Origin of the sequence: Ensifer sp. KUDG1 (genome assembly GCF_050434285.1) — a bacterium.
Lineage (GTDB): Bacteria > Pseudomonadota > Alphaproteobacteria > Rhizobiales > Rhizobiaceae > Ensifer.
Genome location: NZ_JBNDIG010000007.1, coordinates 279,452 through 336,035 on the forward strand (window position 1 = coordinate 279,452; position 56,584 = coordinate 336,035).

Annotated in this window: 56 protein-coding genes (2 of these 56 cut by a window edge); 22 read left to right on the top strand and 34 right to left on the bottom strand. The window is 62.9% G+C overall.

From position 1 onward, the window contains the following. The 8 genes from M2267_RS19270 to M2267_RS19305 form a co-directional block, all read right to left on the bottom strand. Positions 1–590 carry the 5' portion of an ABC transporter ATP-binding protein gene (locus M2267_RS19270; protein WP_043626789.1) on the bottom strand. Its footprint begins 295 nt before the window's first position, so only the first 590 of its 885 coding nucleotides appear in the window; it begins with the start codon at positions 588–590; its stop codon lies beyond the left edge, outside the window. After that, complete coding sequence (livM, locus tag M2267_RS19275; RefSeq protein WP_371742520.1) at positions 590–1,966, bottom strand: high-affinity branched-chain amino acid ABC transporter permease LivM; 1,377 nt, start codon at positions 1,964–1,966, stop codon at positions 590–592. The genes M2267_RS19270 and livM overlap by 1 nt, the downstream gene beginning before the upstream one ends. Positions 1,967–1,979: 13 nt before the next feature. Continuing rightward, entirely contained in the window at positions 1,980–2,882 is a 903-nt protein-coding gene (locus M2267_RS19280) for a branched-chain amino acid ABC transporter permease (RefSeq protein WP_043611301.1), read from the bottom strand. 288 nt (positions 2,883–3,170) lie between these two features. Then, positions 3,171–5,597: a GcvT family protein gene (locus M2267_RS19285; protein ID WP_429116228.1), complete on the bottom strand. Its 2,427-nt coding sequence runs from the start codon at positions 5,595–5,597 to the stop codon at positions 3,171–3,173. A gap of 253 nt (positions 5,598–5,850) precedes the next feature. Continuing rightward, positions 5,851–6,405 (bottom strand): sarcosine oxidase subunit gamma, encoded by a 555-nt coding sequence (locus tag M2267_RS19290; protein ID WP_429116229.1) that lies wholly within the window; start codon positions 6,403–6,405, stop codon positions 5,851–5,853. A gap of 10 nt (positions 6,406–6,415) precedes the next feature. Further along, entirely contained in the window at positions 6,416–9,373 is a 2,958-nt protein-coding gene (locus M2267_RS19295; RefSeq protein ID WP_429116230.1) for a sarcosine oxidase subunit alpha family protein, read from the bottom strand. Beyond that, complete coding sequence (locus M2267_RS19300) at positions 9,370–9,648, bottom strand: sarcosine oxidase subunit delta (protein WP_090298248.1); 279 nt, start codon at positions 9,646–9,648, stop codon at positions 9,370–9,372. Before M2267_RS19300 ends, M2267_RS19295 begins: the two co-directional genes overlap by 4 nt. Before the next feature lie 70 nt (positions 9,649–9,718). Next, positions 9,719–10,969 (bottom strand): sarcosine oxidase subunit beta family protein, encoded by a 1,251-nt coding sequence (locus M2267_RS19305; protein WP_034798844.1) that lies wholly within the window; start codon positions 10,967–10,969, stop codon positions 9,719–9,721. A gap of 215 nt (positions 10,970–11,184) precedes the next feature. Here M2267_RS19305 and cysQ point away from each other — a divergent pair, with 215 nt between their 5' ends. Then, positions 11,185–11,961 carry a 3'(2'),5'-bisphosphate nucleotidase CysQ gene (cysQ, locus tag M2267_RS19310; RefSeq protein ID WP_429116233.1) on the top strand — a complete coding sequence of 259 codons (777 nt, stop codon included), beginning with the start codon at positions 11,185–11,187 and terminating at the stop codon, positions 11,959–11,961. Positions 11,962–11,974: 13 nt separating this feature from the next. On the opposite strand, the gene M2267_RS19315 is transcribed toward cysQ, so the two are convergent. Next, positions 11,975–12,361 (bottom strand): response regulator, encoded by a 387-nt coding sequence (locus M2267_RS19315; protein WP_043611311.1) that lies wholly within the window; start codon positions 12,359–12,361, stop codon positions 11,975–11,977. Between the two features lie 270 nt (positions 12,362–12,631). On the opposite strand from M2267_RS19315, the gene M2267_RS19320 reads away from it, so the two are divergent. Beyond that, positions 12,632–13,144 carry a Dps family protein gene (locus tag M2267_RS19320; RefSeq protein WP_429116234.1) on the top strand — a complete coding sequence of 171 codons (513 nt, stop codon included), beginning with the start codon at positions 12,632–12,634 and terminating at the stop codon, positions 13,142–13,144. Positions 13,145–13,207: 63 nt separating this feature from the next. On the opposite strand, the gene M2267_RS19325 is transcribed toward M2267_RS19320, so the two are convergent. Then, on the bottom strand, positions 13,208–13,963 hold the full coding sequence (locus M2267_RS19325) for a Crp/Fnr family transcriptional regulator (protein ID WP_429116235.1): 756 nt from the start codon (positions 13,961–13,963) through the stop codon (positions 13,208–13,210). A 190-nt stretch (positions 13,964–14,153) separates the two neighbouring features. On the opposite strand from M2267_RS19325, the gene M2267_RS19330 reads away from it, so the two are divergent. Both M2267_RS19330 and M2267_RS19335 read left to right on the top strand, forming a co-directional pair. Continuing rightward, positions 14,154–15,011, top strand: a complete 858-nt coding sequence (locus M2267_RS19330; RefSeq protein WP_429116236.1) for an SDR family NAD(P)-dependent oxidoreductase — start codon at positions 14,154–14,156, stop codon at positions 15,009–15,011. A 93-nt stretch (positions 15,012–15,104) separates the two neighbouring features. After that, positions 15,105–16,661, top strand: coding sequence for a VOC family protein (locus M2267_RS19335; protein WP_429116238.1), 1,557 nt, complete (start codon positions 15,105–15,107; stop codon positions 16,659–16,661). Positions 16,662–16,776: 115 nt separating this feature from the next. Here M2267_RS19335 and M2267_RS19340 read toward each other — a convergent pair whose 3' ends face one another. From M2267_RS19340 to speB, 11 genes are all read right to left on the bottom strand, one after another. Beyond that, positions 16,777–17,340: an NADPH-dependent FMN reductase gene (locus M2267_RS19340; protein ID WP_429116240.1), complete on the bottom strand. Its 564-nt coding sequence runs from the start codon at positions 17,338–17,340 to the stop codon at positions 16,777–16,779. Positions 17,341–17,526: 186 nt separating this feature from the next. Next, complete coding sequence (locus M2267_RS19345) at positions 17,527–18,480, bottom strand: ring-cleaving dioxygenase (protein WP_429116241.1); 954 nt, start codon at positions 18,478–18,480, stop codon at positions 17,527–17,529. Positions 18,481–18,638: 158 nt separating this feature from the next. After that, entirely contained in the window at positions 18,639–19,418 is a 780-nt protein-coding gene (locus M2267_RS19350; protein WP_429116243.1) for a carbon-nitrogen hydrolase family protein, read from the bottom strand. Further along, positions 19,415–20,215, bottom strand: coding sequence for an ABC transporter permease (locus M2267_RS19355; RefSeq protein ID WP_402320380.1), 801 nt, complete (start codon positions 20,213–20,215; stop codon positions 19,415–19,417). Before M2267_RS19355 ends, M2267_RS19350 begins: the two co-directional genes overlap by 4 nt. After that, positions 20,212–21,066: an ABC transporter permease gene (locus M2267_RS19360; protein WP_402320383.1), complete on the bottom strand. Its 855-nt coding sequence runs from the start codon at positions 21,064–21,066 to the stop codon at positions 20,212–20,214. Before M2267_RS19360 ends, M2267_RS19355 begins: the two co-directional genes overlap by 4 nt. After that, positions 21,063–22,100: an ABC transporter ATP-binding protein gene (locus M2267_RS19365; protein ID WP_429116245.1), complete on the bottom strand. Its 1,038-nt coding sequence runs from the start codon at positions 22,098–22,100 to the stop codon at positions 21,063–21,065. Before M2267_RS19365 ends, M2267_RS19360 begins: the two co-directional genes overlap by 4 nt. 118 nt (positions 22,101–22,218) lie before the next feature. Then, positions 22,219–23,298: an ABC transporter substrate-binding protein gene (locus tag M2267_RS19370; RefSeq protein ID WP_205237987.1), complete on the bottom strand. Its 1,080-nt coding sequence runs from the start codon at positions 23,296–23,298 to the stop codon at positions 22,219–22,221. A 73-nt stretch (positions 23,299–23,371) separates the two neighbouring features. After that, positions 23,372–24,019: an amino acid ABC transporter permease gene (locus M2267_RS19375; RefSeq protein WP_429116247.1), complete on the bottom strand. Its 648-nt coding sequence runs from the start codon at positions 24,017–24,019 to the stop codon at positions 23,372–23,374. Further along, complete coding sequence (locus tag M2267_RS19380) at positions 24,016–24,684, bottom strand: amino acid ABC transporter permease (RefSeq protein WP_429116248.1); 669 nt, start codon at positions 24,682–24,684, stop codon at positions 24,016–24,018. The genes M2267_RS19375 and M2267_RS19380 overlap by 4 nt, the downstream gene beginning before the upstream one ends. A gap of 59 nt (positions 24,685–24,743) precedes the next feature. Then, positions 24,744–25,538 carry a transporter substrate-binding domain-containing protein gene (locus M2267_RS19385; protein WP_429116250.1) on the bottom strand — a complete coding sequence of 265 codons (795 nt, stop codon included), beginning with the start codon at positions 25,536–25,538 and terminating at the stop codon, positions 24,744–24,746. Positions 25,539–25,630: 92 nt separating this feature from the next. Then, positions 25,631–26,692: an agmatinase gene (gene speB, locus M2267_RS19390; protein ID WP_429116252.1), complete on the bottom strand. Its 1,062-nt coding sequence runs from the start codon at positions 26,690–26,692 to the stop codon at positions 25,631–25,633. 224 nt (positions 26,693–26,916) lie between these two features. Here speB and M2267_RS19395 point away from each other — a divergent pair, with 224 nt between their 5' ends. Together M2267_RS19395 and M2267_RS19400 are read left to right on the top strand one after the other, a co-directional pair. Beyond that, entirely contained in the window at positions 26,917–27,963 is a 1,047-nt protein-coding gene (locus M2267_RS19395; protein ID WP_043611270.1) for a LysR substrate-binding domain-containing protein, read from the top strand. Positions 27,964–27,980: 17 nt separating this feature from the next. Continuing rightward, positions 27,981–29,159 (top strand): aminotransferase, encoded by a 1,179-nt coding sequence (locus tag M2267_RS19400; RefSeq protein ID WP_429116253.1) that lies wholly within the window; start codon positions 27,981–27,983, stop codon positions 29,157–29,159. A 21-nt stretch (positions 29,160–29,180) separates the two neighbouring features. On the opposite strand, the gene M2267_RS19405 is transcribed toward M2267_RS19400, so the two are convergent. The 7 genes from M2267_RS19405 to M2267_RS19435 all read right to left on the bottom strand — a co-directional run bounded on the left by M2267_RS19405 (position 29,181) and on the right by M2267_RS19435 (position 36,349). Continuing rightward, a complete protein-coding gene (locus M2267_RS19405) occupies positions 29,181–30,071 on the bottom strand; it encodes a DMT family transporter (RefSeq protein ID WP_429116255.1) in 891 nt (296 codons plus the stop codon). Between the two features lie 143 nt (positions 30,072–30,214). Then, positions 30,215–31,648, bottom strand: coding sequence for an aldehyde dehydrogenase family protein (locus M2267_RS19410; protein WP_429116256.1), 1,434 nt, complete (start codon positions 31,646–31,648; stop codon positions 30,215–30,217). A 16-nt stretch (positions 31,649–31,664) separates the two neighbouring features. Then, positions 31,665–32,399 (bottom strand): MBL fold metallo-hydrolase, encoded by a 735-nt coding sequence (locus tag M2267_RS19415; protein WP_429116258.1) that lies wholly within the window; start codon positions 32,397–32,399, stop codon positions 31,665–31,667. 4 nt (positions 32,400–32,403) lie between these two features. Next, positions 32,404–33,504: an ABC transporter ATP-binding protein gene (locus tag M2267_RS19420; protein ID WP_429116259.1), complete on the bottom strand. Its 1,101-nt coding sequence runs from the start codon at positions 33,502–33,504 to the stop codon at positions 32,404–32,406. Beyond that, positions 33,501–34,292 carry an ABC transporter permease gene (locus tag M2267_RS19425; protein WP_402320416.1) on the bottom strand — a complete coding sequence of 264 codons (792 nt, stop codon included), beginning with the start codon at positions 34,290–34,292 and terminating at the stop codon, positions 33,501–33,503. The genes M2267_RS19420 and M2267_RS19425 overlap by 4 nt, the downstream gene beginning before the upstream one ends. Positions 34,293–34,294: 2 nt before the next feature. Beyond that, positions 34,295–35,176 (bottom strand): ABC transporter permease, encoded by an 882-nt coding sequence (locus tag M2267_RS19430; RefSeq protein ID WP_429116262.1) that lies wholly within the window; start codon positions 35,174–35,176, stop codon positions 34,295–34,297. 75 nt (positions 35,177–35,251) lie between these two features. Further along, complete coding sequence (locus M2267_RS19435) at positions 35,252–36,349, bottom strand: ABC transporter substrate-binding protein (protein ID WP_429116264.1); 1,098 nt, start codon at positions 36,347–36,349, stop codon at positions 35,252–35,254. A gap of 115 nt (positions 36,350–36,464) precedes the next feature. On the opposite strand from M2267_RS19435, the gene M2267_RS19440 reads away from it, so the two are divergent. Both M2267_RS19440 and M2267_RS19445 read left to right on the top strand, forming a co-directional pair. Further along, positions 36,465–37,082: a TetR/AcrR family transcriptional regulator gene (locus M2267_RS19440; RefSeq protein ID WP_429116266.1), complete on the top strand. Its 618-nt coding sequence runs from the start codon at positions 36,465–36,467 to the stop codon at positions 37,080–37,082. A gap of 52 nt (positions 37,083–37,134) precedes the next feature. Beyond that, complete coding sequence (locus tag M2267_RS19445) at positions 37,135–37,527, top strand: YybH family protein (RefSeq protein ID WP_429116268.1); 393 nt, start codon at positions 37,135–37,137, stop codon at positions 37,525–37,527. A gap of 8 nt (positions 37,528–37,535) precedes the next feature. Here M2267_RS19445 and M2267_RS19450 read toward each other — a convergent pair whose 3' ends face one another. The 4 genes from M2267_RS19450 to M2267_RS19465 all read right to left on the bottom strand — a co-directional run bounded on the left by M2267_RS19450 (position 37,536) and on the right by M2267_RS19465 (position 41,672). Continuing rightward, positions 37,536–37,685, bottom strand: a complete 150-nt coding sequence (locus M2267_RS19450; protein WP_043611259.1) for a hypothetical protein — start codon at positions 37,683–37,685, stop codon at positions 37,536–37,538. A gap of 133 nt (positions 37,686–37,818) precedes the next feature. Then, positions 37,819–38,733 (bottom strand): transglutaminase-like domain-containing protein, encoded by a 915-nt coding sequence (locus tag M2267_RS19455; RefSeq protein ID WP_429116269.1) that lies wholly within the window; start codon positions 38,731–38,733, stop codon positions 37,819–37,821. Between the two features lie 261 nt (positions 38,734–38,994). Then, complete coding sequence (locus M2267_RS19460) at positions 38,995–40,308, bottom strand: NAD(P)/FAD-dependent oxidoreductase (RefSeq protein WP_429116323.1); 1,314 nt, start codon at positions 40,306–40,308, stop codon at positions 38,995–38,997. Further along, complete coding sequence (locus tag M2267_RS19465) at positions 40,305–41,672, bottom strand: glutamine synthetase family protein (protein ID WP_192447109.1); 1,368 nt, start codon at positions 41,670–41,672, stop codon at positions 40,305–40,307. Before M2267_RS19465 ends, M2267_RS19460 begins: the two co-directional genes overlap by 4 nt. Before the next feature lie 189 nt (positions 41,673–41,861). On the opposite strand from M2267_RS19465, the gene M2267_RS19470 reads away from it, so the two are divergent. Then, positions 41,862–42,554 carry a GntR family transcriptional regulator gene (locus tag M2267_RS19470; protein ID WP_043611256.1) on the top strand — a complete coding sequence of 231 codons (693 nt, stop codon included), beginning with the start codon at positions 41,862–41,864 and terminating at the stop codon, positions 42,552–42,554. Positions 42,555–42,874: 320 nt separating this feature from the next. After that, complete coding sequence (locus M2267_RS19475) at positions 42,875–43,978, top strand: M24 family metallopeptidase (RefSeq protein WP_429116271.1); 1,104 nt, start codon at positions 42,875–42,877, stop codon at positions 43,976–43,978. Between the two features lie 57 nt (positions 43,979–44,035). On the opposite strand, the gene M2267_RS19480 is transcribed toward M2267_RS19475, so the two are convergent. Beyond that, on the bottom strand, positions 44,036–44,287 hold the full coding sequence (locus M2267_RS19480; RefSeq protein WP_429116273.1) for a hypothetical protein: 252 nt from the start codon (positions 44,285–44,287) through the stop codon (positions 44,036–44,038). 146 nt (positions 44,288–44,433) lie between these two features. Here M2267_RS19480 and M2267_RS19485 point away from each other — a divergent pair, with 146 nt between their 5' ends. The 12 genes from M2267_RS19485 to M2267_RS19540 all read left to right on the top strand — a co-directional run bounded on the left by M2267_RS19485 (position 44,434) and on the right by M2267_RS19540 (position 56,085). Continuing rightward, entirely contained in the window at positions 44,434–45,150 is a 717-nt protein-coding gene (locus M2267_RS19485) for a FadR/GntR family transcriptional regulator (protein WP_205237976.1), read from the top strand. Next, positions 45,147–46,319, top strand: coding sequence for a PLP-dependent transferase (locus tag M2267_RS19490; protein WP_429116275.1), 1,173 nt, complete (start codon positions 45,147–45,149; stop codon positions 46,317–46,319). Before M2267_RS19485 ends, M2267_RS19490 begins: the two co-directional genes overlap by 4 nt. A 71-nt stretch (positions 46,320–46,390) precedes the next feature. Further along, entirely contained in the window at positions 46,391–47,653 is a 1,263-nt protein-coding gene (locus tag M2267_RS19495) for an ABC transporter substrate-binding protein (protein WP_205237974.1), read from the top strand. A gap of 143 nt (positions 47,654–47,796) precedes the next feature. Next, positions 47,797–48,732, top strand: coding sequence for a carbohydrate ABC transporter permease (locus M2267_RS19500; protein WP_052201536.1), 936 nt, complete (start codon positions 47,797–47,799; stop codon positions 48,730–48,732). A 4-nt stretch (positions 48,733–48,736) separates the two neighbouring features. Beyond that, positions 48,737–49,570, top strand: a complete 834-nt coding sequence (locus tag M2267_RS19505) for a carbohydrate ABC transporter permease (protein WP_429116278.1) — start codon at positions 48,737–48,739, stop codon at positions 49,568–49,570. 11 nt (positions 49,571–49,581) lie between these two features. Further along, positions 49,582–50,649 (top strand): ABC transporter ATP-binding protein, encoded by a 1,068-nt coding sequence (locus M2267_RS19510; protein WP_429116279.1) that lies wholly within the window; start codon positions 49,582–49,584, stop codon positions 50,647–50,649. Positions 50,650–50,854: 205 nt separating this feature from the next. Further along, complete coding sequence (locus M2267_RS19515; protein ID WP_043611241.1) at positions 50,855–51,241, top strand: c-type cytochrome; 387 nt, start codon at positions 50,855–50,857, stop codon at positions 51,239–51,241. A gap of 243 nt (positions 51,242–51,484) precedes the next feature. Next, positions 51,485–52,333, top strand: coding sequence for a cytochrome c oxidase subunit II (locus M2267_RS19520; protein ID WP_429116282.1), 849 nt, complete (start codon positions 51,485–51,487; stop codon positions 52,331–52,333). Between the two features lie 153 nt (positions 52,334–52,486). Next, a complete protein-coding gene (ctaD, locus tag M2267_RS19525; protein ID WP_429116284.1) occupies positions 52,487–54,265 on the top strand; it encodes a cytochrome c oxidase subunit I in 1,779 nt (592 codons plus the stop codon). Then, positions 54,262–54,966: a cytochrome c oxidase subunit 3 gene (locus tag M2267_RS19530; protein ID WP_429116285.1), complete on the top strand. Its 705-nt coding sequence runs from the start codon at positions 54,262–54,264 to the stop codon at positions 54,964–54,966. The genes ctaD and M2267_RS19530 overlap by 4 nt, the downstream gene beginning before the upstream one ends. Positions 54,967–54,978: 12 nt before the next feature. After that, a complete protein-coding gene (locus M2267_RS19535; protein WP_043611232.1) occupies positions 54,979–55,701 on the top strand; it encodes a heme-copper oxidase subunit III family protein in 723 nt (240 codons plus the stop codon). A 9-nt stretch (positions 55,702–55,710) separates the two neighbouring features. Next, positions 55,711–56,085 carry a cytochrome C oxidase subunit IV family protein gene (locus tag M2267_RS19540; RefSeq protein WP_192447121.1) on the top strand — a complete coding sequence of 125 codons (375 nt, stop codon included), beginning with the start codon at positions 55,711–55,713 and terminating at the stop codon, positions 56,083–56,085. Positions 56,086–56,136: 51 nt separating this feature from the next. Here M2267_RS19540 and M2267_RS19545 read toward each other — a convergent pair whose 3' ends face one another. Continuing rightward, positions 56,137–56,584: the 3' portion of an ATP-binding cassette domain-containing protein gene (locus M2267_RS19545; protein ID WP_104668541.1), read on the bottom strand. It continues 311 nt past the right edge of the window; only the last 448 of its 759 coding nucleotides appear in the window; its start codon lies beyond the right edge, outside the window; its stop codon occupies positions 56,137–56,139.

Here is a 56,584-nt window from a genome sequence, read left to right on the forward strand (position 1 = left end):
GGCTCGTCCAGGCAAAGCAGTTCCGGACCCGTGCACATGGCGCGGGCAATCTCGAGACGGCGCTGGGCGCCGTAGGAGAGGTCACCGGCCGGATCGTCCGCACGGTCGATCAGCGACGCCTTTTCCAGCCAGTGCTTGGCAAGGTCGATCGCCTCGCGCGATGCCTGGCGGTAAGCCGGGAAGCCGAGCAGGCCGAGGAAAGTGTAGCCGGATGCCTGCATCAGCTTGTTGTGCTGCGCGACGAGCAGGTTTTCGAGCACCGTCAGACCGGAGAACATCCGGATGTTCTGGAAGGTACGCGCCACCTTGGCGAGCTTGGTGATCTCGAAGTCCGGCAGACGTTCCAGCAGGTATTCCTTGCCGGCCTTCTGCTTCATCGTGATCATGCCCATCGTCGGCTTGTAGAAGCCGGTGATGCAGTTGAACACCGTGGTCTTGCCCGCTCCGTTCGGGCCGATCAGCGCGGTGATGTCACCGCGATAGGCTTCGAAGGAGAAGTCGTTGATGGCCATCAGACCGCCGAAGCGCATCGACAGGTGCTCAACCTTGAGAATGGGGTCTTTTGTCATTGTCGTCGTCTCGCGGGCCATCAACCGTGCCCTTCCTTGGTGAAGCTGCCGGAGACTGCCTTGCGTTCGTGCAGGAAGGCTGTCGGTTCGCGTGATCCGACGAAGCCGCGCGGCTTCCAGACCATGACGACGACCATGGCCAGGCCAAAGATCAGCATACGGTAGAGTTCAGGTGTGAAGTCCGGTCCGAAGACCATCTTCAGGAAGGAAAGCTCGCGCAGGATTTCGGTGCCGCCGATCATCACGGCCGCAGCGACGGCGATACCGGTGAGCGAGCCCATGCCGCCGAGAACCACGATCGCGAGAATGACCGCAGATTCCAGGAAGACGAAGGATTCAGGCGATACGAAGCCCTGGCGCACGGCGAAGAACGAGCCGGCGATACCGCCGAACATGGCGCCCGTCGCAAAGGCCGTGAGCTTGGTCGTCACCGTGTTGATGCCGAGCGAGCGGCAGGCGATCTCGTCCTCGCGCAGCGCTTCCCAGGCGCGGCCGATCGGCATGCGGCGCAGCCGGATCGTCACGTAAGCCGTGAGCAGCGCAAGCGCCAGGATCAGATAGAACAGGAAGATCTTGTAATAGGCCGACGACATCGGCAGGCCCATCAGCGCGGCAAAGCCGTCCTTCGAGGCATCGAACTTGATGCCAAACAGCGTTGCCTTGGCGATGCCGGAGACGCCGAAGGTACCCTTCGTCACTTCCGTCCAGTTGATCAACACCAATCGGATGATTTCACCGAAGGCGAGCGTCACGATCGCCAGATAGTCACCGCGCAGACGCAGAACCGGGAAGCCGAGGATCATGCCCCAGAAGGCGGCAAGGATGCCGGCGACCGGAAGAAGAACCCAGAACGACAGCCCGAAATAGGTCGACAGCAGGGCGTAGGAATAGGCACCGACCGCGTAGAAGGCGACATAACCCAGGTCCAGCAGGCCGGCGAGGCCGACGACGATGTTCAGCCCCCAGGCCAGCATCACGTAGATCAGAATCTGGATGCCGAAATTGTCGACCCACTTGAGCGAGCCCTGGATGCCGAAGATCGCGACGACGAGCGGCGGATAGACGAGCAGGAACGCGATCGCGAGCTTGGAGAAGTGGCGGGTGAAGAAGGTCTCCTCCTTCACCGCATCCTCGGCTTCGGCCTTGGCGGCCTTGCGCCGGGCCATGGCCGGCTGGACATAGGCAACCATCAGGAAGCGGCCGACGGCAGCGACGATCACGAAGATCGCCAGCAGGCCCCAGCGCTGGTTGAGGATCAGTTCGTTGCGGATGTTCTGGTCGGACTTGAGACCGACGAACAGCACGAAAAGACCGAGCGAAATCAGGCCCGCGAAGACAGCCTCGCGCAGGGCCCGCGCCGTCACGTCAGTGCCGGCGCTTGCAGTCGTAGAAGCAATGTTTGCCATGGAATTATACCTTCTCGACTTCCGGTCGTCCGAGAATGCCAGACGGCTTGAAGATCAGGACGATGGCGAGAATGGAGAAGGTCGCGACGTCCTTGTAGTCGATGGTGAAATAGGCTGACCAGAGGGACTCGATGAGCCCGATCAACAGTCCGCCGAGAACGGCGCCTGGCAGCGATCCGATGCCGCCGAGAACGGCCGCGGTGAACGCTTTGACGCCAGGCACGAAACCGTCGGTGAAGACGACGACGCCATAATACATCAGATACATCGTACCGGCGACGGCAGCGAGTGCTGCACCCATGATGAAGGTCACCGAGATGGTGCGGTCGACGTCGACACCGAGCAGCGCCGCCATCTTGCGGTCCTGTTCGGTCGCGCGCTGGGCACGACCAAGCGGGGTCTTGTTGACGATGTACCAGAAGATTGAAAGCAGAGCCGCCGTAATGACGATGATGATGATCTGCTTCAGCGAGATGGTGATGCCGAAGACCTCGTAGACCGAGGAAACGAGCGGCGGGATCGGCTTGTTGCGCGGACCCTGCGTCACCTGGATGAAGTTCGACAGCGCAATCGACATGCCGATCGCGGTGATCAGCGGCGCGAGCCGGAACGAACCGCGCAGCGGCCGATAGGCCACCTTCTCGATCGTCCAGTTCCAGAGACCTGCGGTCAACATGCCGACGACCATCATCAGCAGGAGAGCAAGTACAACCGGGACGCCCCCGATAAATGTTGTGAGAATAAGAAAGACAATCAAAGCAGCAAAGCCGCCGAGCATGAAAATATCGCCGTGGGCGAAGTTGATCATGCCAATGATGCCGTAGACCATGGTATAACCAATAGCGATCATACCATAAATAGACCCAAGAGTCAGCCCGTTGACGAGCTGCTGGACGAAATACTCCATCAATCTTCCCCTGGACCAGATCCATAACGGTCCGGTCTCTTGTTTTTTGAGCTCATTGTTGAGCGCTGTGTTTGCTCGATTCCATACCTCTTTCAAACGAAAAGGAAAGCTAAAAAACGCGACTTCATCAAAAACTTCCTCGATAAAATCGATTTGACGCTTTTACAGCCAGAAAAATCAAAATTTCCGCAGCTTTCGCCCGCGAAATCATCAACTTTAGTCGTAAAAGCGTCGGGTATTCTATGAAGCTTCAAGAGCCCACTACGGCCTGCACTCCACGCCGATTGCTCAGGCGCGCATGCGCTGACCGTTCGAATCGAACAGCGGATGCGGCTGAAGACGGGCCGGCAGGATCTCACCCAGGAGTTCGATCGACCAGCCATCGCTGCGGTCGGCGATCTCCTTCGGCACGTAGCCCATGGCGACCGAAACGCCGCTTGCATGCGCATAGCCGCCCGATGTCACCCAGCCGCGCACGACGCCGTCGAGGTAGATCGGCTCGTCGCCGATGACATCAGCGTCCTTCGCCTCGAGCAGGAAGGTTCTCAGACGTAGTGCGCCACCATCCGCCTTCTCCTTAACGGCCGCCGCCTTGCCGATGAAATCGGCATCCTTGCCGGTCGCAACAAACCGTCCAAGCCCGGCTTCGACCGGGCCATAGAGCGGACGATACTCGCGCGCCCAGCTGCCGAAGGATTTCTCGACGCGCAGCGCATTCAGTGCTCTCAAGCCGAACAGACGGATGCCGGAGGCGGCCCCCCTCTCCATCAGCAGTTCGAAGAGATAGCGCTGGTACTCCGGCTTCATCCAGATCTCGTAGCCGAGATCGCCGGTATAGCTGACCCGGCCGACGATCGCAGGCGCCATGCCGAGGTCCATACGGCGGATATCCATGAATGGGAACGCCGCATCGGAGATGTCGAGATGGGTCAGGCTCGCGAGCACATCGCGGGCCTTTGGCCCGGCGATCGACAGGCCGACCAGCTCCAGCTTCAAAGCCCTTAGCAAAACCGAACCGTCCGCAGGCAGATGCGCCTCGAACCAGCGCATGTGGTAGTCCTCGGCGATACCGGAGCCGACGAGCAGGAAATCCCCCTCGCCGAGCTTGGCCAGGGTGAAGTCGCCGATCAGCTTGCCGTCGTCCTTCAGCATCGGCGCCAGCGTCATGCGCCCCTCGTGGGGGATGCGGCAGGCAAGCATGCGGTCGAGCCAAGATTCGGCGCCCTTGCCGGTGATCGCATATTTGGCAAAGCCCGAGGTCTCCATCAGGCCGACGCCTTCGCGCACGGCCCGCGCCTCCGCGCCCACGGTCTCGAAATCGGTCGAGCGCCGCCAGGAGAAGGTATCCTTTACCCCTTCGGGTGCAAACCACAGCGGCGTTTCGAGCCCGTAGGACGCGCCGAAGACGGCGCCTGCCGCCTCCAGTCGGTCGTAGATCGGCGTCGTCAGCAGCGGCCGCGCGCCCGGCAGTTCCTCGTTCGGATAGCGGATCGAGAAGCGACGGGAATAGTTCTCGCGCACCTTGGCATTGGTATAGGCGAGCGTGGCGAAATCGCCATAGCGGGAGACGTCCATGGCAAAGACGTCAAAGCCGGGGTCGCCATGGATCATCCAGTTGGCGAGTGCCAACCCGACGCCGCCGCCCTGGCTGAAACCGGCCATGACGGCACAGGCCGACCAGTAGTTCCTCAAGCCCCGCACCGGGCCGACCAGTGGGTTGCCGTCCGGCGAAAAGGTGAAGGGGCCGTTGATGATCTTCCTGATGCCGGCCCTGTTGAAGGCCGGGAAGTGCCTGAAGCCGACTTCGAGTTCCGGCGAAATGCGGTCGATGTCCTCGGCCAGGAGTTCGTGGCCGAAATCCCAGGGCGTCGAGATCGGCGACCACGGGCGGCACGCCTTCTCATAGGTGCCCATCAGCATCCCGTTTCGCTCCTGGCGGAGATAAATCTCGCCGTCGAAATCGACGCAGTGCATCAGCTCCTTGCCGCGTGTCTGGTTGAATTCGATGACTTCGGGCATGTCCTCGGTGATGAGATACATGTGCTCCATGGCAAGCACCGGCAGCTCCAGTCCCACCATGCGGCCGACTTCGCGCGCCCAGAGGCCGGCGGCGTTGACAACGTGTTCGGCGATAATCTCGCCCTGGTTGGTGATCACCCGCCAGGAACCGTCTTCCCGCCGCACCAGATCCTCGACCTTGGTATGCAGATAGATCTCCGCACCGTTCTTCTTCGCCGATTTGGCATAGGCGTGCGTCGTGCCATAGGGATCGAGGTGCCCCTCGACCGGATCGAACACCGCACCGACGAACTGGTCGGGATCGAGCAGCGGCATCAGGTCGTGCGCTTCCTTCGGCGTCAAAAGCTCCGCTTCGAGCCCCATGTAGCGGCCCTTGGCAAGGATGGACTTCATCCAGTCGAAGCGTTCCTTGGTGGCGGCCAGCATCATGCCCGAGGTCATGTGAAGGCCGACATCCTGGCCGGAATATTCCTCGATCTCCTTATAGAGCTCGACCGTATATTTCTGCAGCTTGGCGACGTTCGGGTCGCCGTTGATCGTGTGCATGCCGCCGGCCGCATGCCAGGTGGAGCCGGAGGTGAGTTCCGATCGTTCGAGCAGCACGGCGTCGGTCCAGCCGAATTTCGTCAGGTGATAGAGCACCGAACAACCGACGACACCGCCTCCGATAACGACGACCTTGGCATGGCTTTTCATGCGTACACTCCGTCTCCCCATGCTCCTGCCGGAGGCATGGCCAAATTGTCAGGAAGAAACTCAGGCACGGCGACCGCTTGCTTCAGGCACAGAAGCGCAAGCGGCTGACGATGAAAGCCTAGTCAGAAAGACGGCGCCGATAAAGACACGGCTGCGAAGGACGCTTGTCCATTTCCGCCGTTTGCTGGCGGATGGGCGACCCGTTTGCGGCATTTCATGCCGCATTTGATTGCGACCTCTTGAAAGGGCCGGTTCAGTCCGAGAAAGCGGCGGTAAGATCGAAGGCCCGCCCCATCGTCAGCAGGTCATCGAACAGCGATTCCGCGTAGCTCCGCGGCACGATCAGCTCGAACGTGTCCTCGTCCGTCCGGGCGAGATTGACCGGGATGTGACCGCAAAGCGCATTGGCGCTGCCGCCAACCGTGAAGGCTGCCGCATGAAGGTCGAGACCGATGCCTTTGGCGAGGATGCCGCGCACGTTCGGGCCGGCGATCCGGAAGACGACACGCCCATCGCTTTGGTCGACAACATAGGCACTGCCGTCGCAAAGCGCTTCGAGCCGACGTACAAGCCCGCTCGGCGCTTCGACCTCGGAGACGACAAGCCACTCCCCCGGGGCCAAGAATCGCATGGACAAGTCGGACTGTGCGGCAATCGCGTGACGCACGGTCTCCTCGCGGCCGGCGCGTGCGAGAACCGTTGCCATCGTGCGCCAATGCCCGACCATCAGGTGGTCTGCCGCCGGCGACGTCGGTGCCGAGCGCAGTTTCTGCTCCAGTGCGTGGCGGTTGTTGTAGTCACGAACCATCACCGCCTCCTCAGGCCTTCAGCTTTGCATTTTGCGGATCGACGAAGACCGGGTCGCAGACTTCGGCGACGATCTCCTGATCGCGGAGCTTGTCGAACACCACGACCTTCTCGCCATAGCGTTCGCGCCCGGACTTCAGGAAGGCGAGCGCGATGGCGTGGCCTAGGACCGGCGAGAAACCGGCTGAACTCACCCAACCTTGGTCGTTCAGCGTCGAGGGCTTTGTCCCTTCCTTCAGAAGATGCGCTCCAGCCCGCATGTCCTTGTCGGCATCGACGGGTTTCAGGCCGACGAGTTGCATGCGATCCGCCGCCGTCAGCCCGTAGCGGGTCGAAAGGCGCTTGCCGATGAAGTCGGTCTTCTGCATCGAGAGCATACGGCCGAGCCCGGCATCGTCCGGCGTCACGCGACCGTCGAATTCGGCATGCGTCAGCAGACCCTTTTCGAGCCGCATGACATTCAAGGCTTCGACGCCATAGGCACAGATTTCATGCGGCCGGCCGGCCTCCATGATCTGGTCGGCCACCGCCTCGCCATAACCTGCCGGCACCGCCAGTTCGAAAGCCAGCTCCCCGGAGAAGGAAATGCGGAAGAGCCGCGCCGACACGCCGCTTTTCAGGGCGATCTTGCGGGCGGACAGGAACGGAAACGCGCCGTCGGAAATGTCGCCATCGACGATCTGCTGCAGCACCGCGCGCGCCTTTGGACCGGCGATCGCCATCTGCGCCCATTGGTCGGTCGACGAGGTGAAGCGGACTTCGAGTTCCGGCCAGAGCGTCTGGGCGCAATATTCCATATGCGCCATGACGGGACCGGCCATAGCCGTCGTCGTAGTAAGGAAGAAATGCTCGTCGTCGAAGCGGCTGACGGTGCCGTCGTCGAAGACGAAACCGTCTTCGCGCAGCATCAGGCCGTAACGCGCCTTGCCGATCGGCAGCTTCAGGACCGGGTTGCAATAAAGCCGGTTGAGGAACTCCGCAGCGTCGGGACCGAAGACCTCGATCTTGCCGAGGGTCGAGACGTCGCAGAGGCCCACATTGGCCCGCACGTTCAAGACTTCGCGATCGACGCTGTCGCGCCAGGTCTTTTCGCCGGCGCGCGGGAACCAGGCGGACCGGTGCCAGAGCCCCGCCTCGACGAAGGTCGCGCCGTTTTTCACCGCCCAGCCGTGCAGCGGCGACTTGCGCGCCGGTGCCGCATGTTCGTCGCGCGCCGTACCGGCAAGCGCACCGAAGGAGACCGGCGTGTAGAACGGCCTGAAAGTGGTTGTGCCGACCTCGGCCGGGCTGACGCCGCGCATGCCGGCGAGAATGCCGACGGCATTGATGTTGGAAAGCTTGCCCTGATCGGTCGCCATGCCGCTGGTCGTGTAGCGCTTGGCGTGCTCCACATGGCCGAACCCTTCGCGCAGCGCCAGGCCGAGATCCTTCGCATGCACGTCGTTCTGGAAATCGACAAAGGCCTTCGACTTGGCGCCCGGCACGTACCAGAGCGCCGCAAAGGAGGCCGCCTCATCGCCATCGACGACGGGTGCTGCGACCGAACTGGCGCTGAAGCCGAGGTCGGCCGCAATCGCTGCGGCCTTCTCCGCACCATCGGACAGGCAGCCCGAGAGCGTGTAGACACCGTTGGCAGCGCCCACGGCACGCAGCCCGCCACCGACATCAGGTGCGACGAAGGCCTTCAATTCCTCCGACCAGACCGGTCTTGCGGCGCGCTGGCAGGCAAGATGCACGACCGGGCTCCAGCCGCCGGACATGCCAAGCGCATCGCAGGCGATTAGTTCCTCGTAGCCGGAGCGTTCGACGACGATGCCCTTGAGACGTTGCCGGCCCTTGGTGTCGACGATCGAGGCCGAGCGGATGACCCTGATGCCATCGGGCGCCTGATCGGCAGCCTCAGCGCGGGCATCGACGATCGCCGCGATCGCGACGCCCTTGGCCGCAAGCGTCCGCGCCGTCCGGTAGCCGGCGCTGCCGCTGGTAAAGATCGCGACTTGTTTGCCGGCGGCGACGCCGTAGCGCTCGGCATAGGTGGTCATGGCGCCCGCCATCATCACACCCGGGCGATCGTTGCCGCCGAACACCAGCGGCCGTTCCTCGGCACCGGTTGCCAACAGCGCGCGCTTGGCAACGATGCGCCAGACGCGCTCGCTCACAAGCTTCGACGATGGTTCGGCGACGTGTTTCTGCACACGCTCGACCGCGCCGAAGACGTTGTCATCGTACCAGCCGAAGACGGTGGTGCGCGAAAGCAGCGTGACGTTGGGCAGCGCTTGCAGTTCGACGACGATGCGGTCGGCAAAAACCGATGCCGGCGCGCCGTCGATGGTTTCGCTGGCGGAGAGCAACGAACCGCCGAGCCGGAAATCTTCGTCGGCGACGATGACCCGGAGGCCGGCGCGTCCGGCGGTCAACGCCGCCATCAGGCCGGCTGGACCGGCACCGACGACGAGCAGGTCGCAGAACGCCCAGGACTTCTCGTAGCTCTCGGGATCGCGCTCCAGCACCGCCCGCCCGAGGCCCGCAGCGCGGCGGATGATGGGTTCATAGACCCGTTCCCAGGCCTGCTTCGGCCACATGAAGGTCTTGTAGTAGAAGCCGGCACCGAGGAAGGGCGAAAGCACGCCGTTGACGGCCCCGACATCGAAGCCGAGCGACGGCCAGCGGTTCTGGCTTTTGGCAGTCAGCCCACCATAGAGCTCGGCGACGGTCGCCTTGGTATTGGCATCGGTGCGGGCGCCGGAACCGAGGGTTACGAGCGCGTTGGGCTCGGAGGGCCCGGCGCTGACGATGCCGCGCGGCCGGTGATACTTGAAGCTGCGGCCGACAAGCAGCTGGTCGTTGGCAAGCAGTGCGGAGGCCAGCGTATCGCCGGCAAAACCGCGCAGCGGCCGGCCGTCGAAGGTGAAGCTCAGCGTCTTGCTGCGATCGACGAGGCCGCCGGAGGAAAGACGATAGCCGGTCATCGCGCCGCCCTCCGCGCAAACTCGGCCGCATCGACGACGGAATAGACCTCGTGGGTCGCCGTATCGCGCTCGACCACGAGGAAGCGACGACAGCCGGCGATGTGATGCCAATGCTCCAACGTGCGCCCACGGGGGTTGGCGCGCACATAGACGTAATCATGCCAGGCCTCGTCGGAATCCATCGGCTCGGGACGGCCGCGCGAGGCGTCGCCGCGGATCGCGAATTCTTCCTTCGGTCGGACCCCGCAATGCGGGCAGGTAATCAGGCTTGCCATCGTCTTCCGTGTCCTGAAGCCGCGCTCCGGCTTCCTGTTCATTCCATACGGGCCAGCGGGCCGTGTGCTGTCAGTGAAGGTTGGGCTGCGGGCCGGCGCCGGCTTCGTCGACGGCATAGCCGCGGGCGAAGCGATCGAGCCTCAAGGCACGCGCCACCGGATGGGTGTCGTTCTTGGCGATCAGGTGGGCGAAGCAATAGCCGGAAGCCGGCGTTGCCTTGAAGCCGCCGTAGCACCAGCCGCAGTTCAGGTAGAGATTGTCGATCGAGGTGCGGTCGATGATCGGCGAGCCGTCCATGCTCATGTCCATGACACCGCCCCAGGCGCGCAGCACCCGAACGCGCGACAGGCCGGGGATCATTGTCACCCCCTCCTCCATCACGTGCTCGGCCGTCGCCAGGTTGCCGCGCTGGGCATAGGACGAATAGCCGTCGATCTCGGCGCCAAAGACGAGCCCGCCCTTGTCCGACTGCGAGATGTAGAAGTGGCCGCCGCCATAGACGATCACGTGGTCGATGCATGGCTTCAGCCCCTCGGTTACGAAGGCCTGCAAGACGTGGCTTTCGAGCGGCAGCTTCAGGTCCGCCATCTCGCCGACGCGCGAGGTGTTGCCGGCCGCCGCCAGCGCCAGCTTGCCGCAGCCGATGAAGCCCTTGGTGGTTTCGACGCCGGTGACGACACCGTTTTCGCGACGAATGCCGGTCACTTCGCAATGCTCGATGATGTCGACACCATGCTGGTCGGCGCCGCGGGCATAGCCCCAGGCAACGGCATCATGTCGCGCCGTGCCGGCGCGGCGCTGCAGCAGGCCTCCGAGGATCGGATAGCGGGCATGATCGTAGTTGAGGAAGGGGATCATCTTCTTCAACTGTTCGCGCTCGATCAGCTCCGCTGCCACGCCTTCCATCCACATGGCATTGCCGCGGCGCACATAGGCATCGCGCTGGCCGTCGCTGTGATAGAGCATGATGACGCCGCGCTGCGACAGCATCACATTGTAGTTGAGATCCTGCTCCAGCCCTTCCCAGAGCTTCATCGAGAATTCGTAGAACGGCTCGTTGCCGGGCAGCATGTAATTGGAGCGCACGATCGTGGTGTTGCGGCCGACATTGCCGGAGCCGAGGTAGCCCTTCTCCAGCACCGCGACGTTCTTCACGCCGAATTCCTTGGCGAGGTAATAGGCGGTCGAAAGACCGTGCCCGCCGCCACCGACGATGATCACGTCATAGTGGGATTTCGGCTGCGGCTGGCGCCAATGCGGTTTCCAGTTCAGGTTTCCGGAAAGGGCGTTCCTGACAAGCGAGAAGGCGGAATAACGCATGAAGGCATCCAGTTCAGTTGCGCCGGCACATTTGCACAGCCGCAAGGCGGAAGCAAAGATGCAAAGCCTCTCGCAGGTGCAAAAAACCTTGAGACGGCCCGCCCTGCAGATCGGCTGCGGCCACGCGTAAAGAGCCGCCTGCCATGTCAAAAGCATGGCTATATTCTTCCTCTCAATATGCTATGGGCCAGATGACGGACCGAAAGACAGGGCGAATGCTGGAGATACTGCAACAATCGGCGATAGCGGCGGGTCGGGCCATTCTCGACATCTACAATGCCGGGCCGGAGGTCACCCACAAGCCCGACTGCTCGCCGGTCACCGATGCCGATACGACGGCCGAACGCATCATCCTGGCGGATCTCGCCGCGGCCTTTCCGGACATTCCCGTGGTCGCCGAGGAAGCGGTGTCCGCCGGCTTCGTGCCGGAGACGTCCGGCACGTCGTTCTTTCTTGTCGATCCGCTCGACGGCACCAAGGAATTTATCAGCCGCAACGACGACTTCACCGTCAACATCGCCTTGATCGAGAACGGCGCGCCGGTCGCGGGCGTCGTCTACGCCCCGGCGCTTGGCATCCTCTATGCGGCGCACCACGGCAAGGCGGTAAAGTCGGTTATCGACGGGGGCTTTCGCCTGGCCGAGGAAACGATCATCGGCTGCCGCAGCTGCGGCGATCGCATGGTGGGGCTCGCCAGCCGCTGGCACAACAGCGCCGAGACGATCGACTACCTCGAAAAACACGGCATCGCCGACTACCGGACCGTCGGCTCGTCCTTGAAATTCTGCCTGCTTGCCGAAGGTTTGGCCGACGTCTATCCGCGCTTCAGCCGGACGATGGAATGGGACACCGCCGCGGGCGACGCGATCCTTCGAGCGGCCGGCGGCGAAACGCTGACGATGGAAGGCACGCCGCTCACCTATGGCAAGCGCAACCAGAAGGACGACAGCGATTTCGCCAATCCCTGGTTCGTGTCGCGCGGCAAGCCCTGACCGGACTGGATACCTAAACGTTTCTTGGCTGGATCCCGGCGGCGATCAACTGGCCGATCGATTTCTCGTTGAACGGTTTGTCGATCCGCGGAACGTGCCTGAGATAGGTCGGGAAATGCTCGGCATCGCCGTAGCCGCTGGTGAAGCCGAACGGCATGCCGCGGGCGAGCATCGCATCGGCAACCACGAAGCTCGTGTGATCGCCAAGGTTGACGTCGAGGATCGCGAAATCGAAGGCCTGGAGCGTCAGCAGTTCCAAGGCCTGGTTTGCATTTCCGGCGATCGTAACCTGCAGGATCCCGAGTGAAGAGAGGATTTCCTCGACGTCCATGGCGATGATGAAGTTGTCCTCGAGAACGAGGACCGTCCGGACGGACGGCGGAAGCTCGGCCATGTCAATGCACTCCATTTTTCACGTACAGCGACGGCAGTCATCATCGCTGCAGGCGCATTTCCAGGCGGAACGCCGTCCAGAGTCCCGGAACCTCCACTGAGGCAACGGCAACGACTGAGCTTAGGCCCCAATGGCCTGACCTCGCATTTAAAAAAGACATGTGAGCGTCGAGGACGGGATCGGGAACAACCCTTTCGTCGCGGCGTTCAACTCATGCGACGTGGCCCCCGGCCGCAAACCGCTCGACATTTCCGAAGACAGAACTGGAGCAGGAGAATGAAACAGACTGCCGCCGTGCTGAAACCCAAGGTCAGGGACGAAGAATTCGACATCGGCCTGACGAAAGCCTATCGCCAGCAGATGGCGACGGCGCTTTCCGATATCCTCGCCGATACCTACAAGCTGGTCATCAAGAGCCACATCTACCACTGGAACGTGGTCGGTCCCCTGTTCAAGCCGCTGCACGAACTGACCGAAGAGCACTACAACGCGCTGTTCAAGGCAACCGACATCATTGCCGAGCGCATCCGCGCCCTTGGGCACCTCGCGCCGGCAAAGCTTGCCGAAGCAAAAACCTTTGCCCCGAGCGCCACCTCAGTCAACCACACGACGGCGGCGGAGATGGTGGCCGACCTGATCACCAATCACGAAGCCGCGGCGCGGCGCATACGCGACGCCGGCACCAAGGCCGACGAGGACAGCGACCTCGTCACGACGGACATGCTGACCGATCGTCTCGATTTCCACGAAAAGGCGCTGTGGATGCTGCGGGCGATCATCGCCGCCTGACCGGCGCGCACTTTGAAGTCGATGCGGCTCCAGCGCCGCATCGATCGCCTATGACAGGGCGCGTCAGATGAACGGCCGCTTCGGCTCGCGCAGCCCTTCCCAGCCGGAAATCGCCAGCAGCCCATCGATATCGCGGACATTGCAGCCCTTCTCCGCCCAGCGGATCAGGCCGCGTTCGGCAAGCTTCTTCAGCGTCTTGTTGGTGTGAACGATCGAAAGGCCGAGCGTGTCGGCCACGTGCTGCTGGCTGATCGGAATGGCGACGCGGCTGTTGTTGAAGAGATCGAGCACTTCCGCCCGCTGGTAAAGGAAGGCGATGAGATAGGCGGCCCGCTCCAGCGCGGATCGTCGGCCGATGCTCAAGAGGTTTTCGTCCAGAATGCGCTCCTCGCGCGCCGCGATCCAGGTGAGATCATAGGCAAGCTCGGGGTAGTTCTCGAACAGGCGATTGAGCTTGCCGCGCTCGAAGACGCAAAGGGTGACGGGCGACAGCGCTTCGATCGAATGCTGCATCTCCCCCATCAGGCTGCCCTGCAGGCCGATCAGGTCGCCCGGCATCACATAATTGAGGATCTGGCGGCGACCGTCGTCGAGCATCTTGTAGCGAAAGCCCCAGCCGGAAAGCACGGTGAAGAGGTGGGCGCTGTGCGCGCCTTCGACGAGAATGGTCGCGCCGCCATCGACCGCCAGTTCGCCGGTCTTGAACTGCGAAACGAAGGCCAGTTCTTCACCGGTAAAGGCGCGAAAATGATCGAGCTTGCGCAAGGGACAGCTTTCGCAAGGCGTGCGCTTTTCGTTGCGGGCCGTCGTTTCGTTCATCGTTCCATCCACCACATGCGTTCGCTCGGGCTATGGCGCCCAAAACTGCAAGTAGCGCCGGCATCGCAGGTGGCAAGATACAACCCTGAAAACACTTGGTTTTCCGAAGCGTCCCCGCCGACATGCTCATGGACAGCCCGCCCTTGGCGCCCTATCTCTTGGCACTCGACCCCGCCACAGGAGCTTCGCCATGTCCCATCCTGCCTTCGCCCCCGGCAATGTCGCCGTCGTTACCGGTGCTGCGTCCGGCATCGGCCTTGCCGCCGCCCGGCACTTCGCGACGCTCGGCATGCGCGTCGTGCTCACCGACCTCGCAGGCGAGAAACTGGATAAGGCTGCAAGCGACGTTGCAGCCGCCGCCCCGGGCGGGGCACAGCACGTCACGGCGATTGCAACCGACGTGTCGCGGCTCGACGCGCTCGAAGCACTCGAACGGGAGGTGCATCGGCAACTCGGCGACGTGCATGTGCTGATGAACAATGCCGGCATCCAGCCCGGCAGCGCGATCCTTGGCCCCCTGGCGGCCTGGGAGGCCACGCTCGGGGTCAATCTCTGGAGCGTCATCAACGGTTCGCGCGTCTTTGCGTCCCGGATGATTTCTCATGGCAAGGCGGCCGTCATCATCAACACCGGCTCGAAACAGGGCATCACCACGCCGCCCGGTGACCCGGCCTACAACGTCTCCAAGGCGGGCGTGAAGGTCTTTACCGAGGCGCTGGAGCACGAACTGCGCAACACCGCCGGAAGCCAGGTGCACGCGCACCTGCTCATCCCGGGTTTCGTCTATACCGGGTTGACGGCTGGTGGCCGCACGGAAAAGCCCGCCGGCGCCTGGACGTCGGAACAGACGGTAGGCTTCATGATGGAGAGCCTGGCGCGCGGGGATTTCTACATCCTCTGCCCTGATAACGACGTGCCACGCGCGACCGACGAACGGCGTATCCTCTGGGCCGCCGGCGACATCGTCGAGAACCGGCCGCCGCTGTCGCGCTGGCATCCGAAATATGCGGATGCCTTCAAGGCATTCCTCGACAAGGATGGCGATTGATCCTCCTACGTTGACACTGCGTTCTCGGCGACCCTTCTGGTGCTGGCGGGACACATCGTGTTTTGTGGGACGACGATAATGAGGGACTAAAGAATGACGAGCGGCATCCACCACATCACCCTGATTGCCCGGAAGGTCCAGGCCAACGTCGACTTCTATGTCGGCTTTCTCGGCTTGCGCCTCGTCAAGCGGACGGGCGGCTACGAGGATGCCAACCAGCTGCACCTTTTTTACGGCGACGCCGAGGGTTCGCCCGGATCGCTCGTGACCTTCCTGATGTGGGAGGACGGCGGCCGCGGCCGCGTGGGCCATGGCCAGCCGAGCGAGATCGCCTTTGCCATCCGGCCGGAAAGCATCGGCTTCTGGCTGACCCGCGCGCTGCAGTTCAACATCGCCACATCAGGGCCGGCGCAGGAATTCGGCGAGCCGGTGCTGCGGCTCAAGGATCCGGACGGTGTCATCGTCAAGCTCATCGGCACCGAGGCGGTTTCGGGTGCAGCCCCCTGGAGCACGCGCGATATCCCTGCTGAAGACGCGATCCGCCGCCTGCGCGGCGCCACGATCCTGACCGAAAAGCCGGAGGAGTCCGTTCGCTTCCTGACGTCCCATTTCGGCTACACGGAAACCGGCGCAACCGACGCGATCCGGCGGCTCACCTCCGCCTCCGGCGATACCATCGACGTGCGCAATGCGACCGGTTTCTGGACGTCGGCTCCCGGAACCGGAACGATCGATCACATCGCTTTTCGCGCTCCGGACCGCGCGGCCGTGGAGCGGGTGCACGACGACCTGAAGCGCGACGGTGCCGGTGCAATCAACGCGCATGACCGCAAATATTTCTATTCGCTCTACGTCCGTGAACCCGGTGGGTCGCTCTATGAACTGGCCAGCGACGTTCCCGGCTTCACCGTCGACGAACCCAAGGAAACGCTGGGCACCGAGCTCTTCGTCCCCGCGCATTTTAGCGCCGCGCGCGAAGAAATGCTGCTCGCCATGCCGCAGTTCGCGCTGCCGGGAGAGCCACGGCTGACTGAGCGCGACCTGCCCTTCGTGCACCGCTTCTATCACCCTGACGTGCTCGATGACCGCACCTTCATGCTGTTGCACGGCAGCGGCGCCAACGAGACCCAGCTTCTTCATCTCGCCCACCAGGTCGACCGCGAAGCGACACTCGTCGGCATTCGCGGCCGGTCGAACGAGGAGGGAACGCCGCGCTGGTTCCGCCGCTATTCGCCGATCACCTTCGACCAAAAGGATGTGCGCTCGGAAGCCGAAGCCTTCGCTGCCTTCGTCGAAGGCGCGCGCGACGGCTACCGCATCGATCTCGAGAATACTGTCTTCATCGGCTACTCCAACGGCGCTAACCTGCTCGTGGCGCTCATGCTTTTGCATCCGGGGCTCATCCGTAATGTCGTGCTGATGCGCTCGATGCTCGTGCTTGACGACGTGCCGCCGCCGGATCTCTCGGGTACGAAGGTGCTGCTCTTGACCGGCAAGCACGACAGCTATGGAGACTTCGCTCCACGCCTCAAGGAAGAGCTCGCCCGCACTGGTACGGACCTGACCGCGGTCGAACTCGATATGGGTCACGAGATCGGTGCGCCGGATATCGCGGCCATCCAGCAGTGGCTCCAGGACAAGGGGCTCTAAAGGTCCTTCGGGCCGTTTCGGCGAACGCTTTAGGAAAGCGAACAACGCTCGCTCCCTCATGCTCGGGCTTTGCCCGAGCATTCATACCCAGTCGTGCCCGCGATATCCCAGCCGTCTATCGTGCTCCTTCTGTACCGGCAAAATCGGCAAATGCCTTGACGAAGGCGGCGAGCCGGTCGCGGGCGTCTGCATCGGTCAGCGTCCCCGTCTCATCAAAAAGCGTATCCGCCTTGGGCAGCATCAGCCGCTTGCCGGACCAGAGTTCGGCGCCGAGCGTGCGCATGATCGGTAGCCAGGCGTTCTGGCTGAGGATGGTGCCGAAATTGCCGGGCGAGCTGCCGGCAAGCGCGAAGGGCCGGCCGCGAAACACCTTGGCGATATCAGCGGAAGGCCGGCTCATCCAGTCGATGGCGTTCTTGAACACGCCGGGGATGGAGTTGTTGTATTCCGGTGTAAACAGGATGACGCCGTCGGCGGCCATCACCTTCTGCTTCAGCACCGTCACGGCATCAGGAATGCCGCTCTCCTTTTCGACGTCACCGTCATAGAGCGGAATCCCATGCAGCGTCGCGGTGTCGAACGCGACGCCATCGGGCAGATTTTCCGCGGCCGCGCGCATCAGGCCGGTGTTGAACGACGCCTTGCGCAGGCTCCCGGAAATTCCGAGGATTTTCGTCATGGGATCTGATCCTTCCTACTCCAAGTCCGTGCGGGCGCGCCTCGAAGAGCGAGGCGGCATGCGATCGATAGAGATAACGCGACAGCTGTGATGATGGGTCCGCGCGGAACCGATGTCCAACGGGATCAGGGGGATAGAGACAAAAAAGCCGGGGACGAACCCCGGCTTTTCGATCGGATCAGACCGTTAGACGAGCGGCTTCAGCCGTGCCTCGATCTGGGCGCGCTTCGGTTCCAGGAACGGTGGCAGCGACAGGCTTTCGCCAAGCGTTTCCATCGGTTCGTCGACGGCAAAACCGGGACCGTCGGTGGCGATCTCGAAGAGAACGCCATTCGGTTCGCGGAAGTAGAGCGAACGGAAGTAGTAGCGCTCGACCTCACCGCTCGACGGCAGGCGGAAGCCGTTGAGCCGTTCCGTCCACTCCGTCAGCGCCGCATTGTCAGGTGCCCGGAAGGCAACGTGATGCACGGCACCGGCGCCCTGCCGGGCAATCGGCAGACCCGGCTGAACCGCGACATGCAGTTCGGCCGCAGGACCGCCCTCACCCATGGTGAAGACATGAACCTCGCCTTCGCCATCCGGCGACGCATAGGTCCGGCCCTTGCTCATGTTCATCACATGCGTCAGGACAAGCTCGGTGTTGGTGATATCAGGCACGCTGATGGTGATCGGTCCGAGGCCCTTGATCTGATGCTCGGCCGGAACCGGGCTCTTTTCCCAGGGATGCGACGGTTCAAGACCGCCATCGTCGATCAGCCGGAAACGCTGGCCTTCACCATCCTCGAAATCAAGCGAGATGCGACCGTCAATCTCGGTGACGTCTCCGGCCGTGACCTTGAGTTGGTCGAAGCGGTCCTTCCACCAGCGAACGGTTTCGGCGCTACCGACCCGAAGGCCCGTGCGCGAGATGCTGTGCGTGCCGCGCCCTTCCGGCCCGACCGGCCAGTCGAAGAAGGTCAGGTCCGTTCCGGGCGTTGCGCGCCCGTCGGCATAGAAGAGGTGGTAGGCGGTGGTGTCGTCCTGGTTGACGGTCTTCTTGACCAGCCGCAGCCCGAGCACTTCGGTGTAGAAGCGCAGGTTTTCCGGTGCGTTGGCGGTGATCGCCGTCAGGTGATGGATCCCAGTCAGTTGCAAGCTCATGATTGCCTCCAATGCGTTGGCATTGCTGTTGAGCACCATATGGGATGTCCTATCGTTTCCGACAGTGGACCAATAGAGAACAGAACGTTCTCTCAGGTGAACAACAAACGGCCCGTCAGCGCTGTCGTCGCTGAGACGCAACTGCAATCGGCGCGCGCTCAACGGCGATTGAGATCGCCGAGATAGGTGTTTTCAAGGCGGGAGATTGCGTAGGCCTTGGGGTCGATGTCGACGAGGAGCACGGCTTCCTGCGCCGCCCCCGCCTTGGCGAGCAGCTGCCCGTCGGGTGCTGCAATGCGCGACAGCCCGGCGAAGGAGAACAGCGGGTCCGAACCGCAATGGTTGATATAGGCGACGAACACCTGGTTCTCGAAGGCGCGCGTCTGGATCATGTGCTCGGCGATGAAATCGCCGGACCAGCCCGCCGGCAGCGCCGTCGGCACCAGCACGGCTTGCGCCCCGGCGAGCGCCAGCCGCCGGACGTTCTCCGGAAACTCGACATCGTAGCAGATCAGCATGCCGCAGGTGACGCCGCGGTGCACGAAGAGCTTGGTCTCGGGACGGGGAGCCATGAAGATCGAACGTTCATAGTCGCCGTAGAGATGGGACTTGCGATAGACGACCGGTGCGGCATCGCCATCGACATAGACGGCGCTGTTATAGACGTCGCTGCCGTCGCGCTCGGCAAAGCCGGCGATGAGCGCAATGCCGGTTTCCGCCGAAATCGCCTTGAGGCGCTGAACGATCGCACCGTCAGGCGCTTCGGCGAGTGCCGTCAGCGCTTCTCCGGCGCCGTAGCCGGTGACGCCGAGCTCGGGCGTCAAAAGCAGCGTCGCCCCTTGGGCCGCGGCTTCCGCCGCAGCGCGGGCAATGCGGTCGAGATTGGCGGCGACGTCACCCGCCGCCGATTGCATCTGGAGGGCTGCGAGCTTCATCATTTTCCATCCGACGACATAGCGCCGAGCAGCTTCGGCAGGTCGCCGAAACGGGCGACAAGGCTGAAGATCACCGCGGCGGTCGTGACGAAGAGCACCGTCACCGAGGCCATGGTCGGCGTATAGCCGTAGCGCAGCGCATTGAAGATCTTGATCGGCAGCGTTTCTACCGTAAAGCCGACCGTCATGTAGGCAACGATGTACTCGTTGAGCGACAGCACGAAGGCGAAAGCATAGCCCGATACGATATAGGGCAGGATCAGCGGCAGCACGACGGTGCGGAAGATCGTGCGTTCGTCAGCCCCCATGGTCGAGGCGGCCTCGACGAGAGACCGGTCGATCGAGGTAAAGCCGAGCGACAGCGTGACCAGCGGCAGCGTCACGAAGAAGATCGCGTGGCTGACGACGGCCGTCCACGGCTGGCCGTAGAAGCCGACGGTCGCCCAGAAGGTGAGCATGCCGAGCGCGGTGATAACCGGCGGCAGCGTGAAAGGTGCGACACCCAGAAGCTGGAAGATGTTCGCCCACGGCGCGATGCGCCGCCACAGGAACCAGGAGAGCGGCAACGCGATTGCAACGGCAAGCGCTGCCGAAAGCACCGCCAGCGTCACCGAGGCGAAGAGCGCATTGCGCCATTCCGGATTGAGGAAGATCTCGCCGTACCAGGAGAGCGAAAAGCCCTGTGGCGGAAAGGCGAGCGTCTGCTTCTCGTTGACCGAAACGCCGGCAACGACGATCAGCGGCAACGACAGGAACAGGCCGATCAGGAAGAAATAGACCTTGCGGAAAATCGAGGTCATGCCGCTTCTCCCTTGCGTCCGGCAATCACGGTGAGCGCCACCAGCCCGAGCGTGACGAGCACGAGGAACACGGCCATGGCAGCGGCGAACGGCATGTTGGACTGGTAGATCGCCTGGTCCGTGATCAGCACCGAAAGCGTCCAATGCTGCGGCCGGCCGAGAAGCTGCGGCAACAGATAGGAGCCGAGCGCGAAGATGAAGACCATGATCAGCGTCGCGGTGATGGTGTTTCGCAGCGCCGGCACGACCACGGTGAAGAAGGCCCGAAGTGGCGAAGCGCCGAGTGTGCGCGCAGCCTCGGTAAGCGTCGGGTCGAGGCGGACGAGCGCCGGAAAGAGCACCAGCACCGTATAGGGGAAGGCCTGGTAGACCATGCCGGTCAGGACCGCCCCGAAGCTCGGCGTCAACGCCTTGGCTTCCGCCATGATCCCGAGCGCGACGAGGATGTTGGTAATGCCTGCGGTACGCGAAAACAGCGTCGACCAGGCAAAACCGATAATGACTTCCGACAGCGACAGGATCGACAGAAGCGCCACCAGCCAGACGACCTGCACTTTGCGCGCCATGCGCGTCAGCATGTAGGTGAAGGGCAAGGCGAGCACGACGCAGCAGATGGCGACGATGACGGCCAGCATCAGCGAGAAGCCGAGCACCCCACCGAAAAAGACCGAGAGGAAACGGGCGTAGTTGTCGAAGACGAAGGCCGGCGTATAGAAGCCGCCCTGCTGGCGCTGGAAGAAGCTGACGGCAATCATCGTGCCGAACGGCACGACGAAGAAGATCGTCAGCATCGCTGCGGGAAAGAGGAGCGGCAGATAATCGCCAAGGGTCTGGGGCGGTTCGCGTCTCATTTCTTCAGCACCACGCAGACATCGGGAGTGAGCGCGATGCCGACCTCCTGGCCGACCGAAACGTCGGGCCGGGCGCGCGGCGTCGAGACGGCGACGATCTGGTGGCCGGCGATATCGACGAAGGTTTCGATCGTGCCGCCGAGGTCACGCACGAAGGTAACCTTGCCGGTGAGTGCGCCTGCGCCGGGCGCGGTCAGGTGCACGTCTTCCGGGCGAACCGACAGCGTGCCCTTGTTGGCGCCTGCCGGCAGGGCGAGGCCGGGGATCGCCTGGCCGAGCACCACGGCACGGCCGGAACTGTCGCCCTGAACGTCGAGCAGGTTGGTCTGGCCGATGAAGTCGGCGACGAAGCTGTCGGCCGGGCGGCGATAGATTTCGATCGGCGACGCGGCCTGGCGGATCTCGCCGCCGCTCATGACGACGACGGTGTCGGCCATGGTCATCGCCTCGCGCTGGTCGTGGGTGACGACGATGGTGGTGATGCCGAGCTTCTGCTGCAGCTGGCGCAGCTCGACCTGCATCGCCTCGCGCAGCTTTGCGTCGAGCGCCGAAAGCGGCTCGTCGAGCAGGAACAGTTTCGGCGAGATCGACAGAGCGCGGGCGATCGCCACGCGCTGGCGCTGGCCGCCGGAAAGTTTGGCAACCGGCCGGTCGGCATAGCCGGAGAGATGGATCATCGCGAGAAGTTCGTCGACGCGCTTCTTCTGGTCTTCTTTTGCCGCACCGCGGATGCGCAAGGGATAGGCAATGTTTTCGCCGACGGTCAGGTGCGGAAACAGTGCCAGCGACTGGAACACCATGCCGAGATTGCGCTTATGCGTCGGCACGCGGGTGATGTCCTCGCCGTCGAGCCGGATCGCCCCGCCGGTCGGCAGATCGAGACCGGCGATCATACGCAGCAGCGTGGTCTTGCCGCAACCGGATGGTCCGAGCATGCAGACGAAGGTGCCATGCGGCACGGTCAGGTCTACATTGTTGACGGCCCTGAAGGCTCCGAATTCCTTGACGACGTTTTGAAGGGCAAGTCCGGACATTGTTTCTCCGCGGGAAAGGCCCCTCCGCCTCATGGGAGGGGTTCAGGCGGGGAGCGGCTGAAGGCCCCTCCCCGTCGTTACGCTTTGGCGCTCCCCGGCAAGCGGAGAGCAGTCGGGATCAGCCGACGATCAGCTCGGTCCACTTCTGGTTCAGCCAATCCGACTTGGTCTGGTAGAGGTCGTAGCGCGGAATGATCGGCTCGATATCCGACGAGACGGCTGCGAATTCCTTGTCGGTCAGGTCCGTGACCTCGCGCTTGACGGTCGGCGACGTGCCGACTTTCCGTGACAAAGTCGCCTGGATCGAGGGCTGGCACATGTAGTCGATGAAGATATGCGCTTCCTCGGACTTCTGCGAGGCGCGCGACAACGCCCAGCAACCGGAATCCTGGATGCCGCCTTCCTTCGGGAAGGTGGAACGAACCGGATGGCCGTCGGCAGCGGCAAGGCCGGTCACGTCGTGGTAGTATTGGCCCATCGGGATTTCGCCCGACTTCAGCGACTGCTCGAACTGCGCTTCGTCGCGGTACCAGAGGCGCACGTTCGGCTTGACTTCGGCCAGCTTGTCGAACGCCTTCAAGAGGCCCTCTTCCGTGTCGAGCGCGTTGGTGCCGCCCATGAAGGTCTTGGCCGTCACTTCGAGCAGGAACGAGTTGGAAACGAGCGCCAGCAGGCCGAGCTTGTCGGCATTTGCCGGATCCCAGAAGGCGGACCAGGAGGTCGGCGCTTCCTTGTAGACGTCGGTGTTGGTCACCAGCGTGATGTACCAGGAAACGGCACCGATGCCGGCGATGCGGCCATCCGGATACTTATTGACGAAACGGTCGAGCAGGTTCGAAGCGTTCTTCATCTTGGCGGTGTCGAGCGGGGTCCAGAGTTCGGTCGACTGCCCCTTCAGCATCGCCACCTGCGACATCATCGAGACGTCGGCCGGAGCCTGGCCGGCGCGGGCCGCCTGCTCGAGCTGGACGAGCCAGGCCTCGCCGGTCGGCTCGGCGATCGATTCGACGGCAATACCGGTTGCCTTGGTGAATTCCGGGAAGATGTTCTTGTCGAACGAGGTTTTGAAATAGCCGCCATAGACGCCGACCTTCAGCGACTTGTCCTGCGCGCGCAGGACCGACGGCATCGCCAGCATGGAGGCACCGGCAAGGCCGGCGCCGAGCAGCGTGCGGCGCTTGATGGAAGTGGTGATCATTCGCGTTCTCCTTTGTTCCGGCGGTGATCCGCCTTGTTCCCTGTTCTGTTTGATTTCTTGCACATTTTCAGTCTCAGTGCGCGGCTGTTTTGCGCTCCAGCATGCGCGAATATTGTGTCAGCGGATAACACAACACGAAGAAGATCACCGCGACCAGCCCATAGACCGTGAACGGTTCGAAGGTTGCATTATTGATCGCATTCGCGGTTCTGAGAAGCTCCTCGAAGCCGATGATCGAGGTGAGCGCCGTGCTCTTGATCAACTGCACGAGAAAGCCGACGGCCGCCGGCCGGGTGATCGCGAAGGCCTGCGGCAGGATGACGAGCCGCAACTCCTGCAGACGATGGAGCCCGAGGCTCGCACCGGCGTCCCATTGACCGCGCGGCAACGCTTCCACCCCGCCGCGCCAGATTTCGGCGAGATAGGCGCTGGCATAGAAGGTGAGCCCAAGGGCGGCGGCTGTCCAAGGCTCGATGCGGAAACCAAGCATCGGCAGGCCGAAGAACATCAGGAACAGCTGCATCAGGAGCGGTGTGCCCTGGAAGAGCGCGATATAGCCGGAACCGAAGCGCCGAGCCCAGCGGCGTTCCGAAATGCGTGCGGCGAGGATGGCAAGCCCCACGGCCGCGCCGCCGGCAAAAGCGACAGCCGACAGCAGGATCGTCCAACGCGTGGCGAAGATCAGGTTGCGCAGGATGTCCCAGAAGGTGAACTCGATCATGACACGCCCGCTCCAAGCACGCGGCGACCGCCGGCGACGAACAGCCGTCGAAGCGCCATCGACAGGCCGAGATAGATCAGCGTGACGACGAAATAGGTTTCGAATGAGCGGAAAGTGCGCGCCTGCAGAAGGTCCGCCTCATGCGCCAACTCGCGCACCGCGATCTGCGAGACGACGGCCGATTCCAGCATCATGATGATGACTTGGCTGGTGAGCGCCGGGAAAATCACCTTCAGCGCCTGCGGCAGGATGATCTTGACGAAGACCTGACGCGGCTTCAGCCCGAGCGCAAACGCCGCCTCGCTCTGCCCCTTCGGCACCGCATCAAGCCCGGCGCCGACGATCTCGGTCGTATAGGCCGCCATGTTGAGCGCCATGGCGACGATGGCCGCGACGATCGGGTCGAGCCTTATGCCGAGGCTCGGCAGGCCGAAATAGATGAAGAACAGCTGCACCAGGAACGGCGTGTTCCTGACGACTTCGACGTAAACGGCCACCGCCTTGCGCAGGACGCCGTAGCGGCTGCGGCGGGCGGCGGCGAAGAGAATACTGATCAGGATGCCGAGCACCGTGGTGCAGGCGATCAGGAACACGGTCATGGCCGCGCCATGGGCGATTGCGCCCGCGGCGTCCTTGAGCCAACCGAAGCTGAGGCCGTAGCCCATCGTCGCAACCTTTCCTCAAGTGGGCCGCGAGGGGATCGCCCCCGCGGCCACCGAGCTTGTTAGTCCTTGAGGTTGTCGGGGTCGAGCGGCGTCTTCAGCCAGGCCTCCGAGCTCGCGTTCAACTTGCCGTCCGAGAGCATCTTGGCAACGGAGTCGTTGACCGCCTTCTTCAGGCCATCCTCGCTCTTGTTGAGGCCGATGTGCGACGGCGAGGTCAAGAGCTGGAACTTCTGTTCCGGCTTCAACGCCTCCTGACGGGCCAGCACCTGGGCGCCGACGTCGTTGCCGACCACCATCAGCTGGGTCTGGCCGGAGATGAAGGCCTGGATGACAGCATTGTAGTTGTCGAAGCGCTGGATGTCGGCACTGGCCGGCGCCGCCTCGGTGAGCGAGGTGTCTTCGAGCGTCCCGCGGTTAACGGCGATGGTCTTCTCGGCGAGGTCCTCCTTGCCGGCGACCTTCAGCTCTGCCGGGCCGATGACGGCAATGTAGTAAGGCGCGTAGGCCGCGGCAAAATCGATGACCTCGGCGCGTTCCTTGGAGAAGCCGACGCTCATCAGGATGTCGACGCGCTTGTCGTTGAGATAGGGAATGCGGTTCTGGCCGGTGACGCTGACCAGATTGAGCTTGACGCCAAGGTCATCGGCGATCTGCTGCGCCACGTCGACATCGTAGCCCTTGATGCTCATGTCGGCGCTGGCCGAGGAGAAGGGCGGGAAGTCCGAGAAGATGCCGACATTGATCTGGCCGGCGGACTTGATGTCGGCGAGCGCATCGGCCTTGGCGATGCCGGCGGCGGCCCCAAGCATCAGGGCGGCGGCGAAGGCTGTCTTCAGTTTGGTATGGATCGTCATGGTAATTCCCCTACCCGGAAGCTTTGTGATTGTGCAGTCTGGTGGTCGGCCGCCGTTTCCGGTCCGGCAGCCGACGAACCCTTAGTCAGGCCTCAAGCCGCCTTGCCGGTGATCGCCGGGCTGAAGACCATGAGGCTCAGGATTTCGAAGAGCACCTGCGCGCCCGCATGGGCCGTGTTGGTGGTCGAGTCATACTGCGGCGCCACTTCGACGACGTCGCCGCCGACGAGGTTGATGCCCTTGAGGCCACGGATCAATTCCAGCACTTCGCGGGTGGTCAGACCGCCGACTTCCGGCGTGCCGGTACCCGGCGCGAAGGACGGATCGAGACTGTCGATGTCGAAGGACAGATAGGTCGGGCCGTCGCCGACGATCTTCTTCGCTTTCTCGATGATCGCGGGAATGCCGAGGCCGGTCACCTCTTCGGCGTGGATCACGGTCATGCCGGACTCGTAGGAGAACTCCCAGAGATATTCGGCCGAGCCGCGGATGCCGATCTGCACGACGCGCGTCGGGTCGAGCACACCGTCGAGCACGGCGTTGCGGAACGGGCCACCGTGGTGGAACTTGGTGAGGTCGTAGGCACCGCCGGTGTCGCAATGGGCGTCGATGTGGATCATACCGACCGGGCGCTTCTTGCCGACGGCCTTGAGGATCGGATGGGTGATCGAATGGTCGCCACCGACCGACAGCGGCAGAACGCCGGCATCGACGATCTGGTTGATGCGCTTTTCGATGTCGTCGTGGCTGAGTTCCAGCCGGTAGCGGCTCTGGAACGGCACGTCGCCGATGTCGGCGACGCGCAGTTCCTGCACCGGCGTGCAGCCGAGCACGTGGTTATAGGGGCCGATGCGCTCGATCGTGCGCAGCGCCCGGGGTCCGAAACGCGAGCCCGGACGGTTGGTGACACCGAGATCCATTGGAATGCCGACCATCGCCACCTGCAGATTGCCGAAATCCGGGTTCTCCGCATCGACGGGCATATGCGGCGCGGTCAGGAACGTCGGGATGCCGGAATAGGGCGCAAGGCGCGTGCCGCTCTTGTTGAAGATCTTGTCGGCAACCTTGCGGAAGGTCGGGTCGAACAATTCGCCGCCATGGCTTTCGCCATACTTTGCCTTCAGTTCGGCAAGCTTGTTGTCGTTCCAGGCCATCGATTCAATCCTCCGTCTTCCATAGCCTGAGGCATGCGCGCGAAGGCGCCACAGATATCTGTCTGCGGAAGGGGCCGGCTCGTCCGGCGCGTTCATGTTCCCCAGGCGTTTTCGCCTTTGTTGACGAATATTAGGCGGCAATTCCCCTAGAAAATCAATTGACATTGTTATAGCGTTTCGTGTGAGAAAAATTCACATGATAGCAACCGACGGAACGCCTCGATTTGTCCAGCCGCCTGCCTCCCTTGAACCCCTTGCGCGCCTTCGAAGCGACGGCGCGGCGGGGCTCCGTTTCGGCCGCGGCGCGTGAACTCAACGTCACCCATGGCGCGATCAGCCATCAGATCCGGGCACTCGAACTCTCGGTCAAGGCGGCGCTGTTTGAGCGCGGCGGCAAGCGGCTGAAACTGACACCGCAGGGCGCATTGCTGCTGCCGGCGGTCACCCACGCCTTTGCCGAAATCGCCGCGGCAACGGCGGCGATGACGCGGCCGACGACGAGCGGCGAACTCAGGATCACCTGCGTCCCGGCGCTCTTGTCCTTCTGGCTGATCCCGCGGCTGCATCTCTTCACCGAGCAGTATCCGGACGTGCGGCTGACGTTGATCGCCTCCAATGACGAGGCCTACCTGCATTCGCCCGATGTCGACGTCTGCCTGATCTACGGTGACGGCAATTGGTCCGGTGCCTGGGCAAAACTCTGGAGCCGGTTGGAACTTTTCCCTGTCGTCAGCCCAACGCTGCTCAACATGCGGCCCTTGCGCTCGGTGCGGGACCTGCGCGACCACGTGATGCTGCATGGCGACGATGGACGCGAGTGGAACACCTGGCTGGCGGCGGCTGATGCCAGCGACCTGCAGCGCGGCCAGCAGCATTTCATGAGCGACGCGCGGCTTTCGACCGAAGCAGCGCTGCATAACCAGGGCGTCGCACTCGGCGATACGATCACCGCCGGCAGCCTGATCGCGCGCGGCGAGTTGATCGCCCCCTTCGACTTGACGGTGCCCGCCAACGACGCCTTCTTCGTCGCCTGCCGCAACGAGGTGCTGGCGGCACCGATCGTGCGCATTTTCATCGACTGGATGTTCGAAACACTCGAAAGCGACCCGATGCCGGAACTGCAGACATCGGCGCGCACGATTATTCGCAGCCGCACCTCGAAATCCGAGCCGACTGATCGTAAATCGGAGAAGAACGGTTTTCAGCCGGTTTCGGCGCCGAGCCATGCTCGCCGCACCGATCGTCCGCAGAAACGCAAAGCCAAGGCCTAACCACAGGAAGACCACCCATGCCGCATTTCAACCCGCTCGTCGAAAAGCTCTCGCCGCCGCCCGTGCCTTCGGTGCTGGCCTGGGCGAAATCCTACGACGGCTCCCGTGGCCCGCTGATCGACCTGTCGCAGGCCGTGCCCGGCTATCCCGCCCATCCGGACATGCTGGCCTGGCTCGGTGAGGCAGCAGCCTCAACCGCCTATACCGGATACGGCGCGATCGAGGGCGAAGCGGTGCTGCGCGACGCCTATGCGGCCCATGTCGCCGGGCTCTATGGTGCTTCGGTCACGGCCGACAACATCCACATTACCTCGGGCTGCAACCAGGCCTTCATCTGCGCGGCGATGGCGATCGCAGGCGCGGGCGACACGATCCTGATGACCAACCCCTATTACTTCAACCAGGAAACGACGCTGTCGATGCTCGGCATCAATGTCGAGCTCGCGCCCTGCGACGCCGGTGCCGGCTTCCTGCCGGAGGTCGATGCAATTGCCGCGGCGCTTCACCCCGGCATTCGCGCGCTGGCGCTCGTTTCGCCCAACAACCCGACCGGCGCTGTCTATCCGCCGGAGCTGCTCGCCCGCATCCACGAAGCCTGCCGCGCCAAGGGCGTCTGGCTGATCCTTGACGAAACCTATCGCGACTTCCTGCCCGACGCGTCCGCGGCACCGCACGGCCTTCTGGCAACGGAGGGATGGCAGGACAGCTTCATCGGCCTCTACAGCTTCTCCAAATCCTTCTGCATTCCGGGCCATCGTCTGGGCGCGATCACCGCCGGCCCCAAGGTCATCGAGCAGGTGACGAAGATCATGGACAATCTGCAGATCTGCGCGCCGCGTTCCGCCCAGGCGGCCGTCGCCAAGGCCATTCCCGCGCTTGTCGAGTGGCGTCAGGCCAACCGCGCTGAGATCGCCGCCCGCGCCGATGCGCTGCGCGATGTGATGAGCCGCCTGCCGAAGTGGAAGCTGCAGGCCGTCGGCGCCTATTTCGCCTATGTCCGCCACCCCTTCCCCGACATCGACTCGCAGTTCATCGCCGAGAAACTGGCAAAGCTCGCCGGCGTCGTCTGCCTGCCGGGCGACTATTTCGGCGAGGGCCAGGAAAACTACCTGCGCTTCGCCTTTGCAAACGCCGATGCCGATACCATCCGCAAGCTCGAAGAGCGGCTGGCGAACTTCACGCCACCCGGTCTCTGATCGGAACATGATCGCGCGGCGTTATCCGCGCCGCGCGATCAGGATGCCGACAAGGACGATCGCCCCGCCGATCGCCTGCATCATGCCAACAGGCTCGGCAAGCAGGATCCAGGCGAGGATTGCCGCCACGACCGGCTGCAACAGCAGGGTGAGCGACGAGAAGGCGGGCGGCAGATAGGCGAGCGCATAGGTGATCGCCACCTGCCCGCCGGCATGGCTGACGAAGGCTAGCCCGAAAAGCATCGCCCAACCGAACGCCGTCAGCGGTAACAGCGTCGGCTCGAACAGGACAGCCATCGGCAGCATGCAGATTGCAGCCGAAGCCGTGCTCCAGATCATGATGCGTACGGTGCTGAAGAGACTGCGCAGCTGCCCGATCGCCAGGATGTAGCCCGCATAAAACATCGCCGCGACGACGGCGACGCCATCGCCGAGCAGATTGCCATCACCCAGCGCCATTGGGCCGCCCTTGAGGGTGATCACACCGACCACAGCCGTCACCAGGCCGACGGCAAAGACAACGCTGATCCGCGCCCTGAACAAGAGCCAACTGGCAAGTGTCACGAAGACTGGCGCGAGATTGGCCAGCAACGTCGCATTGGCAACCGATGTCCTGGTCAGCGCATAGTGCCAGGCACCGAGATCGATCGCCAGGAACACGCCGGGCAGGATCAGAAGCGAATATTCCGAGAGCTTTTCCGGTCGCCGCCCGCCGGCGCCCTCCGGGCGGAACCAGGTCCAGGCGAGAAGCGGGATCAAGGCCAGCGCCACGCGCCAGAAGGCAGTCGCCATCGGCCCCACTTCCGACAGCCGCACGAAGATCGGCGAGCCACCGATCGCAGCGCCGCCGATGAGGAGCGCGGCCATGGCAACGCGGTTATGGGATTGGGAAGCTTGGGTCACGGGAGGCATCCGGAAAGGCGCGGTCTGAGGCGGGAAGCCGACGAGCTACCAGATGCGGGCGGCCGGTGACAGCCCTGTCAGCGCCGAAGCCTGAAAGAAAAACGGCCGCCGCAGATTGCGACGGCCGTCGTTCAAACCGTGTGGCGCTGTTTTCAGGCAGCGTCGGGAACGTGGACAGTCTTCACTTCGAGGAAGTCCTCGAGACCGAAGATGCCGCCTTCACGACCGTTGCCCGACTGCTTGTAGCCTCCGAACGGGCTGCCATAGCGGTGCGGCCCGCCATTGATGTGCACCATGCCGGCGCGAAGACGCGAGGCAACGCGCTCGGCCCGCTCCGGGTTGCCGGTCTGGACATAGGCAGCAAGGCCGTAATTGGTATCGTTGGCAACCGCGATCGCTTCCTCCTCGGTGTCGAAGGGGATGATCGCAAGCACCGGACCGAACACCTCCTCGCGGGCGATGCGCATGTCGTTGTTGACGTCGGCAAAGATCGTCGGCTTGACGAAGTAGCCGGTCTCGAAGCCCTCCGGCTTGCCGGCGCCACCGACAAGCAGCCGCGCGCCTTCGGCAATGCCGGCCTCGATCAGCGCCTGCACGCGGCCGAACTGGACATGGCTGACGAGCGGACCGATATGGCTGCCTTCCTGCGTCGGGTCACCCACCTTCGCCTCGCGGCCGACGCGCTTGGCGATCTCGACCACCTGGTCGTAAACGCTGCGCTCCACCAGCATGCGGGTCGGCGCGTCGCAGGACTGGCCGGAATTGTTGAAGCATTCGAGCACGCTGCCGGTAACGCGATCTTCTAGATCGGCGTCGGCAAAGACGATGTTCGGCGACTTGCCACCGAGCTCCAGCGTCACGCGCTTGACCGTCTCGGCCGCATCCTTGCTGACGGCGATGCCGGCGCGGGTCGAGCCGGTAAATGACATCATGTCGATGTCGGGATGCTTCGAAAGTGCTGCACCGGCGTTGATGCCGTCGCCGTTGACGAGGTTGAAGACGCCAGCGGGGAAACCCGCCTCATGCACCATTTCGGCATAAAGCATGGCGTTGAGCGGCGTGAATTCGCTCGGCTTCAGGATACAGGTCGAACCGGTCGCCAGCGCCGGCACCACCTTCAGCGCGATCTGGTTGATCGGCCAGTTCCACGGCGTGATCAGGCCGCACACGCCGATCGGCTCGCGCAGGATGACGTCGCCGTTCGGCAGCCGGTCGCGGGTCTTCAGGCGCTTCAGCGCATCGATGAAGCCCTGAAGGTGGCCGACGCCGACATCGGCCTGCTGTTCGCGGGTCATGGTCTTCGGCGCGCCAAGTTCCATGGTGATGGTGTCGACCATCTCGTCATAGCGGCGCTTGTAGACAGCAAGCAGCTTTTCAAGCAGCGCCAGGCGTTCTTCGACACTCGTCCGGCTGTAGGTGGCAAAGGCCTTCTTGGCGGCGGCAACGGCCCGGTCGATGTCCGCGGCTGTGCCCATCGAGATCACCGCAACCGGCTTTTCGGTCGCCGGGTTCAGCACCTCGAGGTCGTTGGCGACGATGGGATCCACCCAGGCGCCGTTGATATAGAACTTGCGTTTGTCGAGCATTCGCTCCTCCTTCCCGTCAGTTTGTCTTTTGTTTTTCAGCGAGCCAGCCCCGGATCAGAGCGCGGTAACGCTCACCGGAAAAGCTCGGAAAATGTCCGCCGTGAACGATACGCGCGGGTATCTTCAGCAGCCGTTCCATCGACGCCAGATAGTCGTCGGCATTGGAATGATAGGTGTCCTCGATCAGCGGACCGTCGTAGAGGATGTCGCCGGAGAACAGGATCCCGGTCTTCGCCTCAAAGAGCGCAATCCCGCCGGGCGAATGGCCGGGCGTGTGGATCACCTCGAAGACCCGGTCACCGAGATCGATATGGTCGCCATCTTCGAGCAGCCGCGTCGCCGGCGCCGCCTTCACCGCGTAGGTGGCGGAGAGATAGGGCTCGGGTGGCAGCGCATCGAAGATCTCGTCGGCCACATAGGGGTCGGCGAGCGTGTTCTTGCGGGTGGGATGCGCCAGAAGATCGGCTTCAGCGGAGTGCACACAACGGCAGTCGAACTCGTGATGGCAGCCGATATGGTCGAAATGGGTGTGGCTGGCGACGGCATCCAACGCGCGTTCGGTGACGAGCGGGACCCATCGCCGGAGCGACACGACGCCCATTCCGCTATCGACGAGCATGTCACGGTCGCGGCCGCGCACATGCCAGATGTTGCAGCGGTAGAATTCCTGGATATAGGGCTCATCGATGGCGGTGACGTCGTCGTCGAGCCGTTTCACCCGGTACCAGTTCTCAGCGGAAATTCTCTGCATCGTGCTACGCATGTCCACCTGTGGCGGGCAAGGCTACGACGTCGGCGGCGCGCACGGCAAGCGGCACAATCTCGCCCTCGCGCACGCTTGCCGATTGCGGCAGGTGCGCCACCAGCGCCCTCGTATCGGCCGCGCAAGGCTGCAGGTGGCAGCGGTAATGCGTGCCGAAGAAGGCACTGCCGGCGACGCGCGCCTCACCAAGCGCCACGGTCGGCCCCTCTGCTTTGTCGTCGGCGCGGAAATGCTCCGGCCGTATGGTCAGCGTAATGCGGTCCCCGGCCTTCGGCGACGATGCGGTGAAATTGCCGGCCGGAAGCGCCAGGCTGCCGAGTGGCGTTTCGACATGGGCGCAGCTTGCGTCGGCCGCCGCCACACGGCCCGAAACGAAATTGACCTCGCCCATGAAGCCCGCCGAAAACAGAGAGCGCGGCCGCATGTAGATCTCCGACGGCGGGCCGAAATCCTCGATCCGCCCCTGGTTCATCACCACGATCCGGTCGGCGATCGCCATCGCCTCTTCCTGGTCGTGGGTGACATGCACGAAGGTGGTGCCGACCCGCTTCTGGATCGCCTTCAGCTCGTCCTGCATCTGGCGGCGGAGCTTGAGATCGAGCGCACCGAGCGGTTCGTCGAGCAGAAGCACGTCCGGATCGACGGCCAGCGCACGGGCAAGCGCCACGCGCTGGCGCTGGCCACCTGAGAGCTCATGTGGCCGCTTTCCGGCCGATGCCTTCAAGCCCACAAGATCGAGGAAGCCGAGCGCCTTTTCGTCGCGCTCGGCCTTGGCAAGGCCGCGCATCCTCAGGCCAAAGCCGACATTGTCGACGAGGCGCATATGCGGAAACAGCGCATAGTCCTGGAACATCGTCGTCGTCGGGCGCTTCGCCGGCGCCACATAGGTCATGTCCTTTCCGGCGATCGTCACACGGCCGGCACTGGGCGACTGAAAGCCGCCGAGTATCGACAAAAGCGTGGTCTTGCCGCAGCCGGAAGGTCCGAGCAGCACGATGAATTCGCCGGCGCGGATGTCGAGAGAGACGTTGTCCAGCGCCGTGAAGGCGCCGAAGATCTTGCTGACGTTTTCGATCGAGACGGAAGCGGTCATTGTTTTTTCGTCCTTCCGAACAGGGAAAGCTCAAGGATGAGAAGCACGGCGACGGAGGCGAGAAACACCAGCGAGCCGATGGCATTGGTCTTGGGGTTGAGGCCGGAGCGCAGCATGCTCCAGATCTCGACCGGCAGCGTCACGTCGAAGCGCGACAGCAAAAAGGCGATGATGAACTCGTCCCAGCTGAAGGTGACCGAGAGGAAAAAGGCGGCGAGGATCGAGGGCATCAGCATTGGCGCCGTTACCAGCGCCATCACCTTGAAATCGTTGGCGCCGAGGTCACGCGCCGCCCGCTCGATATTGATGTGATGATCGCCCATCGAGGCATAGATGATGGCAAAGCAGAGCGGCAGGTTGATCACCACATGGCCAATACCGACGGTCATCAGCGACAACGGAATGTGCAGTGCGTTCATCAGCGACAAAAGGCCGAGCGCGATGATCAGGTAGCTGACCGTCATCGGCGCGATCAGCAGGCCGCGCTGCAGGGCAGAGCCCGGCAGCTTGTATCGCGCGAGCGCGTAAGCCGCGAGAAAGCCGAGCAGCACGGAGATGGTGGAGGAGACGAGCGCCACGACCATCGAGTTGCCAAGCGCTGCCATCAGCTTCCGGTCGGCGAACACCGCCTCGTACCATTGCAGCGAAAAGCCGTTGAACGGCGGCACCGGTAGACGGCCGTCCTGGAACGAGAACAGCACCAGCACGGCGACCGGCAGGAAAATGAAGGCGTAGACGAGGACGAGATAGGTCCAGGAGAGCACGCTTGCAAAGATCTGGCGCAGCATGGTCAGGCCCTCTCGATCTTCAGCCAGCGGGCGCAGGCCACATAGGCGACGGTGACGGCCAGCATCAGGACGATCGACAGCGCCGCCGCCATCGGGAAATCCGCCCGGCGTCCGAGCTGCAGCATGATGATCTGCGGCAGCACCAGCTCGTTGTTGCCGCCAAGGATCTGCGGCGTGACGTAGTCACCGATGCAGAGCACGAAGGTGAGGAAGGCGCCGGTCATGATGCCCGGCAGCGTCAAGGGCAGCACCACATGCCAGAAGGTCTGGAAGGCATTGGCGCCGAGGTCGGCGGCGGCCCGACGGTAATTCGGCGAAAGCTGGATCAGGTTGGAATAGATCGTCAGCGTCAGGAGCATGACGAAGAAATGCACGAAGCCGATCACCGTGGCGGTCCTCGTACTCGCCAGTTCCAGCGGCTCGGAGATCAGGCCGATGGTCATGAACATCTGGTTGATCACGCCGTTCTTCGACAGGACCAGCAGCCAGGAATAGGAGCGCACCACGTAGGAGGTCCAGAACGGCAGGATCGCCAGGATCAGCGCCATGCGCTGCAGCCGCTTCGGCACGCGCTCGGCGATGATCCAGGCCAGCGGATAGGCAAGCAGCACCGAGATAACCGTGACGATGACCGTGATCTCAAGCGAGTTGACGAGCCCTCGGAACAGCGCGTTCTCGGAGAAGAAGCGGATGTAGTTGTCGAAGTTCCAGGCATGGACGATGTCCCGCCCCTCGCGCTTCCAGAGGCTCATCGCCGCCATGAAGGCGAAGGGCACGACGAAGAAGGCGACGGTCCACAGAAGCGCTGGAGCAACGAAGCCCCAGGCCTTGCGGCGGTCGGCGTCTTCAAGCGCTGTCGCTGATGTCAAAGCGGTGTCTGCCATTACCGTCCCAGATCAAAGGATTTCGGGCGAGCAAAGAAAAAGGGCGAGCGCGACACGACGCGCCCGCTGCTGTCGTTACTGCTGCAGCATCTCCGTCCAGGCATCCTGGAACTTCTGGTCGAGTTCGGCCGAGGGGATCGGATAGAGTTGCGTCTTCTTCAGGTATTCGGCCTGCTGGTCGAAGCGAAGTGCTGCCTTCTGCTTGTCGGTCAGATGCTCGCCCGCCTTGGCATTGGCCGGCATCGCCCAGTAGCAGGAGGAGGTTGCAAGCCGCGCCTGGCCCTCGGGGCTGACGATGTACTGAACGAACTTCAGCGCCAGATCCTGCTTGGTCGAATCCTTCATCACGCCGATCGATTGCGCCCAGCGCACCGCACCCTGCTCGGGGATGGTCCAGTCGAGGCTCGGCTTATCGGCCGAGAGAACCGCGGTGATCCATTCGCCGCCACCGACGAGGATGTCGACTTCGCCGGTCGCCAGCGCCGTCTGCGAGGAGACGACGTCGCTCACCTGCTTGGAAACCGCGCGCATCGCTGCGAGCTTTTCCTTGATCGCCGGCATGTCCGCGTCGCTCAGATCGGCAGTCTTCTTGCCGAGGCCAAGCCCGACGAGACCGATCATCGGCAAATAGTAGTCATAGAGCGCGATGCGGCCCTTGTACTTGTCCGACCAGATGATCGACAGGTCCTGCATGTCCTTCGGGTCGACCTTGGTCTTGTCGTAGGAAATCGTGTTGTAGCCGAACTTCTCGGTGACGGCGTAGGTCTTGCCGTCCTTCATGTTGTTCGCCTCCATGCGCACTTCCGGGAAGATATCCGCGGTCGGCAGCGCATCAGCCGGCATTTCTGCGAGCAGATCGAGATCGATGGCGCGATGCACATCGACACCGTCGATCACGAGCACGTCCCAGTCGCCCGGCTGCGACTGGTCGAGGATTGAGAGCCCTGCCCCGGTGCCCTCATAGACCTTGACGTTGACCTTGACGTCGTTGGCCTTCTCGAACGGCTCCAGAAGCGCCGGATCGGTGTGGTCGCACCAGACGAGCGCATTGAGCTCCTCCTGGGCAAAGACCGGCGCGGGGGCCGCGACCGTCGACAGAGCGGCGATCGCGATTGCGGCCGTGGAGGAGAAAAAACGGCGCAGGCGCGCACCGTCATGAACTGACTGAATCATGCTGTTGCCCTCTTGTTTTGACGCTCGTTTCGGCGTCTTCAAAAAAAGATTGAATGAATTCATTTTTTAAGTCAATCTCAATTTTGAACCAATTCATAATTCGGGAAACACTGGAATGACAGGGCTGCGCGCACGGCAAAAGGCGGATCGAAACAGGCGAATTCTCGACGCCGCCGCCGTGCTTTTTCGCGAAGTCGGCTATGACAGCGCGCGCATCGAGGACATTGCCGAGCGCGCCGAAATCTCGGTCGGAACCTTCTACAACTACTATGAAAACAAGGGCGACATCCTGCTTGCGACCGTGTCGATGGAAGTCGAGGAAGTGCTCGCCGGCGGCGGATCGATCGTCGACAACCCGCCCGCCTCCGTCATGGGCGCACTCGATGCGCTGATCGGCGAATACTACGACCACTCGCTCTACTATCTCAGCAAGGAGATGTGGCGCACCGCCATGGCGATCGCCATCCAGCAGCCGGAAAGCCCGTTCAGCAAGCGCTATACCGAGCTTGACCGTCGGCTGTGCGATCAGGTTTCGACGCTGATCCGCAAGCTACAGGCCAAGGGCGTCGTCGCAATCGATGTCGACGCCGAGGCGGTCGGCGAGATGTTCTTCAACAATCTCAACATGATGTTCACCGAGTTTGCCAAGCGGGAGCCGATGACGCTCGACGACCTCAAGGCGCGCGTCTCACGCCAGAACCGTCCCCTGGCGACGCTGATCGCGGTGCGCTGACCATCACAAAAACCACCGGAGCACATCTGCTTCCGGATAAAGAGGGAACCCCATGAACGATCTCGAGCAGTCGGTGCTTCAGGCCGCCGACCGGCTGGTTGCCGCCTTCGCCCGCCACGACAGGACCGCCTATTTCTCGGCCTTTGCGCCGGAAGCGACCTTCATCTTCCACACGCTCGATCGGCCGCTGAAAAGCCGTGCCGAATACGAGGCAGAATGGTCGCTTTGGGAGGAACGGGACGGGTTTCGCGTGCGCGCCTGTCGGTCGAGCGAACGACATGTTCAGGCGATGGGTGATGTCGCCGTCTTCACGCACCGCGTCGAGACCGAAGTGGAATTCAATGGAGAGCCGGCGACTGCCGACGAGCGGGAAACCATCGTGTTCGGGCGAGCGTCATCGGGAGAATGGCTCGCCGTGCACGAGCATCTGTCACGGCAAAGCTGAGACTGGCGTCAGAAGGCGCCGACGACGACGGCGCTGACGAAGGAAAACGCGGCCACGATGGCAATTGCGTGCGGAACCAGATGAACATGTGAGCGGCGTTGTGGTGTCGCCCCGAAAACAGCGTAGCGGGACTGGATCATCGGTTTCGCTGCGTTCATCGCGTCTCTCCGTTCCTGCGAGGGCCACGGCCCATCGACTGTTTTGTTCTCCTATATTCTCCATTGAGTTTGTAGATATTAAATTCCGCAAATCGCATAAACCGTAAAAAATCGGTTCGCCGCGATCGCCTCGTCAATGGCGGTTGCGGTCGCGATCCTGAAGATGTTTCGACCAGGTTTCGCTGAACCATGGGGTGAGCAGCGACACGTCGGAGGCACGGTGCGAACCCTTGAGCGCGCTGTCCGTCTCGACGCAGGTCCAGACGGTGAAAGCGGTCAGCTCATGTTTGCCGAAGGTCTGGATCAGCGGAATGTCGGCGGCGTCGCGGCCACGGGCGACCGCGATGCGCCCTGCCCGCCGCTGGTTGTTCTTGGCGTCGAAGGTATGCCAGCGATCACCGAGATAGACTTCGAACCAGGCATTGAAATCCATCGGCGCAGGATTTTCGCTCTGCGGCAGGTCTGCCATATAGCCGTTCACGTAGCGCGCCGGCATGTTCATGCAGCGGCAGAGGGTGATCGCCAGATGGGCGTAGTCACGGCTCACACCAACACGATCCTCATGGGTCTCGAGCGCCGTGCGCATCGCCTGGGCATAGCCGTAGCTGAACACCAACCGCTCATGCACGTAGTCGCAAATCGCCTGGACGCGCTCCCAGCCAGCCGGCACGTCGCCGAACAAACGCCAGGCGAGCGCCCCCAGCCGGTCCGTCTCGCAATAGCGGCTGGCCGCCAGATAGGGCAGCGTTGCCGGCGGCAAGGTCTCGACCGGCACCGCCTCGGCCAGGGGGTCTGACGCATCGAGCCTGCCGTCGTCTTCTATGACCGCGTCATAGGAAAGCTTGAAATCCCCCTCCGGAGCCGTCATCCGCAGGCAGCCATTGCCATGCGGGTCGGTAATTTCCTCCATCTGAACCAGCGGAGACGGCAATGGCCCGTGCTCGCGGCGAAGCCCCGCTCGTCGCTCCTTCACCACGGAAAGATAGGTCATCATCGGCGTTGGTTGCGGACAGCGAATACCGATCTCATAGCCGAAGCGTACGAACATCTCAGACCTCCAAGTTCGACGGAAAGCAATGCTTTCCGTCTGTCTTGCCCCGCCCGATGACGTGGCACCCCCTTGGCATCCGTAGGCAGGGCCGCGCAGTCGGCCCCATGTCAGCAATTGCTACGCGCCATGCCCTCCCGCGGACAGGCCGATCCCGGAGCCGATAGTAGCGCATCCGGCAGCGAGGCGAAATCGCGATCGTGGCGAAAACGCCCCTTCGCGCATGCGCATTCGCTTAGGCTGCAGTCGCCAGTCTTCAGCCTAAAGACCGACGGCGTCCTTGAACTGGTACCACCAGGAGCCGATCGTCGAATATTGCGCGCGGAACATGCGCCCGCCGGGGAATGGGTACCAGGGCAGTTTCTCGAAGACATCATAGCGCGTCGTGTCGCCGTCGATCGCCTCGGCGAGTGTGCGGCCGAACAGATGCGAACCGGTCACGCCGTGGCCGCTATAACCATGGGCGAAATAGGTGTTGCTGCCGATCCGCCCCATCTGCGGCACGCGGGTGAAGGAGAGCGCGAAGTTGCCGCTCCAGGCGTAATCGATCTTCACCCCCTTCAGCTGCGGAAACACCTTTTCGAGGTTGGGCTTGAGCTTGGCGACAACGTCGGCCGGGTCGGTTCCGCCATAGACGGTCCCGCCGCCGAAGATCATGCGCTTGTCGGCCGAGAGCCGGAAATAATCGAGAATGTAGCGCACGTCCTCGACGCACATGTCGCTCGGGATGAGCGAATGGGCGAGTTCTTCGCCAAGCGGCGCCGTGGTGATCATCTGGGTCGAGACCGGCATGACGCGCGAGACGAGCTTCGGCACCACATCGCCGAGATAGGCATTGCCGCAGAGCACGACGATGCGCGCCGAGACTTCGCCGCCTTCGGTATAGACCGTCGGCCGCGCCGCCTCGTGGTCGACCCGGGTCACGGGCGACTGTTCATAGATCGTGCCGCCGATGCTTTCGAAGGCGCGCGCCTCGCCGAGCACGAGATTGAGCGGATGCATGTGGCCGCCGGTCGTATCCAGCATGCCGCCGCAATAGGCGTCCGACGTGACGAGCTTGCTGAGCGCCTCACGGTCGAGAAGCTGGTGGTCGTCCATGCCGTATTTGCGCCAGAGCGCCTGCTTGGCTTCGAGCTCCTTCATGTGCGCCGGCGTATAGGCGGCGTAGATGTTGCCCGGCTTCAGGTCGCATTCGATCTGGTACTGGCTGACAAGGCGGCGGATGATCTTGCCGCCCTCCTGCACCAGCCCGCCGATGAAGCGCGCGGCATCGTCGCCGTAGCGGCGCTGGATCGTCGACAAGCTGGCGTTGAGACCGTTGACCACCTGGCCGCCATTGCGGCCCGAAGCACCCCAGCCGACCTGAGCCCCCTCGATGACGACGACCTTGTAGCCCTTTTCGGCCAGGTGGATCGCTGTAGACATACCGGAATAGCCGGCGCCGACGACGCAGACGTCGGTCTCGACGCGGCCCTGCAGCCGGACCGGCGTGCGGATGATGTTGCGGGAGGCGGCATAATAGCTGGTCGGGTAGCTGCCGTCGCCGGCATAGGATTTCTGCTTGTTGAGCATCAGACGATTTCCAGATAGGCGCTGAATTCGTAGTCCGTGACCTGCTCGGCAAAGCCCGCGATCTCCTGTCGTTTGCAGGCGATCAGCATCGAGCGCAGCACGGGATCGAAGATTTCGGCGGCAATCGGTCCTGCCTCGAAGCTATCGACCGCTTGCCCCCATTCGGAGGGAATTTTGGGCAATTTCTCCGTTGCATAGGCACGCCCTGAAACCGGCGCCGGCGGCTTCCACTTGTTGCGGATGCCGACCAAGGCGGCACCGAGGATCGCGGCGATGACGAGATAGGGATTGGCATCCGCGCCGGCGACACGATGTTCGATGCGGCGAGCGTAGGGATTGCCGCCGGGAATGCGGATCGCCGAGGTGCGGTTCTCATACCCCCAGCACACGGCCGTCGGCGCATGCGTGTCGGGCCGCAGCCGCCGGTAGGAATTGAAGTGCGGCGCAAAGAGCAGCGTCGTCTCGGCCATGCCGCGCAAGAGACCGGCAACGGCATTCTTGAGGATCGGAGACCCCTCGTCGCTGCCGTCGTTGAAGACGTTGTTGCCCTCCTCGTCGAGCAGGCTGAAATGGACATGCATGCCGTTGCCCGAGCGGGTGCCATAGGGCTTGGCCATGAAGGTCGCAGCAAGACCATGCTTGCGCGCCACACCCTTGACGATGCGCTTAAAGAAGATCGCGTCGTCGGCCGCCTTCAGCGGGTCATCCGTGTGAAGCAGGTTGATCTCGAACTGGCCGATGCCATTTTCGGCGATCGCCGCATCCGCCGGCACGTTCTGCCGGGCGCATTCCTTGTAGACGTCGGAGAAGAACTCGCCGAAGTCGTCGAGCTCGTCGATCGACAGGATCGCATCGGAATCGAGACGCTTGCCGGTATAGGGCGAGATCGGCGGCACCGCGCTGTCGGGCTCCGGATCGATCAGGTAGAACTCCAGTTCGGTCGCGACGACGGGGCGAAGGCCGAGCTCCTTGTATTCCCGCACGACCGCCGCCAGTGCCTGGCGCGGATCGGCAAGAAACGGCTTGCCGTCCTCGAGCTGCAGCCACAGCGGCACAAGCGCGCTCGGCCGCGAGGTCCAGTTGACCGGCAGCGCGCCGCGGCCGGTGACGCCGCAGATGCCGTCGCGGTCGCCGCTCGCAAACACCTGCTCGCTGTTGATGATGTCCTCGCCCCACACGTCGACGCCGACGATCGAGAGCGGCATGCGGATGCCGCCGCCGAGAACCTTGCCCGCCTGCTCCACCGGCACGCGTTTGCCCCGCATGATGCCGTTGAGGTCGCAGACGACCGCCTGGATGCTTTCGATCGGCCCGTTCTGCTCGAGCCATGCCTTGAATGCGCTGGGATCTTCCGCGTCGAGCGACATATCGCAAATCTCTTTTTGTGATCACATTTTCAGAAAGTTGACATAACTCAGGAATTGGAGTCAAGCAGCGGCAGTGCTATCAGGCATTTGACGTGGAGCGGGACGCGGAAAAGTGTATGCAAGCGTTTCCCAAACACCGCTCTCGCTGATGAGGAAACCATCGCAATTCGGGCAAAAGGACATGCGCACTTGAAACCCCTTGTCTTACCGCCGCTGGTGCGCCCCGATGGCATGACGACGCACGACTATGCCTTTCACCGGTTGCGTCAGGCGATCATGGTCGGCGCGTTCCGACCCGGCACCTCCGTCACCATCCGCGGCCTGGCCGAGGCGCTTGAAAGCAGCCCGACCCCGGTGCGCGAGGCGCTTAGACAACTGACCTCGATCGGCGCACTGCAGTTCCTCGAAAACCGCCGCATCGTCGTGCCGCACATCACACCCGCGCGCTTCGAAGAACTGATCTCGTTGCGCATCGCGCTAGAAAGCCATGCCGCACGCCGGGCCGTCGCCCATCTCTCCGAACGCCAGATCGAGAAGATCATGGCGATCGACGACAGCATCGAGACGGAGATCCGTCGGGGTGACAAGGTGGCGGCGCTGATCGCCAACCAGGCGTTTCACCGGATGATCTACACGGCCAATCCCGACGCGGTCGCCATGCCGCTGATCGAGAGTGTCTGGCTGCAGCTCGGCCCGATCCTCGGGATCGCCATGGAACACGTGACCGAACTCTACGTCGTCGATCGCCACCGCGAGGCGATCGAGGCGCTGAGGCGCCGCGACGAGAACGCTGCCGCCGACGCGATCGCTGCCGACATCCGCGAGGGCATCGGCGGCTTCGACCAGCAGGCGGTCGCGCGGTTGCTGCGCTTGGCCGCCTGAGATCACTGCCGTCAAAATTTTAGTGTGACTAAAATTCCGTATTGACAACGTTCAATCACGGCACCAAAGTCGTGCAAATACAGACGCATAGTGACGGGAAGCGAGCAGCTTCCCGGCTTCATGTCCGTGCATTCGAGGGGGAGGAGTCCGCTTGAAGAGCCAAAGACCCAAGTCCCGCCGCAAGACAGGCGCGGACCTCAAGCATTCCCCATAGCCGACTTTGCGCCGATCTCCAGCGCTCCTTTCACCCATCACTGTCGACCACAGCCGCCTGACCGGTTGGCGGCATCTGATTTTCTCAAGCCAGAATTGGAAACACCATGAAGGAACTCACCAAGAGCCGTTTTGCATCGCTCCGCCGCACGATGGCCGAAAGCAATGTCGGCCTCGTCGCGCTGGCCCCGGGATCGCACATGGATTGGCTGATCGGCTACCATCCACATCCCGACGAACGTCCGTGCCTGCTTCTCATCGGCCCGGAAAAAGAAGCATTCCTGATGCCGGCGCTGAATGCCGAAGGCACGCGCGAGCACACCGATATCGCCTTCCACAACTGGGCCGACGACATTGGCCCGAGCGACGCCCTGACCGCAGCGCTTGCTGATGTCGGCGCCGCAAAGCCCGGCCGCGTCGTGCTCGACGAAACCATGCGCGCCGATTTCGCGCTGCTGCTCATCGATGCGCTGCCTCAGGATACCGCCCGCGAGTTCACGCCGGCAACGCTTGGGAGCCTGCGCATGCGCAAGGACAAGAGCGAATACGCGCTTCTGAAGATGAACGCCGGCATCGCCGACCGCGCCATGCAGGCGGCGTTTTCCAAGATCCGTCCGGGAATGACGGAGAAGGAACTGGCCGCCGACATCCGCGCGCACTTCGCATCGGAAGGTGCAGCACCCGCCTTCTGGATCGTCGGCGCGGGCGGCAATGGTGCCTTCCCGCATCATTCGGCGAGCGAGCGGGTGATCGAGGAAGGCGACGCCGTCGTCATCGACATCGGCGGCCGCAAACAGGGCTTCCCGAGCGACATTACCCGCATGGCGATCGTCGGCCGCGCGCCCGAAGGCTACGGGCAGATCCACACGATCGTCGAAAGAGCCGTCCAGGCGGCCCTGAAGGCGGCTCGCCCGGGCGTTCTCGCCAAAGAGGTCGATGCTGCCGCCCGTAAAGTGATCTCGGACGCCGGCTACGGCGAGTACTTCGTCCACCGCACCGGCCACGGCATGGGCATCGACGGTCACGAACCGCCCTACATCACCGCGACCTCGGAAACCGTGCTGGAAGAAGGCATGGTCTTCTCCATCGAGCCCGGCATCTATCTGCCCGGTCGCTTCGGCATCCGCCTCGAGGATATCGTCATCCTGCGCGAGGATGGGCCGGAGGTTCTCTCCTCGCTTCCCCGCGACGTTCACGTCGCGAAGGTCTGATCGAAGTTGCGGCGCCCCAGGGCGCCGCTTCTCTTTGCGCTTTTGCCAGCCTTGCGGCTATTGAACCGGCCGCTTGCGCGGCTTCGCCGCCTCGCTCCCCTTCTTGCCAGGTTGCTTCTTGTAGACGGGCTGCTGCTGCTCGACCGGCGGCCAGATCCAGTAATAACCATAGGGCTTGCGCTGGATCCCCTCGTAATACTCGCCCTTCCGTGTCCGCATCTGCGCTTCGGCATCCCCCGCAGCCGTCGCCATGACGAAGAATGCGCCGAGCACGGCTGCGACCACGAACTGATATTCCGATTTCATCATCACCAGAGCTCCTTGCCTCCCTTGTCTACGCCTGAGGCGGGCGGGGTCAACCGCTGTGCGTCTATCAGTTCTCGCTTGACGACCCCAACCAGCTTGATCATATTGGTGAGATGTCAGACCAATTTGGCCTCTGGGGAGGGAGCCGAATGAATGAACCGGCAAGAGCGGCACTGATGCCCCTGCCCCCGGCCGACCGGGCCCAGCAGGTGATTGCCGCATTGGCTGACTACATCGAACAATCGGGGCTCAAACCCGGCGAGCGCCTGCCGGCCGAGCGCGAACTGATGACGGCGCTGGCTGTCGGCCGCTCGACCATCCGCGAAGTCATCCGCCACTTCCAGGCACTCGGCGTCGTCGAGGCACGCAAGGGTAGCGGCACCTATCTCTTGCGCACGATCTCCGGCGCCACCGTCCATATGCCGCTCACGCTCGACGCCGCGCATCTGCGCGACGTGCTGTTGATGACGCTCGAAGTGCGCCGGGGCATCGAGGTCGAGGCAAACATGGTCGCCGCCCGCCGGCGCACCGAAGACGACCTGAAGATCATCGAAATCAAGCTCAACGAGATGGAGCGCGTGCATATCGCCAAGGGCACGTCGGGGCCGGAAGACCTCGCCTTTCACCTGGCGATCTACGACGCCACCCACAATCCGCTGTTTCGCCAGCTGCTCGAACAGATGCGCGAGGCCTTCGAGCGCTTCTGGGACCATCCTTTCGATCGAACGGACTTCGCCCGTCGCTCCTTCCCGTTCCACCGCACCCTCTTCAACGCGATCGCCGCTCAGGACCCTGAGACTGCTCGCGAAGAAACGCTGAAAATCCTCGCGATCGTCGAGGAAGACATCAAGGAAATGTCCAAATGACCAACGGCCTCGATCCGTTCGACCATGCCTCGCTGATCGTCGCGCATGACGAAGGCCACGCCTTCGACGCAGTGGTGCCGCCGATCGTGCAGACTTCGCTTTTCACCTTCAAGGACTACGACGACATGGTCGCCTCCTATCGGGGCGAGCGCGTGCGGCCGATCTATACCCGCGGCCTCAACCCGACCGTGCGCATGTTCGAGGAGATGCTAGCGAAACTCGAAGGCGGCGAGGACGCGATCGGCTTTGCGAGCGGCATGTCGGCGATCTCCTCCACGGTGCTCTCCTTCGTCGAGCCGGGCGATCGCATCGTCGCCGTCAACCACGTCTACCCTGATGCCTTCCGGCTCTTCGGCACGCATCTGAAGCGCATGAAGATCGAGGTAACCTATGTCGACGGCCGCGACGAGGAGGCCGTTGCCAAGGCGCTACCCGGCGCCAAGCTCTTCTACATGGAAAGCCCGACGAGCTGGGTGATGGACACCCACGATGTCGCTTCCCTTGCCCGCCTTGCCAAGAACCAGGGCATCATCACCGCGATCGACAACAGCTGGGCAAGCCCGATCTTCCAGCAGCCGATCTCGCTCGGCGTCGATCTCGTCATCCACTCGGCTTCCAAGTATCTCGGCGGTCATTCGGACGTCGTCGCCGGCGTCGTCACCGGATCGAAGGAACTGATCGGCCGCATCCGCTCGGAAGCCTATCCCTATCTCGGTGGCAAGCTCTCGCCCTTCGACGCCTGGCTCCTGATCCGTGGCCTGCGCACCCTGCCGATCCGCATGAAGTCGCACGAACGCTCGGCGCTTGAAGTCGCGCGGCGGCTGCAGGCCCATCCGCTGGTTGAAAAAGTCTGCCATCCCGGCCTCGGCAACACCTTGCCGCCTGGTCTCTCCGGCACATCCGGCCTTTTCTCCTTCATCTTCCGCGAGGGCGTGGACGTCCGGCGCTTCGCCGATCATCTCGAACTCTTCAAGCTCGGCGTTTCCTGGGGAGGACACGAAAGCCTCATCGTGCCGGGCGAAGTCGTGCTGTCGCAGAAAGCCCAGCCGAATTCCGCGGCCGCCTTCGGCATCTCGCCGCGGTCGGTACGGCTGCATGTCGGTCTGGAGGGAACGGAGGCCCTCTGGAGCGATCTCGAAGCGGCGCTCACCGTCGCTTCGACTGACTGACAGGGGCGGGATCAAGGTCCCGCTTCTCCCCACTTTGAAGCAAAACCAACGAAGAAAAGAGGGAACATAAAATGAAAAAACTGATCACTGCCACGCTTCTTGCCACCCTGATGGCCGGAAGCGCGCTCGCCGACACCAAGCTGAAACTGGTCGAAGTCATCACGAGCCCGGAGCGCACCGAGACGCTGAAGTCGATCGTTGCCAAGTTCGAGGCCGCCAACCCTGGCACGACGGTCGAGATCATCTCGCTTCCCTGGGGCGAAGCCTTCCAGAAGTTCGCCACCATGGTTTCGGCCGGCGAACTGCCTGATGTGATGGAAATGCCCGACACCTGGCTGTCGCTCTATGCCAACAACGGCATGCTCGAAAGCCTCGAGCCCTATCTTGCCAAATGGGAGCACACGGGTGGGCTCACCGAGCGCGCGCTCGAACTCGGGCGCGATATCAACGACACCGCCTACATGCTGCCCTACGGCTTCTATCTGCGCGCGATGTTCTACAACAAGAAGCTGCTCTCGGAAGCCGGCGTCAGCGAGCCGCCGAAGACGATGGACGACTTCGTCAAGGCGTCCGAGGCCGTCTCCAAGCTGCCGGGCAAGTCCGGCTACTGCCTGCGCGGCGGTCCGGGCGGCCTTAACGGCTGGGTGATGTTTGGCGCGACGATGGCCGGCAGCAACACCTTCTTCAACGAGGACGGCACCTCGACCATGAACAGCGAAGGCTGGGTCAAGGGCCTGACCTGGGTGATCGACCTCTACAAGAAGGGGCTGGCGCCGAAGGACAGCGTCAACTGGGGCTTCAACGAAATCGTCGCCGGTTTCTACAGCGGCACCTGCGCCTTCCTCGACCAGGATCCGGACGCGCTGATCGCCATTGCCGAGCGCATGAAGTCGGAAGACTTCGGCGTCACCACCATGCCGAAGGGCCCGAGCGGCAAGGCGTTTACCACCATCGGCTTTGCCGGCTGGTCGATGCTGTCCGCCAGCCAGAACAAGGACCTCTCCTGGAAGCTGATCGAGACGCTCGAAGGCCCGGAAGGCAACATCGAATGGAACAAGCGCACGGGCGCACTGCCGGTGCACAAGTCGGCCGAGAAGGACCCCTTCTATGCCAGCGCTCAGTTCAAGGGCTGGTTCGACGAACTCGCCGACAAGGACGTCGTCCTGACGGTCATGCCGACCTACCTCGAGGAATTCGCCTTCTTCAAGGATTCGCTCGCCATCAAGACGACCCAGGAAGCGCTGCTCGGCGACATCACCCCGGAACAGCTCGCCAACCAGTGGGCGGAATACCTCACCAAGGCGCAGCAGAAGTTCCTTGCCAGCAAGAAGTAAGCCTTTGGCCGGCGGCGGCTTTCCGCCGCCGGCCTTTTGATCTCGCGCGGAACAAAATGGGCGCGGTCTCCGCCCTTTCCGCTCCGACCTAGAATCGAGGCACGCCCGAAAAACCGGCGGCCGCACAGGGGAAATTTCGATCGATGGCCTATGTCGCCCGCCAAAGCGGCCTGCCGGCAAGCAGGACGCCGCTGAAGAAGCGCATCGCCGATGGCGCCGCACCCTATCTCTATAGCGCGCCGGCGCTGATCCTGATCGTCACCGTGATGCTGGTGCCGCTGGTGCTCGGCGTCTCCTACGCCTTCCGCGATATTCAGCTCCTGAACCCGTTCTCCGGCGCCTATATCGGCCTCGATCACTTCCGGGCGCTGTCCGAGGATCAGGCCTTCTACCGGGCGCTGCGCAATACGCTGTGGTGGACCGGCGCCTCTGTGTTCTTCCAGTTCGTCTTCGGCCTGATCCTGGCCCTGCTGCTCGATAAACCCTTCTATGGCCGCGGCCTCGCCCAGGCGCTCGTCTTTTTACCCTGGGCGGTGCCGAGCTTCCTTGCAGGCCTCAACTGGGCCTGGCTGTTCAATCCGGTCGTCGGTCCCCTGCCGCACTGGTTCTACGCGCTCGGCCTCATGAGCGAGCCGCACAACATCCTGTCCGACCCGCAGCTTGCCATGTGGGGGCCAATCGTCGCCAATGTCTGGTGGGGCATTCCCTTCTTCGCCATCACGCTGCTTGCCGCCCTCCAGGCGATCCCGCGCGACCTCTATGAGGCCGCAAGCATTGACGGCGCCGGCCCGGTCCAGCGCTTCCTCTCGATCACCCTGCCATTCCTCGCGCCGACGATCGCCATCACCATCCTGTTGCGCACTGTCTGGATCTCCAACTTCGCCGACCTGATCATCGTCATGACCAATGGCGGACCGGCCGACCGCACCCAGATCGTCGCCAGCTACATCTTCACCCAGGCCTTCAAGCGGCTGGATTTCGGTTACGCCTCGGCGATCGCGCTCGTGCTTCTGGCGCTGCTGCTCGCCTATTCGATGCTGATCGTCATCCTGCGGCAATGGCTGCTGAGCAAGGATTGAGACCATGCGCGCCAAATCGCTTTTCCTCACCATCGCGCACCGGCTGGCCATCCTTGCCTATATCGCCTTTGCGCTCTTCCCGCTCTACTGGCTCTTGAAGGTCGCGGTCACCCCGAACGACCTGCTCTATTCCGAAGGCATTCGGATGTGGCCGTCGCGCGCGAGCCTCGAGCATTTCGACTTCGTGCTCCGCCACAGCGCCTTTCCTGTCTTCTTCAAGAACAGCCTGATCATCTCGGGCTCGACTGCCGTCATCGTCACCATTCTCGCCTCGCTCTCGGGCTACGCGCTGTCGCGCTTCAACTTCCGCGGCAAGTACTGGCTGGTGGCGCTGATGCTTCTGACGCAGATGTTTCCCCTGGTCATGCTGGTGGCGCCGATCTTCAAGATCCTCTCGCCGATGGGCCTCACCAACAGCCTGACCGGCCTCGTCATCGTCTACACCGCCTTCAACGTGCCCTTCGCCACCTTCCTGATGCAGTCCTTCTTCGACGGCATCCCTAAGGACCTGGAGGAAGCGGCGATGATCGACGGCGCAACACAGTTCGTCGCCTTCCGCCAGATCATTCTGCCGCTGACGTTGCCGGGCATCGCCGCAACGCTCGGCTTCGTCTTCACCGCCGCCTGGAGCGAACTGCTGTTCTCGCTGATGCTGATCTCCGGCAACGACCAGGCGACCTTCCCGGTTGGACTTTTGTCCTTCGTGTCGAAGTTCTCCGTCGACTTCGGGCAGATGATGGCCGCCGGCGTGCTCGCGCTCATCCCCGCCTGCCTCTTCTTCCTGCTCATTCAACGCTATCTCGTCCAGGGCCTCACGGCCGGCGCGGTCAAAGGCTGAGGATTGCTCTCATGGCTTCCATCGATATCGCCAATATCCAGAAATCCTACGGCATCCACCCGGTACTGCACGACGTCGATCTCAAGATCGGCGACGGCGAATTCGTCGTGCTCGTCGGCCCGTCCGGTTGTGGCAAATCCACGCTTCTGCGCATGATCGCCGGCCTTGAAAGCGTCACCTCGGGCGAGATCCGCATCGCCGGAAAACGCGTCAACGAGCTGGCGCCAAAGGACCGCGACATCGCGATGGTGTTCCAGTCCTATGCGCTCTATCCGCATATGTCGGTCGCCAAGAACATGAGCTACAGCCTGAGGCTCCGGAAGACCGCCAAGGAGAAGATCGCAAGCGTCGTTTCAGGGGCAGCCGCCAAGCTCGGGCTCGATCCGCTGCTCGAACGCCGGCCGCGCGCGCTCTCGGGCGGCCAGCGCCAGCGCGTCGCCATGGGCCGTGCCATCGTGCGCGAACCCAAGGCGTTCCTGTTCGATGAGCCGCTGTCGAACCTCGACGCGCGCCTGCGCGAACAGATGCGTGCCGAAATCAAGAAGCTGCACAAGGACTTGGGCGCCACCTCGATCTACGTCACCCACGACCAGATCGAGGCGATGACGCTCGCCGACCGCATCGTCGCCATGAACGGCGGCTTCGTACAACAGGTCGGAAGCCCGCTCGACCTCTACGACCGCCCCGCCAATCTGTTCGTTGCCGGCTTCATCGGTTCGCCGGGCATGAACTTCTTCGAGGGCACCTATCGCAACGGTACCGCCCCGCGCTTCGAAACCGAAGGCGGCATCATCGTTCCGGCCCAGCCGCATCCTGCCTTGACGGACGGCGCCAGGGCGACGCTCGGCATCCGGCCGGAGCATGTCGAGATCGGCGTCGAAGGCCCGGATGCGCTGAAAGCCAATGTCGACCTGGTCGAGCCGACGGGCTTCGGCATCATCCTGCACCTCTCCTTCGGCCGTGCCGGCTTCAAGGCGTTTACCAACGACCGCCGGTTCCTCAACGTTTCCGGCTCGCTGCCCGTACACCTGCCCGTCGAACGGCTGCACTTCTTCGATGCCGACGGCAATCGCGTCTGATTGCCGGCACCGGCCATGGTGAAAAATTAGGCGGCGTCGGCGAACTGGCCGACGCCGCCGGTTGACTTCCTGAGGACGAGGCGTACCGTTTCGGTGTCGCAAGTATCAACCGCCGTGGCGCCAACTTAAGAGAAGCAAGCACCGCCAAAACGACAAATTGACGATAGCCTTCCTTGCCTGCGCCCGGCGATTTTGAGGAAGTGTCATGCGAATTCTTGTTGTTGCCCTTGCCTTTTCGACAACCTTGCTCTGTCCGCTCGCCGCCCTCGCGCAAGAGGGTGATGCCACGGCCGGAGCCACGGTCTTCAAGAAATGCGCCGTCTGCCATATCGTCGACAGCGATACCAACAAGGTCGGGCCCTCGCTCAACCATGTCCTGGGGCGAACCGCCGGCACCCATCCCAACTTCAGCTACTCCACGGCCATGGTCGATGCCGGCAAGGGTGGCCTGGTCTGGGACGAGACGACGCTGCGCGACTATCTGCACAATCCCAAGGCCAAGGTGAAGGGCACGAAAATGGCCTTCGTCGGGCTGAAGGACGACACGGACATCTCCAATCTTCTCGCCTATCTCAAGCAGTATTCGCAGTAGGCTGAAAAGACGAAACGCAACCGCCGCTCGCCACGTCGGCGGCGAATTGCGACTATTGGACGTTCGTGCAATAATTGCATCTACAGCGCCGCGCGCCTGACCAGACGCAGAGAGGTCGCTGTAGAACTTTGAATTCCTGCATGTTTTCATCCCTGGATCGGCGACGACCAAGGATAACGTGCAGCAGAGATCTACGGATTGCGTCTTCATGCCCACAGCCGCCAGCGGCGAGGAGGGACAGAAATGGCCGTGGTCGTTATTCTGGTTTTACTGGCCGTCGGATCGGTATTGTTTCATCTGTTGAGCCCGTGGTGGTGGACGCCGATCGCGTCCAACTGGAGTTACATCGACAATACGCTGATCATCACCTTCTGGATTACCGGCGTCGTCTTCGTCGCCGTGGTTCTTTTCATGGCCTATTGCGTGCTTCGCTTTCGCCATCGTCCGGGAAACCGGGCGGCCTATGAACCGGAAAACCGCAAGCTCGAAGGGTGGCTTGCCGGCGGCACGACGCTCGGCGTCGCCGCCATGCTCACCCCCGGCCTTTTCGTCTGGCACCAGTTCGTGACCGTTCCTGATGGAGCGGCCCAGGTTGAGGTCGTCGGCCAGCAGTGGCTGTGGAGCTTCCGGCTCCCCGGCGCCGACGGCAAGCTTGGGACCTCCGAGACCCGCGACATCACGCCGGAGAACTCGCTCGGCCTCAACCGCAACGATCCGGCAGCGCTCGACGACGTGGTCATCGAGGGCGGCGAATTGCATCTGGAAGTCGGTAAACCGGTCAAGATGCTGCTGCGCTCCGTCGATGTGCTGCATGATTTCTACGTGCCGGAGTTCCGCGCCAAGATGGATATGGTGCCCGGCATGGTCACCTATTTCTGGCTGACGCCCACCCGCACGGGCACGTTCGAGGTTCTGTGCGCCGAGCTTTGCGGCGTCGGTCACCCGCAGATGCGCGGCACCGTCGTCGTCGACAGTGCGGAGGACTATCAGACCTGGCTTTCGCAGCAGCAAACCTTCTCGCAGCTGCAGGCACAAGCAGGAGTGCAGACGAAGGAAACGGCGCAGGCATTAAATGCCGCCCCGGCGCAATAGAGGCGCCCCGACGGCCAAGCGGGATGAGGAAAAGTGCTCGCGGTATCCGCCCGCATCCCGCTCGTGAGGAGACGCAATTCCATTGTTGGACGTGCGGAATTGCAGGTTCAAGGCGTTGGATCGAGATGATCCGGTGTTGGGAGGTTCTCGCAGATGGTCGATATCCGGTCAGGCACGGGCGAACAGATTGGCCCCGCTGAAGTGGAGGACGTGGAGCTCTATCATCCCCATAGCTGGTGGACGCGCTACGTCTTCAGCCAGGATGCCAAGATCATCGCCGTGCAATATGCCTCGACCGCCATCGCCATCGGTATGGTCGCCCTGGTGCTCTCCTGGCTGATGCGACTGCAGCTCGGCTTTCCCGGCGCCTTCGCCTTCATCGATGCCGAGCGCTACTACCAGTTCATCACCATGCACGGCATGATCATGGTGATCTATCTGTTGACCGCGCTGTTTCTCGGCGGCTTCGGCAACTACCTGATCCCGCTGATGCTCGGCGCGCGCGACATGGTCTTTCCCTATGCCAACATGCTGAGCTACTGGCTCTATCTGCTCGCCGTCCTCGTGCTCGTCGCGAGCTTCTTTGCGCCGGGCGGACCGACCGGCGCCGGCTGGACGCTCTATCCGCCCCAGGCGGTTCTGTCCGGAACGCCCGGCGGCAAGGACTGGGGCATCATATTGATGCTCTCCTCGCTCATCCTCTTCGTCATTGGCTTCACCATGGGCGGGCTCAACTACGTGGTCACCGTGCTCCAGGGTCGCACGCGCGGCATGACGCTGATGCGCATGCCGCTCACCGTCTGGGGCATCTTCACCGCGACGGTGATGGCGCTTCTCGCCTTCCCCGCCCTCTTCGTCGCCTGCGTCATGATGCTGTTCGACCGGGTGCTCGGCACCAGCTTCTTCATGCCGGCGATCGTCGAGATGGGCGAACAGCTGCAGCATGGCGGCGGCAGCCCGATCATGTTCCAGCACCTCTTCTGGTTCTTCGGCCATCCCGAGGTCTACATCGTGGCGCTTCCCGCCTTCGGTATCGTCTCGGATCTCATCAGCACGCACGCCCGCAAGAACATCTTCGGCTACCGCATGATGGTCTGGGCGATCGTGATCATCGGCGCGCTCTCCTTCATCGTCTGGGCGCACCACATGTATGTCAGCGGCATGAACCCCTATTTCGGCTTCTTCTTCGCAACGACCACGCTGATCATTGCCGTGCCGACGGCGATCAAGGTCTACAATTGGGTCCTGACGCTCTGGCGTGGCGACATACACCTGACGCTGCCGATGCTTTTTGCGCTCGCCTTCATCGTGACCTTCGTCAATGGCGGGCTGACCGGGCTGTTCCTCGGCAATGTCGTCGTCGACGTGCCGCTCTCCGACACGATGTTCGTCGTCGCCCATTTCCACATGGTCATGGGTGTCGCGCCGATCATGGTGATCTTCGGGGCGATCTATCACTGGTATCCGAAGATCACCGGCCGCATGCTCAACCAGACCATGGGGCAGATCCATTTCTGGGTCACCTTCGTCGGCGCCTATCTGATCTTCTTCCCGATGCACTATCTCGGGCTGATCGGTGTTCCGCGCCGCTATTACGAGATGGGCGAGACTGCCTTCGTGCCGGGGTCCGCCCACACGCTCAACGAGTTCATCACCATCATGGCGCTGATCGTCGGTGCCGCCCAGATCGTCTTCCTCTTCAACCTCGTCTGGAGCATCCGCCATGGCCGCGAGGCCGGCGGCAATCCCTGGCGGGCAACGACGCTCGAATGGCAGACGCCGGAAACGCCGCCGCGCCACGGCAACTGGGGCAAGGAGCTGCCGGTCGTCTACCGTTGGCCCTATGACTACAGCGTGCCGGGAGCCGCGGAAGATTTCATTCCGCAAACTGAGCCGGGTCCGGTAGGCCACGCTCCGGAGGGTGCCTCATGAACGTCACCCTCGTCTTCCTGGCAGTGGTCTTCGCGATCGCCGCCTGGTGGCTCAGCCGGCAGCGGCTGTTCTCGAAACCCTGGCTGGAGGTCGGCCACGCCCACGACCCGCGCCCACTCGGCAGGCCTTCGATCCCGCCAGCAAAAATCGGTCTCGGCGTCTTCCTCGCCGTCGTCGCAGCGCTCTTCTCCCTCTTCATCAGCGCCTACTTCATGCGCATGGCCTCCACCGACTGGTGGTCGACGCCGATGCCGAAGATCCTGTGGCTGAACACCGCCATCCTCGCACTCGGCAGCCTGCTCCTGCATGCGGCCCGCGTCACTGCCGAACAGCATCGTGAAGAGGCAAGCCGCACCGCGATGATCGCAGCGCTTGCCGCCGGTCTCGCCTTCCTCGCGGGCCAGGTCTTTGCCTGGCGCGAACTCACTGACGCCGGTTTCCTGCTCGCCGACAATCCGGCCAACAGCTTCTTCTACATGATCTCGGGCATGCATGGCCTGCACATTCTCGGTGGCCTGTTCGCCCTGACGCGGGTCATCGTCAAGACGCGCGCCGGCCCGATAGGCGAAAAGGCCGTGCTGTCGATCACGCTCTGCGCCACCTACTGGCATTTCATGCTGGCCGTATGGCTGGTGCTCTACGCGCTCTTTTCCGGCTGGGCCAACGACTTCGTCGAGCTCTGCCGATCCCTCTTGACTTGAAGGAGCCAAGGCATGTCCGCCGAGACACATTCGCCTGTCCGAGAGCCGCTCCACCGCCCGGCGGGACTTGCGGGCTTTGCCGCAGACTGGGCGTCAGACCAGCGGACGTTCAAGAACGTCTCCTGGGGCAAGGCGATGATGTGGATCTTCCTCTTGAGCGACACCTTCGTCTTCGGCTGTTTCCTCATCGCCTACATGTCGGCGCGCATGTCGACGGCCGTTCCCTGGCCCAATCCGAGCGAGGTCTTCGCGCTGCACATCGGCGGCTCGGACGTGCCGCTGATCCTGATCGCCATCATGACCTTCGTGCTGATCACCTCGAGCGGCACGATGGCCATGGCCGTCAATTTCGGCTACCGGCGCGATCGCAAGAAGACCGCACTTCTCATGCTTCTGACCGCCCTTTTCGGCGCCACCTTCGTCGGCATGCAGGCCTTCGAATGGACGAAGCTGATCACCGAGGGCGTGCGCCCCTGGGGCAACCCTTGGGGTGCTGCCCAATTCGGCTCGACCTTTTTCATGATCACCGGGTTCCACGGCACCCACGTCACGATCGGCGTCATTTTCCTCTTGATCATCGCCCGCAAGGTCTGGCGTGGCGATTTCGAAACCGAACGGCGCGGCTTCTTCACGAGCCGCAAGGGACACTACGAGATCGTCGAGATCACCGGCCTCTACTGGCACTTCGTCGACCTCGTCTGGGTCTTCATCTTCGCGTTCTTCTATCTGTGGTGAGGCATGGCCATGACAGAAACGACTGTTCACACCCACGCGGCACCGGCAACAAAGGCGGAAAGCCACGCCCAAACGCACCAGCAGCACCCGATCGGCCTCTATCTGGTCGTCTGGTTGCTGCTCTTCGTGCTCAGCACCTTTTCCTACCTCGTCGACTATGTCGGGCTGCAGGGCTATCTCAGGTGGTCCCTGATCCTGATCTTCATGGTGCTGAAGGCGGGGTTGATCGTGGCGATCTTCATGCACATGGCCTGGGAGCGGCTGGCGCTGATCTACGCCATCCTGCTGCCGCCGCTTTTGGTGCTGGTCTTCGTGGCGCTGATGGTGTCGGAATCGCACTACGTGCTCTTCACCCGCCTCACCTTCTTCGGCGCGGCGCCGTGAGCATGAAAGCGGCGCCGCCCGAGCAGGCGGCGGCGCTGGCTGCCTTGTGCCTCAGTGTTGCTGAAGCCCGGTGATCATCGCGATGATCTCGTTCTTGTCGGTCTTCGCCGTCTCGCGGATGCCGATCTGCTTGCCGCGACGCAGGACGCAGATGCGATCCGATAGCTTGAACACCTGATCGAGGCTGTGGCTGATGATCAGCACGCCGATATTGCGGCTTTTCAGCGATTCCACGATCTCCTCGACCTTGGCGGTTTCGGCAACACCGAGCGCTGCCGTCGGTTCGTCGAGCAGGATCAGCTTGCTCGCCCAATGGGTGGCGCGGGCAATGGCGACGCCCTGGCGTTGTCCGCCCGAGAGGTCGCGGATCGTCGCATGGGCCGAGGGGATGCGGACATCCAGTTCCTTCACCAGCGTCTCCGTCTCGGAAATCATCCGGCGACGGTCGAGCAGGCCGAAACGGTTTACCGGCTCGCGGCCGAGAAACATGTTCATATAG

Bases quoted from the DNA above. Each gene is read 5' to 3' on its own strand.
- M2267_RS19280 (WP_043611301.1), bottom strand. From the start codon at position 2,882: ATGGAGTATTTCGTCCAGCAGCTCGTCAACGGGCTGACTCTTGGGTCT.
- M2267_RS19285 (WP_429116228.1), bottom strand. From the start codon at position 5,597: ATGAAAAGCCATGCCAAGGTCGTCGTTATCGGAGGCGGTGTCGTCGGT.
- M2267_RS19290 (WP_429116229.1), bottom strand. From the start codon at position 6,405: ATGGTTCGTGACTACAACAACCGCCACGCACTGGAGCAGAAACTGCGC.
- M2267_RS19295 (WP_429116230.1), bottom strand. From the start codon at position 9,373: ATGACCGGCTATCGTCTTTCCTCCGGCGGCCTCGTCGATCGCAGCAAG.
- M2267_RS19300 (WP_090298248.1), bottom strand. From the start codon at position 9,648: ATGGCAAGCCTGATTACCTGCCCGCATTGCGGGGTCCGACCGAAGGAA.
- M2267_RS19305 (WP_034798844.1), bottom strand. From the start codon at position 10,969: ATGCGTTATTCCGCCTTCTCGCTTGTCAGGAACGCCCTTTCCGGAAAC.
- cysQ (WP_429116233.1), top strand. From the start codon at position 11,185: ATGCTGGAGATACTGCAACAATCGGCGATAGCGGCGGGTCGGGCCATT.
- M2267_RS19320 (WP_429116234.1), top strand. From the start codon at position 12,632: ATGAAACAGACTGCCGCCGTGCTGAAACCCAAGGTCAGGGACGAAGAA.
- M2267_RS19325 (WP_429116235.1), bottom strand. From the start codon at position 13,963: ATGAACGAAACGACGGCCCGCAACGAAAAGCGCACGCCTTGCGAAAGC.
- M2267_RS19330 (WP_429116236.1), top strand. From the start codon at position 14,154: ATGTCCCATCCTGCCTTCGCCCCCGGCAATGTCGCCGTCGTTACCGGT.
- M2267_RS19335 (WP_429116238.1), top strand. From the start codon at position 15,105: ATGACGAGCGGCATCCACCACATCACCCTGATTGCCCGGAAGGTCCAG.
- M2267_RS19340 (WP_429116240.1), bottom strand. From the start codon at position 17,340: ATGACGAAAATCCTCGGAATTTCCGGGAGCCTGCGCAAGGCGTCGTTC.
- M2267_RS19345 (WP_429116241.1), bottom strand. From the start codon at position 18,480: ATGAGCTTGCAACTGACTGGGATCCATCACCTGACGGCGATCACCGCC.
- M2267_RS19350 (WP_429116243.1), bottom strand. From the start codon at position 19,418: ATGATGAAGCTCGCAGCCCTCCAGATGCAATCGGCGGCGGGTGACGTC.
- M2267_RS19355 (WP_402320380.1), bottom strand. From the start codon at position 20,215: ATGACCTCGATTTTCCGCAAGGTCTATTTCTTCCTGATCGGCCTGTTC.
- M2267_RS19360 (WP_402320383.1), bottom strand. From the start codon at position 21,066: ATGAGACGCGAACCGCCCCAGACCCTTGGCGATTATCTGCCGCTCCTC.
- M2267_RS19365 (WP_429116245.1), bottom strand. From the start codon at position 22,100: ATGTCCGGACTTGCCCTTCAAAACGTCGTCAAGGAATTCGGAGCCTTC.
- M2267_RS19370 (WP_205237987.1), bottom strand. From the start codon at position 23,298: ATGATCACCACTTCCATCAAGCGCCGCACGCTGCTCGGCGCCGGCCTT.
- M2267_RS19375 (WP_429116247.1), bottom strand. From the start codon at position 24,019: ATGATCGAGTTCACCTTCTGGGACATCCTGCGCAACCTGATCTTCGCC.
- M2267_RS19380 (WP_429116248.1), bottom strand. From the start codon at position 24,684: ATGGGCTACGGCCTCAGCTTCGGTTGGCTCAAGGACGCCGCGGGCGCA.
- M2267_RS19385 (WP_429116250.1), bottom strand. From the start codon at position 25,538: ATGACGATCCATACCAAACTGAAGACAGCCTTCGCCGCCGCCCTGATG.
- speB (WP_429116252.1), bottom strand. From the start codon at position 26,692: ATGGCCTGGAACGACAACAAGCTTGCCGAACTGAAGGCAAAGTATGGC.
- M2267_RS19400 (WP_429116253.1), top strand. From the start codon at position 27,981: ATGCCGCATTTCAACCCGCTCGTCGAAAAGCTCTCGCCGCCGCCCGTG.
- M2267_RS19405 (WP_429116255.1), bottom strand. From the start codon at position 30,071: ATGCCTCCCGTGACCCAAGCTTCCCAATCCCATAACCGCGTTGCCATG.
- M2267_RS19410 (WP_429116256.1), bottom strand. From the start codon at position 31,648: ATGCTCGACAAACGCAAGTTCTATATCAACGGCGCCTGGGTGGATCCC.
- M2267_RS19415 (WP_429116258.1), bottom strand. From the start codon at position 32,399: ATGCAGAGAATTTCCGCTGAGAACTGGTACCGGGTGAAACGGCTCGAC.
- M2267_RS19420 (WP_429116259.1), bottom strand. From the start codon at position 33,504: ATGACCGCTTCCGTCTCGATCGAAAACGTCAGCAAGATCTTCGGCGCC.
- M2267_RS19425 (WP_402320416.1), bottom strand. From the start codon at position 34,292: ATGCTGCGCCAGATCTTTGCAAGCGTGCTCTCCTGGACCTATCTCGTC.
- M2267_RS19430 (WP_429116262.1), bottom strand. From the start codon at position 35,176: ATGGCAGACACCGCTTTGACATCAGCGACAGCGCTTGAAGACGCCGAC.
- M2267_RS19435 (WP_429116264.1), bottom strand. From the start codon at position 36,349: ATGATTCAGTCAGTTCATGACGGTGCGCGCCTGCGCCGTTTTTTCTCC.
- M2267_RS19440 (WP_429116266.1), top strand. From the start codon at position 36,465: ATGACAGGGCTGCGCGCACGGCAAAAGGCGGATCGAAACAGGCGAATT.
- M2267_RS19445 (WP_429116268.1), top strand. From the start codon at position 37,135: ATGAACGATCTCGAGCAGTCGGTGCTTCAGGCCGCCGACCGGCTGGTT.
- M2267_RS19450 (WP_043611259.1), bottom strand. From the start codon at position 37,685: ATGAACGCAGCGAAACCGATGATCCAGTCCCGCTACGCTGTTTTCGGG.
- M2267_RS19455 (WP_429116269.1), bottom strand. From the start codon at position 38,733: ATGTTCGTACGCTTCGGCTATGAGATCGGTATTCGCTGTCCGCAACCA.
- M2267_RS19465 (WP_192447109.1), bottom strand. From the start codon at position 41,672: ATGTCGCTCGACGCGGAAGATCCCAGCGCATTCAAGGCATGGCTCGAG.
- M2267_RS19475 (WP_429116271.1), top strand. From the start codon at position 42,875: ATGAAGGAACTCACCAAGAGCCGTTTTGCATCGCTCCGCCGCACGATG.
- M2267_RS19480 (WP_429116273.1), bottom strand. From the start codon at position 44,287: ATGATGAAATCGGAATATCAGTTCGTGGTCGCAGCCGTGCTCGGCGCA.
- M2267_RS19485 (WP_205237976.1), top strand. From the start codon at position 44,434: ATGAATGAACCGGCAAGAGCGGCACTGATGCCCCTGCCCCCGGCCGAC.
- M2267_RS19490 (WP_429116275.1), top strand. From the start codon at position 45,147: ATGACCAACGGCCTCGATCCGTTCGACCATGCCTCGCTGATCGTCGCG.
- M2267_RS19495 (WP_205237974.1), top strand. From the start codon at position 46,391: ATGAAAAAACTGATCACTGCCACGCTTCTTGCCACCCTGATGGCCGGA.
- M2267_RS19500 (WP_052201536.1), top strand. From the start codon at position 47,797: ATGGCCTATGTCGCCCGCCAAAGCGGCCTGCCGGCAAGCAGGACGCCG.
- M2267_RS19505 (WP_429116278.1), top strand. From the start codon at position 48,737: ATGCGCGCCAAATCGCTTTTCCTCACCATCGCGCACCGGCTGGCCATC.
- M2267_RS19510 (WP_429116279.1), top strand. From the start codon at position 49,582: ATGGCTTCCATCGATATCGCCAATATCCAGAAATCCTACGGCATCCAC.
- M2267_RS19515 (WP_043611241.1), top strand. From the start codon at position 50,855: ATGCGAATTCTTGTTGTTGCCCTTGCCTTTTCGACAACCTTGCTCTGT.
- M2267_RS19520 (WP_429116282.1), top strand. From the start codon at position 51,485: ATGGCCGTGGTCGTTATTCTGGTTTTACTGGCCGTCGGATCGGTATTG.
- ctaD (WP_429116284.1), top strand. From the start codon at position 52,487: ATGGTCGATATCCGGTCAGGCACGGGCGAACAGATTGGCCCCGCTGAA.
- M2267_RS19530 (WP_429116285.1), top strand. From the start codon at position 54,262: ATGAACGTCACCCTCGTCTTCCTGGCAGTGGTCTTCGCGATCGCCGCC.
- M2267_RS19535 (WP_043611232.1), top strand. From the start codon at position 54,979: ATGTCCGCCGAGACACATTCGCCTGTCCGAGAGCCGCTCCACCGCCCG.
- M2267_RS19540 (WP_192447121.1), top strand. From the start codon at position 55,711: ATGACAGAAACGACTGTTCACACCCACGCGGCACCGGCAACAAAGGCG.